We start from the raw sequence: 41890 nt of genomic DNA, 5'->3' as shown, positions 1-41890 counted from the left end.
GTCGAGTTCGGATTCGATGGTACTCTCGTCGACGCCGATATCGGCGAGGGCCTTGACGTCGAGTTCTTTCCGCTGAGCCTGCCGAATACCGCGCAGGCTCGCGTAGCGAGGCTCGTTGATCCCCGTCTGAATCGTCAAGACGGCCGGTAGCTCGAGTTCGGTGAGTTCCTCGACGCCGCCCTCGAGTTCGCGTCGCACGGAGGCGATGCCGTCCTCGAGGTCGTGCTCGAGGTGGTTGACGACCGCGCCCCACTGGAAGCCGAGGTTCTCGGCCACCGAAACGCCGGTCGCGGCGAAGCTGTCGTCGCCGGCCTGGACGCCGGTGAGCACGAGGTCGGGGTCCTCTTCCTCGATGACGGCGCTGAGAATCTCCGTCTTGGCGTTAACGTCGAGCAGGTCGACATCCTCGAGAGAGTCATCCCAGACGCGGACGGCGCGGTCAGCACCTTTTGCGAGGGCCTGCCGGATGGTCTGTTCGCAGTCCTCCGGACCGATGGTGACGGAGACGACCTCGTTAGCAACGTCATCCTCCTGAAGTTGGACGGCCTCCTCGATCGCGTAATCGTCCCACTCGTTCAAGTCGGCACCGAGGTGCTGCTGCGCAATTTTGGTTCCCTCGATTTCGAACTCGTCTTCGACAGTTGCAACTTCTTTGACGGTAACAAGAATTTTCATTCCTCTATTCAAGGTTATCGCTAACATAGAACTAATAGCTTTCCTATTATGGCGTATTGGCTTAGAAGCAACCTCGAGAAACCAACTTGCCGATAGTGGTTTAAAACACACTGCCAGTGCTTCCTATTTATCACACTTACTCTTCTTCTCGTTGTAGCTATGTAGGAGTAAATCAATCTTCTTCTGAAAAAGCGTGTGAAGAAAAGTTAGTTCCTGACTTGAATGGAAACGGAAGAATAATAGTGTATGATACCGTCGCAATATATATATATGTATCACATATTAGTTGGTCTAGATACGGTGCCGGATTCAGTGGAACAGATGAGCAGAGATATTATTCAACTACCCAATGCAGAAGAAGAGATAGAGATTACGATCCTAAATGTGTTCGAAGAATTTGAATTCAATGATACAGATGGTAAAAAAATATCGTCAGAAGATTTGTACGAGGAAGGGGAGATGCCAGAAAGCGTACAAAAGTTAGAAGACATCTTGGAAGACGAAGGTGTTTCAGTCACAACGCAACATACACATGGGGATCCATCAGAAGCGATATTAGAGACTGCCAAAGAAATTAATGCCAATGCAATCGCAATAAACGCTAGAAAGAGAAGCCCTGTTGGAAAGGTTCTCTTTGGAAGCGTTGCCCAATCAATACTCCTTAATGCAGAATGCCCTGTATTTGTCACCAGCGCACACAAATAATCATAGAACCTCACTGTCTGTAGTACTGTTATGCTTAGTACTTCATAAAGTCGTTAGTCGAGAAATCCGCTAACTGAATTGTGTCCAAGCAACCATGGCGATGTCCCGCCGAGACGAGCGTCGCCCCTGATGATGGCCGTTTGAAGAGTTTATCGAGAAGTAACCAGAGCAATGTGAACGATCCTCACAGCGCATTGAGTCGTCCGCAGAAGTCGGCCACCAGATAACCGCATCTATGGTAACTAGTGACTTCAGACGCCTACTGACGGAGACAATGCCATCGAGTCGGTGGCTGATCGCCACCGACTGTAACGTAATCTCTCCACTTCATGCGGTAGCGAACCAATTGTGGTATAATAGTTCTCAACTACAGTTTGTGCAGATAATGCTATTGAAAGTATTCCTATCTATGAAATATAAAAGAGTTAATTTATTAATATTGTTGTTATATCCGGGAAGGCGAGTAGAATGCCAAGGATGATCAAGTCAATAATTATGAAGGGGGCAGCCCCGCGAAACGCATCTTTGATGTCTACATCGATAACACTAGTAGCCACATAGATATTCATACCAAGTGGGGGCGTGACAAGTCCAATCTCGCCAGATTTTATCATTATAATACCTAGCCAGATAGGTGAGTACCCGAAGTTGGTAACAAATAGCGGATAAAGTACTGGTAATAAGAGTATGAGAATAGCAATTTGGTTCATAAAGGTCCCAAGGAAGATGATAACTGCTAGTACTATCAGTGTTGTTCCAAGTTCTCCAACTGGGAGGCTTGTAATACCATCAATCAATTGCCTAGTAATCCCAGTGAAAGCTAGATATCTAGTGAAAATAACTGCGCCGATTATAACAAGAAAAATCATACTAGTCGTTGTAACTGTTTCGTCAAGAGCGCCATAGAGGCTGTTACGGTCTGTTCGGTGAGTGAGTGCAACTAAAAGTGCACTTGCTGCCCCTACAGCACCAGCCTCTACTACTGTAATTGCTCCTGAATAAATACCCCCAAGAACAAATAGGGCTATTATCCCAACAGGCCATATTTTCTTCACACTTGTCATGCGGTCTTTCCAAGAATAAGAACGCACCTCACCGCTTGCATCAGGATCTATTGTTACCCAAAATAAGATGAGGAAGAGATACCCAACTAAGGTTAAGATGCCGGGGACAATTCCTGCGAGGAATAGATTACCGATTGATGTTTCGGTCCAGACCCCATAGATGATTAAGGCAACACTAGGGGGAAGCATAATAGCAAACGTACCAGACGCAGTAACCGTACCCATACTAAGCTGATCATTGTAGCCGTATTTTCGCATTTCAGGTACAGCAATCCGAGACATCGTCGCTGCAGAAGCAAGACTTGATCCAGCAAGGACCGCAAACCCACCATTTGCAAGAGTTGTCGCCATTGCCAGACCTCCTGGAATGTGGGATAGCCAACGCTGTCCTGTCTCAAAAACATCTGATGCGAGTCCTGAGACAGACACGAACTCTGCTAACAGGATAAACATCGGTAGGACCGAAAGTGTATAGGCAGCAGTTTCTGCGCGTGGTGTAGAAAGAAGTATTCCAAATAATTGATCTGGGCCAAAGAAAAGGAGAAGCCCAATTGACCCAGCAAATCCAAGGGAAATGGCAACAGGGACACCAACCAGTAAAAGAAAGAGCATAATCACGACTGGAAGAAGGTGGAGAATTAATTCGATCATGTGTTATACCCACCTAGAAAATAGTTCGGTTGTACTGCTGTCATATTCAGCAATTAGATCCAAGAGGTTTGTGATCAGTTGTTCAAACATCCGCGCACAGAGAACTAGAAGCCCAAAACCCACTATGAGCCACGAAGGGCCAATAGGTAGCGACAATTGGCCGCTAGTCTGAGATCCCTCTATCGTTAATATCGCGCCCTCCTGTATAGATAGTATAGAGATGAGACCAAATATGGATATCCCAATCGCCAAACTGATAACAGAAATAAGGCTCTTCGTCCGGGTTTGGAACCTCCGATGGAGTGCATCAACAACGATATGATCGTTATTACGCTGGACAAGAGATGCAGCTCCAAATATGAGTAATGGCATAAGATACATCTCTACAATTGTGACGACATTCGGGATAGGGTTACTAAAGAGATACCGGCCAATAGTACTTGCAGTAACCAGTATCATTAGGAATCCAGCAGATATATTCGCTAATAGTCTCCCCCCATTTTCGATTTGAGTGAGCAGTTCTTTTAGTACCATTCTTAGGCCTCGCTACCGAATTTTTCTAGGACCGTTTCAGCCAACTCTTGATCATCAAAGCTTTCAATCCATCTATCCTGGACGCTAGAAAGTTGATTTTCCCAGGCATTAGGATCGTCAACACTGTAATATTCAATGCTATCGCCAATAGCCTCTCTATCAGATTCCACCTTATCCATCATAGCATCATGCCGATTGGTGATCACTTCATCTGCTGCTGTGATAAATGCCTCTTGAGTACCATCTGAAAGATTGTTCCAAGAATCAACATTCATACTATAGACTTCAGGGAATGATTGGATTTTTAGATCTTCAGTCATGTAATTTATCACCTCATGCTGGCTTGATGAATTCAACACGGTAAGTGGTGAGATAGTCCCCTCAATTGTCCCTTGATCAAGAGCATTGTATACCTCAGATCCCGACATTGTTACGGGTGAGGCTCCCATAGCGTTGACAGTCCATTCACCGATTGAACCAGAGGTCCTGATCAGTTTCCCCTCAACCTCATCTATGGTTTCAATTCTCTCACTTCCCATGCAAAGTTCTGCAGGATATACTTGTGAAGCCATCACTGGTCGAAGACCGTTCGGTTCAAACTCCTCTTCGAATAATGTCCCGTCTTGTTCCGGGCTAAGGAGTCGCCAAAAGGACTCACTCGCCGATTTTTGGTCCGTCACTAGCCCCGGAATTAAACCAACTTCAGATAATTGGTAGGAGCCAGGCAGATATGGAGGCAGTGTTATGGCCATATCCACTGATCCTCCCTGTACAAGTTGATGCATCTCTTCAAAGCCACCTAACTGCTGATCAGGATGGTATTCCCACTCCACTTCTTCATCTGCATGTTCGTTCACCCGATCCATGAAGTGACGTTCTACTGCTTCAGAGCGCCAGTCATTCTCTGACCAACCACTTGCAAAACTGAGCGAGTTGGAATCAGTACTCATGCAGCCAGCCATTCCAACCAATGCAGTTGCTCCAACCCCGTAACTCAGGACATCTCGACGACTATGTGGTGCCATCTCATACCCTGTTTTTCACCAGAGATATTAATAGTTATCGTATTCATGAATGACAATTATCCCCACTAACCATAGTTACATAACCGATACAACAAGTGTAAAGGTATATGGAATTATGTTAGACTTGGCTTAGATACCACACATTAGTTCACCTCACTCGCGATTTTTCTTGGAATCATCCAATATAAGACGTATTCAGAGTTCTATATCCCGGAAAATCAACAGGCAGGGTTCGAACTATCTCGTCACGAGGGTCCGCTTCTCTCTCTACATTCTGCACATATCACTTCTATCTGGCAATGTGAATATATTCATCAGCCACGTTAGTTATAGATCCTGAATCGAAATGGTGTCGTATCGATCTAATCGGAAGGGCTCTTCCGCACCTTCACTTCCGATTCAGCATCTGCCAGTGGATATATCATAAACATATGGGTGATGGGCTGGGTGAATTTAAACGAGAAGGAAAGAACAGCGAAGCTCGGGTACGCCCGTTTAGATTGGGAATTCGCGCGGCTCGTTCTGTACGGAGATCCACTTCGTTTCGGTAAACTCCTCAATGATCGCGTCCGTGTTGTACCGACCAAGTCCAGAGGCCTTCGTCCCGCCGAACGGAATGTGTGGCTCGTCGTTAATCGGTTGGTCGTTCAAGTGAACCATCCCTGCCTCGATACGCTTCGCGATTGACTTTCCGCGTTGAATATCTCTCGTATGGACTGAAGAGGTGAGTCCATATCCCGTGTCATTAGCGATCGCAATCGCTTCCTCAATATCGGAGAACGTGATAATCGGAGCGATTGGCCCGAAGTGCTCGTTACACGAAATCGGCATCTCGTTCGAGACGTCCGTAAGGACGGTCGGCTCAACGTAGAGGTCATCCTTGTCACCACCCGTTTCGATCGTCGCGCCTTGTGCAATACTTTCTTCAAGGAACGCCATCATCTGATCACGCTGAGATTCATTGATGATTGGGCCCACCTCGACATCGGGGTTCGACGGATCGCCGACAGTCAGTCCTTCCGCACGTGCAGTCAGCCGGTCGGTGTACTCGTCGGCGATGGACTCATGAACAATATGTCTGTTAATCTTTATACAGACCTGGCCCTGGTGCATAAATGAGCCGAACGTCGCAGCGTCCAGTGCGACATCGAGCTCGGCATCTTCGAGTACGATCTGTGGGTTGTTCCCCCCTAACTCGAGAGCTTGAACCTTCAGGTTTCGACCCGCGACTTCTCCAATCTGTTTACCTACCTCAGTCGAGCCGGTAAAGGAGATAACGTCGACATCAGGATTGGACACGACTCGCGCACCAGCTTCGGCACCCCCGGGAACGACATTGAGAACACCTGAAGGCAGGCCGGCATCCTCGAACAGTTTGGCGAGGATGAGACCACCGGTGATGGGTGTATGTGGGTCCGGTTTCAACACGACAGCGTTGCCGAGTGCGAGTGCAGGAGCCACAGCTCGCATCGACAAGTGGAACGGGAAGTTCCACGGTGAGATAACTCCGATAACCCCTTGCGGCTCCCGATGGACCTCGTTTTCCTTGTTTGGGATAACTGAATCCGCATGCTTGCCGTCCATTCGGGTTGGAAAGCTCGCGGCCTCGGCCATAATCCCCGGCGCCAACTGCTCCAGTTCAACGCCTGCTTTGAACTGCGTACTTCCGCCTTCAGCAACCAAGTTTTCGGCGATGATGTCGCCCTTCTCCTGAAGGATCCCGAGCGCTTTCTGGATGACTTCGGCTCGTGCCTGCGGTGGCATCGCGGCCCACTCTGCCTGAGCCTCGACGGCAGCGGCGACCGCGTTATCGATGTCGCGTGCTGTACTGTCGGGGACTTCAGCGATACTCTCTTGTGTGGCCGGGTTTTTCACCTCGAGACCGTCCTGTCCTCTAGGCGTCTTCTCTTCACCATTCGTGTAGATGTAGTTCCAGTCGGTTTCCAAGGCATACGGCTCCGAAGGTGCTTGTGCCATGGTATTTATCGTCACAACCGCGAGATATATGTCTATCGGAATTTTCGGTTTCTTATCGACATCCGCTGAGCGACCCGTCGTGAACACACCGATTAAGCCATCGTCCGGTGGAAGCACTGAGATGGATGTTGCGTTACATGGCCCGTTCGATCCAATCCACAATGAACATCGATACCACCTCTAGCGGGCATTCGAGGGGGGAAAGTAACTATCGGATTGACCAGCGACTCGCTCGCGCCGAAAAATTGCCATGAGAAACAGTGATACGTCCCTTCGAGGAACGAGATCAGTCATAGCGGAACTGTTCGAGTGTTCCGCGAAGTTCGGCCGCGAGTTCGAGGGCAAAAAGCTCACTGAACCGGCCGGAATCGCCTTTGAGACACGGTTCGACGCGCTCATAGTCTCCCCAGAAACTGAGGATCGTGGTGAGCACATCAATGACCGAGGTGAAGAGCGCGGATGCGACCTACTTCCCCTCAAAATCGCCAACACGTGACCGTGAAGGACAGAAAACGTATCCTGTCAACGCATATTGTAAACGGCGAGATCGACGAAGACGGGAACTGCACACATAGACGTGAAAGGTGAGGACGGCCCCCGAGTCGGAAACGCGCGGCTGACGTTATGAATAACTGCTCGACGAATACGGGTCGTGACTGATGGGTTAGGTCTGGATTAGACCTTCACATGAACTGCGTCGTCCTGAACTACGACATCGTACGTGACACAGGAAAGGTCGTCCGAGAACGCCTGTATGTGATCCCCGGACTCAAGATCGAACTCGTAGCCATGCCACGGGCAGAAGACCGTTTTCTCCTCGACCTTCCCTTCAGCGAGCGGTCCACCCTGATGTGGACAAACGTTCGTAATGGCGAGGAACTCGTCGTCTACCTCAAATATCGCGATCTCATGGTCGTCGATAGAAACGACATGCCCAGTATCGTCGGGGATCTCATTCGTCTCACACACCTTCTGATAGTCATCGAGTGACTCTTGCATAGGCACGATTTTTCTACGTAGTGTTATAAAACTATGTGATTCAATCACGTAGTTGACAGTGCGAAACCGATCATGGGCGTAGTGACATTGATCATCACACCGATCCAATCGGTATCGGACTCCCGTTCGACGACGACAGTCGGAGAACAAGCGTGAAAATGTGGATGAGGTGACTTCCGCGATTGAACAGATCAGACGTCTAGATCGGCGAACCGAACATCGCGCTCCACGACCGGAATCTCGAGTGAGCCGATGTTTTCGATCTGTGCGTCGATACGGTCCTCGGCCTGAAGCTCTCCGACACCTTTCGGGGTCCCAGTCGTCACGATATCTCCGGCTTCAATGGTCGCGCCGATGCTCGCATACTGAACGATGTCGGCACAGGAGTATATCATCTTCTCAGTATTCACGGACTGACGAACCTCTCCGTTGAGTCGGAGCTCCATATCGAGCGCTTGAGGATCGCCGACCTCGTCAGGCGTTACGACGTATGGACCGACAACAGTGAAGGTATCGAAGGACTTTCTGTTGGACCTGTCTTGGTCTCCCCGAAGCGAGATGTCGAGCAAGATGGTGTAGCCAAAGACGTTGTCCCACACCTCTTCAGCTGGAATGTCCTTGACCTCGTCATCGAGGATAAACGCAAGTTCGATCTCGTAGTCGAACCGTTCATCGATATAGGGAAGTTCGATAGTATCACTCGGTCCGATAAGGCTCGAGGCGGCCTTGAGGAAGTATCCTCGTTCCGCAATGTCCATCTCCACGCCCATCTCCTCGACGTGCTCCTCATAGTTCAGTGGTGCAGCGACGATCTTCCCTGGACGTCGGACAGGAGACTCCAATCGTACGTCCGAGAGGGGGTAGGTATCTCCCGTTGCTTCGATATCGTCCAGATCGTAGTCCCCATTGATGAACTCTCGGAGGGGATCGTTGGTGGTGAGGTCGAACTCGTCGGTGAGATCGACGACGGTATCGTCATTTACGAAGCCGAGCTTCTCGCCGTTGAATCGAGCGAACTTCATTTCCACTTCTTGATTGTCAGGGGGTGATAAAAAGATTAAGGGTTTGTATGCTACTGTCACGGTGATCGGAGACAGGATTGAGAACAGCGATGGTTCTATTCCGAGATAACGGAGTGCTATGACGCCAGCTCTTAGGAAAGATATAAGTGCGCCATGAGTAATCATCTCATATGGGTTCGGCAGACCAATCCGACAAAGACTTGACTGAAGAGTTGACAGTGTACGACACCGAGGTTCACACGTCAGAGACGTGGGAAGAGTTGATGGAGTATATAGACGACGATGAACTTCGAGAGCGTGAACAGGGAGGCTACGGAAACGCACCCGAAAGCTGGGGTCCGATCCCGTGGGACGGCTGGGACCGGACGAACGGTGGCAAGCATCAGTACGACCTCGGTGCAATCTCGAAAGCAGAGGACTACGAGGAGACACGCCAGCAGTTCAATATTGACAAGGTGATCTTTTCGCCCGGGACAGGATTTAAAATCTTCCAGATCCCGGATGCTCGGGCACGTGTTGGCTATATGCGGGCGATGAACAACTTCACGTTAGACCGATTCGTTCGCGATGACGACACATATTACGCGAAGGTCCTCATCGTTCCCGACCATCCTGAGGAAAGTGCCGCAGAGATTGAACGAATTGGGAGTGAAGACGGTATCGTCAGTGTATTCATGGCAGACCTGGGTCTCCAATACCCACTCGGTCACAAACGCTATGAACCGATCTACGAAGCCGCGGAGAAACACGATCTCCCCATCACGCTACACGGCGACAGTTCAGTCTATGCTGGATGGCCGACGGATGGCCTCAACTTCAATACCTTCCTCGAACTTCATACCCTCGTACATCCGTTAACGAAGCTATGGCACGCAACAAGCATCATCGGACAAGGGATCCCCGAGCGATACGATATCGACTGGTGCTTCCTTGAAGCCGGCCAGTCTTGGGTACAAATGCTTGCGAACCGTATGGATCGCGAGTTTATGGAACGGTCGAACGACGCACCGGAACTAACGAAGCTTCCAAGCGAGTACCTGAGTGACTTCTACTATGGATCCCAGCCGCTCGAAGAGCCTCAAAACTCGAGTCTCGGCGATATAATCGAACAGAACAACCTCGAAGACTCGCTCGTGATGGCGACGGATTGGCCGCATCACGACTTTGATTCGACGGCATCGGTATCGCAAAACGACGATCTCACTCGTGAACAGAAAGTAAAGATCCTCCAAGACAATCCGGCTGAGATTTACGGGGTATAACTGGGTAGAGACCCCGTTTATTTTCAATAGTCTGTCGTATGGTCTAAAAGGCGGGCCTCAGCGGTGTCGAGGAAACGAAACTCTATACAGTAGAGTGAAGTTTCGGGTTAGGCGTCCTTTGATTCGGTCCGACGGAGATTGAACGCGTCGAAGATCGGACTATCAGTGATATTGAAAAGGATCACGTCGTCGCTGGAAGTGACGCTGTGGTCGTGCCACCGCATCGGTGGGACTACAAAGAAGTCGCCTTCCTCCCACGTGTACGTTTTTCCGCCGATGGTCGACTCGCCTGACCCGCTAACGACGTGGAATATCTCAGTGTTATTGTGACGGTGGGATTGCGTCTCCTCGCCCGACTGGAGAAGTTGGAGACGCAGCGAGATAGTCTGAAGAACCGGTCCCTGTCCCGTACGAGGGTTCACGTATTCAAGGAAGTAGCCGTTGTGTGGGTCGTAATGATTGTCCTCCGTAACGGCCATCTCAAGCGACTGGCGGGCGGATTCCCAAGGGAACCGGTATGGCGGAGTGTCGTCAGTCGGTGTTTCCGCGACCGGTTGCATCGTTCCGAACTGTGATTCGAAGTAGCCAGACTCGTGAGACGCGGACTGCCGATCACTTTGGAACTCCTCAAAGTGCATATCGTGTAACGCGTCCGTAATGAAGGGGGTATTGAGGCCGTCTATCCAGATGACGTCCTCAGAGGAATTATTGATATGGTCATGCCAGGCCATTCTCGGCGTGAGTAGAAGATCGCCGGTCCGTGCGGGGAGTTTCTCACCGTTAACGTTAGTGACAACGGAATCATTGCCTTGCACAATGAAACGGAACGCCTCGAAGTTGTGTCGATGCGCCCGCGCAACTTCACCAGGGATGACCATCTGAACGGCCGTCAACATCGTCCAACACGGCCCACGGAGGTCGATACCTTCGGCTGGGTTGTCCAGAACGAGTGCACGACGTGACCCCGGACCCATATCATCGAGCGAAATATAGTCCTTAGATCTGTTCAGCGACGCCACGATATCGTCCCACTCCCACCGGTGCGGCTCAAGACGAGGTTCCTTAGAGTCACTCTCGTGTTTCTCCCACTGTCCCTGGAAATTGTTTTCGTGCAAGTGTTCGTGGAACGCCTGCAGTTCGCTCTCGGTCATATCCATTCGTGAGATGGTTTACCATCCCCCTATATCTTTCGATGGAATGATCAAACGACGGATCAGAGAGAGAGCTACGGACCAACAAGTTTCTCGGACGTCAAGATGGGATCAGAGTCGTCAGTCCCCTCGATCCGCGTTGACAGTGAGGTGCAAAGTGATATTCTCCGTCAAGCTGTCTGGATATTCTACGACCATGCCACGACACGATATTGATCCCGGCGAGCCGACGATTTCGATTTTGTCTCGTCAACGGCGATCTCGTGTCGATGTTGGCAGCCGGGTTTAAACAATTGACTCAGCCGATGGAATCATTCCTGATTGCCTCGTAGGGACGCTTGACGACCGGTTCGATCTTCCGGTCCGGAAGGCTAGCATGGTATAGGAGCGGTGCGGGGACACGCCGCTCCGTCGGAGTATCCTCCAGAAAAATATTTCCTGCTGACGAGCCTTCTCACCCCTGTGATCGTGCATTCTTAATCACGTATCAGATCGCTCGACCGCGTCTTCCTTCTCGTTAAGCTTGATACCCTGAGAGAGACCATAATCGGCAACGAGACTGGCCATCCGTTATAATCCGAAACGTCCCGAACAGGAACTGTTGTTAGATCACGTTATCGTCTCGGAACGACTGTATTTCCGCATCGCTATAACCGAGGGATCGAAGCGTCGATTCAGTGTGTTCGCCAATGCCGGGGGCAGGATCGATGGAATTGATGTCCACAGGATGGCTTGAAAACCGGACCGGAGGACGTGGAACGAGATGATCACCTTTCTCTGGATGGCCGATGGACAAGACTTGGTCCCGCTCTACGACGTGTGGATCCTCGACGACATCGTCCATCCAATAGACGGGGCCACAGGGGAGGTTGGGTACCTCGGTGTCGAAATGCGCAAGCCAGTCCCCCGCGGTCCGTTTCCGGAGGACGGCCTCGAGCGCCTCCCGGAGTTCCGTCGGATTGTCGAGGCGGTACTCCTTCTCAGCGAAGCGATGATTCGTGTTAGTCCACTCGGGCTTATCGATTGCTTCGGCGAACGGCTCCCACAGCCCCTGTGGGACGACGAGCGTGATATGGCCGTCGGCGACCTCGTAGTGTCCACCTGGTTGGATCGGGGTTTTGTAGGGATCCCCAACATCATATCCGGCTTGAACCGCCGAATAGCCGGCGAATTCCTCGCCCGCACACGCCATCATTGCATCGAGCATCGAAACCTCGAGCTTTTCGCCCGCTCCGCTGGTCCCGCGGTTGATCAACGCCATAAGGATACCACCCCATGCACAGAACCCAGTGATGTGATCGGCAGCAGCGATGGGGGATCCCACCGCATCGCCCCGCCCCGACAACCACCCGCTCATCCCGGTGACAACGCCGTTGAAAGCCGGGCGGTCAGCGTAGGGTCCGGAGTCACCGAAGCCGCTGACCGAACAGTAGATCAATCCGGGGTTCCGCTCGTGCATCTCATCCCAGTCAAACCCGAGCCGTTCGACGACGCCGTTGCGCAGGTTCTCGAGGAACACATCGGCGTCGCCGACCAGCTCCAAGAACACCTCCTGTCCCTCCTCAGACTTCAGATCCAGCGTGACGGCCTCCTTTCCCGTATTGTATGTTTCGAACGTGTAATCAGGTGCCTCCCCGTTCGACGACAGTTGGTTGCGTTCGGTGTTGGGTTGTTCAACTGTAACGACGTGCGCCCCGTAGTCGGCGAGGAGTTTCGTCGCAAAGGGGCCCGCAAGAGCGGTCCCCAGTTCCACGACATCGACATCATCGAGTGGTTGCTCAGCAGCCATGAATCACCGGATGTTGAACGCTAGACCCGCTTAACCTTTTTCACACGAAGGGTAGAGTCGGTGACGGCCCTATGCATGGTTCCGAATACCGTTTCCGACTCAACAGATTTTATATGTCTCCCCGACAATCGTTCACAGGATGTCTGACTACAGTGATATCAGCGTCGAGGTCACGGAAAGCGGCCGGGCTAACCTCATCCTAGACAGGCCGGACAAACTCAACACGATCTCAAAGACGATGACCGTCGAACTCCGCGAAGCGCTTGCAGAACTCGAGGAAAACGATGACGTGTTCGTCATCGTGCTCCAAGGTCAGGGCGGGAACTTCTGTGCCGGTGGCGATGTCGGAGACGATGACAACGGGAAACCAACCCCCCACGCCCGTCTCAATCAGAGCCGTCGGACAACTCGGGACACGTTCCGGAAACTCGAGAATGTCGGTAAGCCAACCGTCGCAGCGATTGAGGGATACGCGCTCGGTGGAGGCTGTGAACTCGCCTGCTGCTGCGACACACGGATCGCCACCGAGGAGGCCAGCATCGGGGTGACGGAAACGAAACTTGGGCTTATTCCGGGTGCCGGAGGAACCCAACGGCTCCCCCGACTCATTGGATGCTCACGCGCGAAGGATATGGTTCTCCGCGGCAAACAGTACAGCGGTGCCGAGATGAAGGAATTTGGCTTCGTCCACGAATTGGCTCCTGAAGATGAGTTCGATGAGTTGCTCAACGACGTTGCAGGAGATTACCTGAACCGTTCGCCGGTCGGGATAGAGATCGCTAAACACGTTATGAACCGTGGCATTGAGTCGTCACTCGAAGCCGGCCTTGAAATGGAGGCGTGGGGTGTCGGCATTGTCACGAATACCGAAGACGCCAAGGAAGGGATCAAAGCCTTCCAAGAGGATCGCGAACCGAACTTCCAGGGCAAGTAACGTCGGTCGCATTCGGGACCCATCTCGATCCATCCGATCCGCGACCATACGTTACCGCCAGTGTCTCGTCGAAGGAAAATTATTTTATACTGAGGGTGTGTGCATAACACACGTTATGCCAGTTGTAGACAACGTCGCCATTATGGGTGGCGGAATTATGGGCCGCGGTATCGGACAGACACTGCTACAAAACGGGTACTCCGTGACGATCAGGGACATCGAGGAGGAAGTCCTCGAGGAGACCAAAGAGCGGATGATCAACGGGAGTTACGGCCTGGAGCGAGCCGTCGAAGGCGGATACCTCACTGAGGCGGAAATGGGCGACGCACTCAACCGGTTGACGCTGACGACAGACATCGAAGAAGCTGTCGACGGCGCCGACTTCGTACTCGAGGCGGTCACCGAGGACCTCAACATCAAGGGTCAGGTCTTCCAGGATCTCGACGAGCTCACGGACGACATTCCGTTGTTCACTAACACGAGTGGATTCTCCATCACGGGCCTGTCGAACGCGGTTGAGGATTCCTCCCGCGTCGCTGGGACTCACTTCTTTAGCCCAGTCCCGGTAATGGACTTCGTTGAGATCATCCGAGGACCCGCGACTGATGATGAGGTCATCGAACTCGCGGAGGCCGTCATCGACGACATCGGCAAAGAACGAGTCACAATCACGGATGATCCTCATCACTACGGATTCATCGTGAACCGATGTTGGGCGGCAATGCGTGAAGAAGCACGGAAAGTCGTCCGAGAGGGCATCGCGACTGAGGAACAGGTCAACCTCGCAATGCGTGAGGGACGGAACCTTCCAGTTGGGCCACTGGAAGGACCTGGCCTCGGCGAAGAGTGGGACTAGTTAGGGTCGATAAACGACTTCACGGCGATCGATGTCAACCGGTCGAATTCTTTTCGAACACAACGCTCTCCGTTCAGGGGTGCTCTGGCATCCGAGAGCGACGGCGCAGTGTACGGTGTACAGACGCCATTCGACGACGCCATAGCCTACTCAGCACCGGCGATCAGAGGGCCGGATTCGATATACTTATGGAATATCATACTCTAAATCGTTGTATGTCGGATAGCGCTATGAGTTTCGAGACTCCCGAACAGGTACAGCTAATAAACAGTCAGATCGATGAGTTCCTCAAACAGGAGGTGAAGCCGCTTGAGGAGGAGTACCCGCAGTTCCTCGGTGAGGATGGAGAACGGAATATGGTAGACGATGATCACCACCTCGTCGACGAATACCTCGAACTCAGAGAGAGGATCCACGAAAAGTCGGTCGAGGCGGGTTTCTATACCATGGCGATGCCTGAGCGGGTCGGGGGCGGTGGACTCAGTGCTCTGGAAGATACCTTAGTGATGGAGCACCTCCACAACCGAGACCCGAACGGGTACCACGACATGATCTTCGATAGACTCTCTGTCGACCACTCGATCATTCCGCTGTACGACGACGAGTACCAGCGAGAGGAGTATTTCGAGCCCGTTATGAATGCCGAGAAACACATGACCTTCGGGTTGACCGAACCGGAACACGGGAGTGATCCGACGTGGATGGACTCGACAGCGGAGAAGGACGGTGACGAGTGGGTTATTAACGGGACGAAGGCCTTCATCTCGAATTCGGTCGAGGCCGATTTCATTATGGTCCACGCTCGGACATCCGGTGAGGACGGGGACGCCGACGGAATCTCCACGTTCCTTGTCGATAAGGACAATCCCGGCTGGGAAGACGGAAAGGTACAGCGGTCGATGGGAACAAAACAGGGAGCACAAGCGTTCAATCACTTCAATGATTGCCGCGTTCCGGAGGCCCAGATGGTCGGCGATGAGGGCGAGGGGTTCCGAACCGCGATGACTTGGGTCGGCGCTGGCCGACTCCACATCCCTGCGAAAGCCGTCGGAATCTCCCAGTGGATGTTCGAGAAATGCGTGGAGTACGCGGAAGACAGGAAGACCTTCGGGGAGCCGATCGGCAGCCGACAGCACATTCAGGATCTACTCGTGGAGATGCGCGTCACCATCGAACAAGTTCGCTGGCTCTACAGGCACGCTGCCTGGAAGATGGATCAGGGGGAAGAATACCGGTGGCTCCAAAGCGCCGCGAAACTCCAAGGGGCGAACCTGTGGTGTGATGCCGCAGATAACGCGATCCAGATCCACGGTGGCGCTGGCTATATGAAATCACTTCCCTTCGAGGGATTATACCGCGACGGGCGCGTCACACGGATCTACGAGGGATCCGATGAGATCCAGAAACGGACCATCGCCCGCCAGTTCCTCAATCTGTAGCAGCCATCGCCTGTCTTTTCGCGTATTTTCGGGATCATTCAATCCCACAATTAGCACCAGAGTGAGAGTCGGTGCCAACTGAAGAGAAAAAACTAATTGACGTCCGCTGTATCTACAGGTGTGATGGAGGAATTTGAAACAGTCAGTACTGAGTACGACGCCGAGACCGGGATCGGTTCGCTCACGCTTGACCGCCCGGACGCATTGAATACCCTCAATGGCCAGTTGAAGGACGACATTGTAAGTGGGCTCAAAGCTCTGGATGCCCAAAACGAAGGGGAAGACGGCGTCGCACTCCGCGCGGTGGTTATGGAGGGGGCCGGTGATCGGGCTTTCTGTGCCGGGGCCGACGTCGGAGGATTCGAAGACAAGTCAGCAGGGGAGCGATCCGGACAGTCTCCCTACGAGCTCGTCAAGGAGTTTCCTGCACCCGTCATCGCGAAGATCCAGGGCTACTGTCTCGGAGGGGGGCTCGAAATGGCCTTCGCCTGTGACTTCCGCTTTGCGAGTGCCGACAGCACGTTCGGACTGCCGGAAACCGGTCTGGGAATCATCCCGGGAGCGGGTGGAATCCAGTACGTGAGCCGACTGGCCAGTCCAGCAGTGGCAAAGGAACTAGTAATGACCGCCGAACACTTCTCCGCTGAACGGGCAGCCGACGAAGGACTCATCCACGATGTCCACGACGCCGCGGACCTCGATGAGGAAGTCCAGAACTTCGCTGAGTCAATTGCTACACAGGCGCCGCTTGCACTGCAAGCGACGAAAAAGTCCGTGGCGATGACAATGGAGACGGGACTCGACGCCGGACTCGAATCCGACAGGAACCGCTCGGAATCGCTAATCGGGACACACGACGCAGAGGAGGGGATGCAAGCCTTCTCGGAAGACCGGGAGCCGGAATTCGAGGGGAGATAAGTCAGGGGACGACGGTAATGAACTGGACGAGGAACGGGGTTCGATCGCGACGGAACTAGAATATCGATAGGAACGTCCGAGCAAGCGCGGACTGAAACGGGTGAACGAAGGCAGAGGGATCATCCTGAAGCCATCGCGTCGCGAAGGATATTGATCTCGTTATTCCACCTTGGCCAGACGGCGTAGTCAGCACCGGCGACATGGACGCAGTAGTGAACTCAACCGGTATCTCATCAACCGTCTCCCTGGAATCGTTGGGGAATTCAGTCTAGGTCGAGGAACTCTCGAGCAATAGTCCGTTTCTGGATCTCGTCAGTCCCCTCGACAATCCGAGACATTCTGGCCTCTCGATACTCGCGTTCAAACGGCAAAGAACTCATCACACCGGTTCCGCCGTGGACCTGGATAGCGACATCCGCAGCCTTGTTCCAAAGCTGGGCCCCTCGCAGCTTTGCTGCACTAATCTCCCAACGTGGAACCTCACCGTTGTCGGCCTGCCACGCCGCGTGACGGTACAGCCATCGAGTCTGTTCAATATCGGCTCGGAGATCTGCAAGCATCCCCTGGACGAACTGGTTTGTCCCAATCGGCTCCCCGAACGTCTTCCGGCTCTCGGCGTACTCCACACACTGGTCAAACATCCACTGGGACCGACCGACACAGTGAGCCGCGATGTAAACGCGTGCACCGCCGAAGTTCTTCAACTGGTCGAGCAGGCCGCGTCCCTCCTCACCGATCATATTCTCCTTGGGCACGCGACAGTCGTCCAGATGGACGAACGCCTGATGAGAAAGAGGGTCGCCCATATATCGCTGATATTTGCCGACCTCGATGCCGAGATTATCCCGATCAACGAAGAACGAAGAGATGCCACGTACGTCACCGTCCTCACCGGATGTCCGAGCGTGGATTACCCAGAAATCGGCGATCGGCGCCATTGTGCTGAAACACTTTGTACCGTTGATAACCCACTCGTCACCGTCCTTTTCCGCTGTCGAATCCATCCACGTCGGATCGCTCCCGTGGTCTGGCTCGGTTAGCCCCATCCCGTTGGTCAACTCACCGTCGATCGATGGCTTCACCCATTTCTCCTTCTGATAGTCGGTCAGATTGTCGGGTTGCGGAGCGACCGGGCCTCCCATCCCTTCGGAGTCACCCGGCATCATCATCCGGTGAAATCCGTCCGGGTTCCGGTTGTGGAGATGTTCGAAGACGATCGAGTAAGCGAGATCGCCCATTCCGCCGCCACCAAGATCTTCGGGCATTGACATCGACAGGTATCCCGCTTCCGCCGACTTCTTGCGGATTGTGTTTCGAATCTCCTGAAACTCCGGCGTCATCTTCCCATTTTCGTCCGCCCGGTTGTACATCCCATCTTCACCCAGGTACTGGTCGTACTTCTGCTCCAAGGGCTTGACTTCCTGATCGATGAAGTTGTCCAACTCCTTTTTGATAATATTGATTTCTGTGGATGGCTCGAAGTTCAGTCCAGCAGGTGCGGTCGCTGCGTTTTCCATAGTAGCTAGTTACGACACGTAATGAAATAGCTTGTGTCTCGTCACCATATTTCTGGGGTTGCTTTCAGCCACCACAGAGAGAATTCGGGCGTCAAACTACATTACGTGACGCCTCAATTAGGATCGTGGGATGTCTACTGGAATCTGCAGAAGGAGGCTGAAACCGGTCAGGTGTTCGTTACTCGAGGGGTGTGAATACCGGAATCGCGATATCCGCTTCCTCGGTCGACTCAAACATGACCTCAACAGGGTCACCGATCTCGACATCGTCGGGGTCCACGTCAACGATGTTGGTGACCATCCGTGGCCCCTCCTCCAGTTCAACTGTTGCGTAGATCAGCGGAAGCGCGTCCTCGGGCCAACCAGCCGCCTGCTGGGAGATTGAGAACGAGTAGATCGTTCCGGTCCCTTCAGCCTCAACGAACGAGACATCATTGCTCAGACACTCTGGGCATATCTGTCTGGGGTAGAAGTGAACGAAGCCACAGTCGTTACACTCCGGTACCACCAGCTCTCCGTTGGACGCCGCCTTCCAGTACTCTGCGGCCTCGTCGACTTCGGATACTGGCGGGACAGGGCGTGGTTCCCACGTCATTGGTCTCCCCTCCCAAAGATTAGTGTAACAGCAGCATGACCGCCCGGTCCGCCACCGAGCCCGTGAGCCAGCGTGTATTCGGGATCAGGGACCTGTACTTCCTCGTTCGCCTCGCCACGGATCTGTCGAACAGCTTCGATCATCTTTGTCATCCCACCGCGATTTGGATGGTTCGAACAGAGACTTCCTCCGTCCGTGTTGTACGGTAATTCACCGTCAGGCGCCTTCAGTGCGCCGTCCTCAACGAACTTGCCGCCCTCACCGCGCTCCGCGAAGCCAAGATCCTCAATGGACCGAAGAACAAAAAACGTGAAGGCGTCGTAGATGGACGCATAGTCGATGTCCTCTGGACCAACTTCGGCCTCCTCATAGGCTAATTCCCCAGATTCGACGCCGCCCTGAGTGAGGATGTCTCCGTATCCGGCACGACTTGTCTCGAGGTGCTCGCCGTATCCGAGTACCTCAGCACACTCCCTGTCCAGTTCCTCCTGGACTTCCTTGGAGACGACGAGCATAGCACCGCCACCGTCACTGATCACACAGCAATCCAGCATATGGATCGGGTCGGCGATGATTCGGGAGTCGACGACATCCTCGACCGTGACTGGGTCCTGATACATCGCGTTCTCGTTGAACTGCGCGTGGTACGCAGCAGCCTCCCGAATCTCCGCCAGCTGTTCGCTGGTCGTCCCATGCTCGTGCATATGTCGCCGCGCGTCATGGGCGACACTGGCGATGATCGTATCGCCGTACGTTGAGGTGAAGTGGGAACGGAAATTATCGAACCCGTGGACACCCGTCCCCGTATCCTGGCTTTGAGAACGGGGGCGGCCGGCGAGGGTCACCAACGCGACGTCGCACTTTTCGTTACGAATGGCGTTCACCGCGTGGCCAACGTGGCTCACGTACGACGATCCACCGACCTCCGTTGATCCGAAGGTCGTTACATCAAGATTCATGTAATCCGCGAGGAGAACCGGACCTGTATCCGGTTCGCCGGCGGTATAAAACGCATCGATATCATCTTTCTCCAAGCCTGCGTCCTCGAGCGCTCCTCGAGCGACATCAGCGTGAAGTTCCTGTACGGTCTTGTCCGGAGCCTTACGGGTCGGGTGCTCGAATGCACCTGCAATATAAGCTCGTTTATCTGACCTCATAGTGCCACGTTCTGTCGAACCACACATAAAAATACCGGAACTCGCAATGCGTGTAGTCACAGTGATCGAACCGTCAGGGTGCTCAGGACAAGTGATGAACGGTCGCTACAGACGGCCATATTCCACGATAGCGAGCAAAAGAGGGGGAAAGATTTAAATGAATGGTCAGAAACCTTTTGGATACCGATTATGACTGGTTCGAAGCCTCTCGACGGTCTCAATGTTGTGGAGCTAGGAACGGCTATCTCAGGACCCTTCGCGACGAAGATGATGGCGGACTATGGGGCAACCGTCATCAAGATTGAGCAACCGGATACCGAGCGGAAACAGATGGACTCCGATAACACCGATTTCGAAGGATTCTCCCATACGTTCGCCATCTACAATCAAGGGAAGAACGGGATAACACTGGATCTAAAGTCCGAAGAGGGTCAGGAAATCTTCTTGGAGCTGATCGGCGATGCCGACGTATTTCTCGAGAACTTGCGTAATGGCGTCGTCGAACGGCTCGGGTTCGACTGGGAAACGATGCGGGAGCAAAACCCCGAATTGGTGTACTGTTCGGTCAGCGGCTTCGGTGACACGGGCCCCTACGCAGACCGGCCGGCCTTCAACTCCGTCGTGGAGGGGATGAGCGGATGGCTGTCAGGACAGGACGACGCGATGGGATCACCCATCGCTGTCGTCGACCACCTCACCGGATTCAACGCACTGAGTGGAGTCCTGATGGCGTTACTCAACAGGGGTGTCGACGGTCGAGGGGAGAAGGTCGAAGTCTCGATGTTGGACTCAGCCATTGCGTGCGCGGGCGAGGAGTTCGCTGGCTACTCGGAAGTGCAGGCCGGATTCGACGTCGAAAATCCGTATCAGCCCCCGATGCAGCCATCCGGGTACTACGAAACTGATGACGGCCACATCTCTATGATCGTTCCTGACACTCTCTGGGAGGAGTTCGCTAATGCAGTCGATAAGCCCGAGTGGGCCGATGCGAATCATCACTTCGCCGAGGAAGCGTACCGACTTAACAACAGTGACGAGTTGCAAGAAGAGCTGGAAGCGATACTGAGTGGACGAACCGCCGACGAGTGGCTCGAATACTTTGAATCTGAAGCACCCAAGGTGCCGTGTGGCCCAGTGTACTGGATTGAGGATTTGGTCGAAGATCCACATCTTACGGAGCGAAATCAAGTCCTCGAGGTGGATCATCCGGTCCTCGGGACACACTACCTCCCGAGACCGTCCCTTCGCTTCGCGAACCATCCCGTCGACGGCTCGGACGTCAAGCCGGCGCCCAGCATCGGCGCAGACACCAAATCAACGCTCGAATCTCTCGGATACAGCGAAGAGCAGATAGCGACACTCAGGGAGAATCGCGTGATCTGATTGTGGTCCACGTATCCGTTCACGTTCGAGACGGCCGACGGGAACCACTTGGTGGGTCGTAACCACGTGATCCCCAACGGTTGTCGGTGAGGTAGTTCGGTGGTGTAAGAGGTAGTAGACGTGTGAGATGATGAATGATATCAGCGGATATGGGTCGAGTCACTTGGCGAATTCTTAGTCTGTCAGTCCGATAATATCCTGTTCAGAAAGCTTCTCGATATCGTCGGGCGAGAGCACACGCTGAAGGACATCCGAGGTATGTTCGCCGAACTTTGGCGCCGGCGACCGAATGGCGTGGTCCTCGTCATTCGCCGTCGTTATGGGAAACCCAATCTGTTCGAAGACGGTCCCGTCGTCGAGTTCGACCTCGTCGACGAGATTACGGGCCTCGATCTGCGGATGATCAAATACCTCCGCGAACTCGTTGACTGGTGCCGCCATCGCCTCGTCGGATAGGAACGATTCCCACTCCTCGAGGGTTCGGCGTTCGAACTCGTTCGACAGCTCCTGCATTGCGTAGTGTTTGTCCTCACCGGATGCGAACTGGTACTCCTCAAGGTCCAGTCGATCCAACTCGGCCAACAGCTGCTTCCAAAACTTCTCCTCCGGGGCTGATACGCTGATATACCGACCGTCTTTCGTGGGATAGATTCCACTGCACGGATGAGTGCGCCGGATCGACCGTTCCGACTCGGGTAACTGCTCGCTCATAAACGCCCGCCATCCGTCGCCGGTTGCCAGGGAGACGAGCGATTCTGTCAACGAGACGTCTAAGTACTCGCCGCCGCTTCCTAGCTCCCGGCTCAGGAGGGCGGAGACGACCGAAAACGCCGCCATCAATCCACCAGACATATCTGCGACTGGATAATCCGGGATCGCCGGGACGTCGCCGTCACGGGAGCGCGTTCCGTCGAGTATTCCACCGACGGCCTGATACATTGGATCGTGACCGACACGATCGCTATACGGACCGGTCTGGCCGTAGCCGGAGAGTGAGCAGTAAACGATATCTTCGTTGACCGTCCGAACGTCCTCGTATCCGATACCAAGTCGATCGACAACACCCGGTCGGAACTGCTCGAAGACGACATCCGCTTCTGACGCGAGCTCGAGAAATGCCTCTGTACCCTCTTCACTCTTCAAGTCCATCGCGACACTCTTCTTGTTTCGGTTGACACTGTGGAACATCGGACCGTACCCTGACTCTCCGACCTCTACCGGCCCGAGCCACCGGGCATAATCACCTCTCTCAGGCTCTTCGATCTTGATCACTTCTGCACCCATATCGCCGAGGAGCATCGTGGCAAACGGCCCAGGCAACAGCCACGACAGATCGAGTATCGTAACGTCACTAAGATCCATTGTATTGATCCTCTCTATCATGGGGAATACTTTCTTACTACTTAAGCTACACCATCACGGCATTCTTCACCATGATGCGGACGGGAACACACCTCACTGTCCGTTGTGTCCCGCCCATCTACTGCATCGCCTCTACGCGAAAATTTACACTCAGTCTCCGTATCGGCAGCGATCGAATTCGGGGAGAGGTATCACAGGTTCAAAAGAGTGCCAACAAAAGTCGATGGGAAGGTCTCACTCGACCGAAGTCGTGCTCGTCAGTGCAGAGGGACTCAATCGAGGTACTGTTGTTTGGCCGTCCGCCGATCGAGTTTCCCACTGGCTGTTCGGGGAATCCCATCGTCGATGAAGTGATAGGTGCGCGGTCGCTCGAACCGCGCTAGGTCATCACTCGCCAAGCACCATTCGTCGAGTTCATTCTCGTCCACAGTAGCATCCAGACGGTAGACGAGCGCTGTGACGCGCTCACCGTATTCATCATCCTCGACACCCACGATGGCCGCCTCTTCGACGCTCGGATGGGCGTTCAGGCGCTCCTCGACCGGTGTTGGGAAGACTTTCATCCCTTTCGATGTGATCATAAAGTCCGAACGCCCCTCAAGGTACAGATACCCGCCCTCATCTTTGTATCCGAGGTCGCCAGAGTACCACCAGCCTTCTTCGAATTCCGCCTCAGTCTTTTCGGAGTTTCCCCACGCCCACACTGGGGCGTCGGGTCCCTTTATAATGATCTCCCCAGTCTCCTCAGCTTTAACGGTGTCCTGAGGGCTTGCTCCCTCCTCGATAACACGAACCTGCTGGCCGAGTATCGGCTGTCCAACGCTTTCGATGCGGTCACCTTCCATCTCCGCGCTCGATATAGTGGTTCCGAGGACCTCGGTTGACGCGTACCCGTTGTGGACGTTGTCACAGATATTGTTCTGCAGGCGCTCTAGGGTCGTCAGGTCCATCTTCTCCCCGGTCGAGACGATCTTCTGCAGCGAGCTTAGGTCGTACTCGTCGAGGGTATCGAGTTTCAGAATTTCACGCCACATAGTCGTGACTAGCGTCACCAAGGTCAACTCCTCCTCTTCGATGAGCGCCACGATATCTTCAGGGTCCCACTCCGGCCGGAACACTGCCGTTCCTGAGGACAGCATCGTATTGATGAAATTGTTCCACCAAGAGGCGAACCCTGGACTCAGTACGAGCAAACGTCTAGTGAGTCGGTCGTCGGATATTGTCCGTTTGTGACCTTTGTACAGGATGCCCTCGTGCGTGTGGCACCATGCTTTGGGGCGCCCGGTCGTTCCGGAAGTCCACCAGACAGCAGCGATGTCCGCTGCCTCAACCCGGACGTCCGGCTCTGTACCAGTTTGGTCCGCGATAATCGACGGCAACGACTGCTCGTAGTCGGCTTGTGGAGTCCCCAGATTGAGGACTGTTGGCCGTTCCCCATCGATGTTCTCGTAGACACGCTCCTCGAAGAACTGCGCGTATTCCTCGTCGACTACAAGCACTCGCGGACGGATCGTTTCGATGCAATACGCGAGCGTGTTGGGTGACGCACGGACGTGGAAGTTAGACGGGATGCCACCGGCTTTGAAGACACCGTTTAACGCCACAGCGTGGTTAACCGACGACCCACAGAGAAATGCGACCCTATCCCCTTGGGAGATGTACTGCTGGAACGCGTTGGCCGCAGTAACGCTCTCCCGATCGTACTCCGCCCACGTGAGACGCCGATCCGGGTCGGCGAACGCAGTCGTCTTCGGGTTGTTTTCGGCGGCGATACTCGAAAGTTCGGCTAGCGTCTGAGATTCAATAGGCGATTTTCCGTGCATACGTATTCTATCTAATGACTATGTGTTGTGTTAACGTTATTCTTGTGGTGTGAATCGGTACAATGCTGCATCCTCGTCGACATCATCGAAGACCACCCGTACCTCCTGGCCGACTGTGACGTCATCCGGGTCACAATCGACGACGTTCGTCATAATTCGTGGACCCTCCTTGAGTTCGACATAGGCGAGAACGTATGGCGTCGAATCGCCGTATTCACCGCGGGTCTGGCGAATTACCGTGTAGGAGTACACGATTGCGTTTCCGGACGCTTCGGTCCACTCCGTGTCATCGCTCAGACAATCTGGACAAAGGGTTCGGGGATAGTGATACACCGTTTCGCAGTCTGGACAGCGACGTAGGAGCAGCTCTCCACGAGTTGTCGCGTCCCAGAACGCCTCCGTTTCCGGAGTGATATCGGGTTTCGGAGTGGGAAGGTCACTCATAGGTATCCCTCCTCTCCAAGGACGAGCGTAACGCTCTCCATCCGTATCGAGATGTTTCCGCCGGTGCCGTGTGCGAGCGCGAGCGCGCAGTCGTCAACCTGAACTTCGGGGTTAGCCTCGCCCCGCAGCTGACGAACTGCCTCGATGACCTTGGTCATCCCTCCTCGGTTACCCGGATGGTTGTTACATAGGCCGCCACCATCTGTATTGAACGGTAACTCACCGTCTGGCGCCTGCAGAGTACCGCCTTCAACGAACGATCCGCCTTCGCCTTTCTCACAGAACCCCAAGTCCTCCAGGGTTTCGAGGACGGTAATGGTAAACGAATCGTAGATCGACGCATAGTCGATGTCGTCAGGGCGTACGTCCGCCTCCTCAAAGGCACGGGGACCAGACTCAACAGCGCCGGTGTACGTGATGTCCATGCGTCCGGCCTCACGGTGTTTCGGTGCTTCGCCATGACCCAGGATCACGGGGGATTCTCGATCTAGGCCGTCAGCCACTTCAGGACTAACCACCAACAGTCCGCCTCCACCGTCGCTGATCACGCAGCAATCTAACAGGTGAAGTGGGTCACTGATCATCCGAGAGCTGACGACATCCTCGATGGTGACCGGATCCTGATGCATCGCGTGGTCGTTGTGCTGGGCATGCTGTGAGGCGGCGACACGAATCTCAGCAAGTTGTTCCGGTGTCGTACCGTACTCCGCCATATGTCGCTGGGCTGCCAGTGCATACGAGCCGGCCGTCGATGTTCCGAACACGTCCTCGAATGCACTGCCGGGTGCGGGCGTCGATCCCCCTTCGGGGTCGGCGCCACCGGATGCGGAACGCGGCCTACCGGCCAGCGTGATCAATACGACATCGGCCTTTCCTGTCTTGATCGCGGCCGCGGCGTGGCCCACGTGTGAGATGTACGAAGACCCGCCGACGTCGGTCGTATCGACATACGAAAGGTCCTCAAGTCCCAGATAATCCGCCATCGTCAGGCCCTGTAACCACCCAGGTGCTCCCGCGGTCAGATAACCATCGACATCGTCTTTCTCGATCCCCGCATCCGCCAATGTGCCACGAGCGATTTCGGCGTGGAGTTGAGCCGTCGATTTGTCCGGTGCCTCCCTCGTTGGATGCTCGTATGCACCTGCTATACATGCACTGTTACGAATACTCATATCATGATATAAGAAACCCACACCAAGAACCTTTCGGTAGCTAACCATCAGGATTGACTACTCAAATGGGCCTCGCGAAAAGAGGTGACCGAATCTTCGCTGTCGGGAGTTGGTGACGAAATAAAGAAACCGATCGTCCCTCCATTGATTCTTTTCTGTACTGAGGACGGTATCACTCAGAGGGTTTGTTCCAGTCGTAGCGGAGCATTATCTCGTCGACGGCACTTGTCAGATGGTCCGGGAAGTTTGCTTCGAAATCCTTGCGATCCATCCAGCCGGCTGGCCCATCGATCGCCAAGGCACCGACGATATCGTCGTTTTGAGAGAAAATCGGGGCAGCGATCGCCTTGACCTTTCGATCCGTCTCCTCATCGTTCACGGCATACCCTTGCTCTCGAATATCTGCTAGCTCTTCAAACAGTTCTTGGGGATCCGTAATGGTGTTCGCCGTCTTTTCTGGCAACCCGTATCGCTCGATGATCTGATAGATATCTTCCTCATCCATATGTGCCAGAATCACTTTTCCGGCAGCATGACAGTGGAGGTGTTGACGATGGCCGTTTCGCGTATTAGCGTGCGTCTCGACAGCGTGTTCTCCCCTTGCGGTCTGTACGATCACGGAAATTCCGTGCTCCTCAACGACGACTGCGACTCCTCCGCCGGTCTCGTCAGCTAGTTTCTCGAGATATGGCTCTGCCGTTGGTAAGAAGTCATACTGGTCCTTTGCGGAAATCCCGTGGGTATAGAACTTTAATCCGAGTTGGTACTCTCCATTCTGGTTTACTAGGTACTTCCGATCAACAAGTGTATACAAATATTCGTGAACGGTACTTTTCGCGAGACCGACCTCGTCCGCAATCTCGCTCACCCCTGCTCCGTCATTCTCGTCGATAATCCCGATGATGTTGAGAAGATTATCAGCGGTTTGTACTCGCCTTCGTTCGCCAACTTCTGGTTCCATAGTAGCGGAGTATTCGGCGGATCAGCATAAGTGTTCGGTATATCCAGAGAGATGAATTCCCTATACAGTTACGAGAAGTGTTGCACTGCGACAGGAGGAGTTCCACGTACGAAAGCTACTCTTAGATATCGAACCAATGGCAAATACGGCTCTCGAACTCGTTTGTAGCAGATACGGAGCAATGAACCGGACTGAAAGACGGGACGCGAATGATTTGGTGAAATATCGGGTGTAATGAGTACGCAATGAGTCACTGTCACAGTTCAGTGACGGGAGGTCAGAAGGGTGAAGCGCTCTCTGATTATATCGAACCAATATAATTTTGTTACTATTCATCTTGCATAATGTCTAGAAATGCCAGAGAGTCAGTCTACGACCGGGGTAGAACAATTGGTGGAAGATATTTTATATATTTGGAATGGATTACTTCCAATAGCGAACTCGATGCATTCCATGTCCAGAATCCCCTTTAGAACCGGATACTGGAGAATTGGGGAATATATATTCCGTTCGACTGACTTTCACGGCTGGGATCTCCCATCTCACTCTGGAGAATCGATACTCTGAATATATCGAACAGAGAGTGAGAAGGAGTTACACAGCCATGACAGACGGATACAGAATTGCTATGACACCACTAAGAGCGTCATAATAATCCAGATACCCGTTATGGACCACAGTTTACTTATGTCATTTAGTTATTTTTATTCTTGTGTTTATTATATTAATATATAATAAAATATTATAAATTATATCGAGAGATAATTGAGGACAAGCCACAAGAACAGGATCGAAGAAAAGCTATGACAAAGATAAGTCAGTCATAGTTAGTCCATCAGAGAACACAAAATCTTACCGACTCCCCACCCAATCCGTACGGATATCCGAGCCCGTCAACAAACCCGGGACTGTCGATGATAAGCGAACGATCTGGGCCAGCATCCATCCAATTTCCCATTCTATTACCTTTGGACAAATAAATTTATCGGTTATAGAAATACTCTCAATCAAATATCGGATACCGATGATCTAAAGAAGTATGTTCCATACGAAAGGGAAAGATCTGAGCCACTCGTTCGCAGTTTCTGCGTCAGCAATACTAAATTCTGCGAATAGATATAGTATTTGGGACATATGGTTTAAAATGGATTTGAGTATTGTCCTTCAGAAACAGCCGCGGGTTGCCCCTTATTCTACAAAACCTATCGCTTTGATCAGTAGAACTGATAAGGCTAGCGATTTCTGACACAGACCCAAAAAGTACGCTATATCTTCAATCCTTATCTGAACAGTATTCCGAATACCAAACCTAGCATTGTCCGGATTAGCTGGTTCCAGTAGTATGCGTAGCTCTGCAACCATGTGGCAGTTGCTGGATCGGCGTTTCTAAAATAGTTTCCAAACTGGGAAGTACGTTGTTTTATCTCTTGGAAGAGTCGTTCGACAGTGTTCCGATTTCCGTGTTTTTCGTATCGAACTCGGAGTCCCTGGTTGGAAGTGCAGCGTTGAGCTACGGTACTGAATCGACAAGAAACACAGTGCCCTCGACGTTATATTTCTCTATGAATTCACTCAGAAAATCGAGAGAAGAGCTGTATTTCCCGTTAAATAGAGCTGTACATGGAGAACCTCTTTTGTTTCGAGTCGGCAGCAGTGTACAGCCAATAGCGCTGATCGTTGAGTTGAATCACGGTTCGTCGAGCGCAACGTGATCCGGTTGGTCCCTGATTGCTGGCTGTAGATCGGCTTTCTGTATCCACTTATGACTCGCTGACCTAGTCCGTTCGGTACCGGACTTCACTAACACAGAAACAGTATACAAAAGTGGTAGTTCAGCCGGATGAAGCTGGATACTCAATCGCATCAACTCGCGCGGTGTCGCTTCCTGCTCCACAAAATCTAACTGAATGCCAGCGCTTGGATCGTTGAGGCAGTTGAATTCGGGCATGCATACCTAGACTTCCTACTTGCTTTTCAGACCGTATCTGAACAGCGCCACCAAACTCAACCGATAAAGGCTTATCTGAACCGACCTGATTCTTTATTAGCAATGACTGGATCAAATGACAGCACGAGCGGGGGAAAAACAACTTCACGATCGGCGAGCAAGGTAGCGAAACTGATCAAACAATACGACTTAGTGGGCCTCGGCGAGGAACTTGAGGAACGCTGGACCCGAGAGGAAGACCGAATGAGCCTCCGTGCATTGGCAGAATACTTTAACACGGAACTACTCGCGGCGGTGCTTGCACGAAACACGACGAACGTGCTAGACGGTGAAGCGGAGAATTACTACGAACTATTGACTGACGACGACATAAGCAGCGGCACTCGGATCAAAACTGAGAACAAACTCAAACAATATGGAATCGATGTCGAACAGCTCCGTTCGGAGTTCGTTTCTCGTCAGGCAATACACACCTATTTAACCAAGGAAAGGAACACAAGCTATACGCACGACAATCAAACCGACGATGAACGGGTATCCGCTCGGATCAATACCATCAGACGAATCAAGAACCGCTTAGTCGCCGTGTCCGAGAAGATCCTGTCCGAGCTCACTCAGTCCGACTATGTCTCCGGTGGTCCGACACGTGTCACAGTCCTAGTTCAAGTCACCTGTGAACGGTGTGGTATCCAGTATCCGATAGCAGAGTTCATATCAAACGGAGGGTGCGATTGCGAGGAAGATCGGAAGTAGGACTGTCGGGATCCATCAACAAGCGAACGCCAATTATACAAAGATATATTTAAGTTTTCCTATGTTTATATTATAAATATCGAATGTGTACTGATTTTGTTTGCTAAGATAGGCGTTATACCTTCGAATAGAGATATATCATATAAAAGAATCGCGGATGGTAGATATTAAATATCGATAGCGAAGATGGACGAAGACGAGTTTACAATGCAGTAGTGGGCCCCGATTCATCACCGGCACTCGGAACGCCGACGCTTATAAATAGATAGCAGGATTAATTACCTATAGATGGCACAAGGAAAGTCTACAGTAGAACCAGTAACTATTGACGTGCAGAACATCGGTGGGATCGATCAAACTTCAGTCGAGATCGATCCGGGAATCTCGATCCTTACTGGTCGTAATGCGACAAATCGGACATCGTTTCTCCAAGCAGTGATGGCGGTCGTCGGAAGCAACAATGCAACACTAAAAGCGAATGCCGATGAAGGGGCCGTTGATCTTGAGCTTAATGGTGAAACGTATACCCGGAACCTCAGCCGTCAGGGAGACCAAGTAATCACGGACGGAGACCCGTACCTAGAGGACCCGACACTGGCCGATCTCTTCGCGTTCCTGCTGGAAACGAACGAGTGCCGTCAAGCTGTCGCAAACGATGACGACCTGAGGGAAATTATTATGCGGCCAGTAGACACGGGAGAGATAGATAGGCAGATTAGCGAGTTAGAAGACGAAAAGGATCGCATTGATTCCAAAATTTCCACGCTAGACGAGTACTCGAATCAGCTCCCACAGCTCGAATCAGAGAAGCGTGATATTGAGGATCGCATTTCCGAAAAAGAAGAGAAGTTAGCGAATAAAAGATCTCAACTCGAAGAGATAGACAAAGGAATCGAGGAATCAAAGAAGGAAAACGAAGAGCTGGATACGAAGATGACGAAACTGCAACAGACGAGGTCTCGTCTTAATTCGACACAGCAGGAAATCCAGTCCGAACGCGAAAGCATCGACGCACTTGAGGATGACCTTACGGATAAGCAGTCGCAATTCGACGACTTAGAACCGATTCCCGACGGACGAGTGTCGATCCTCGAAGAAAAAATGCAACGGTTGCGTGGCCAAGTTGAGGAAATTGAACAAACAACCACTGAGCTCCAGTCAGTTATCCAATTCAACAATAATTTCGTGAACGAGGCAAAACCGGAGGTCGTTAGCCAACTGCACTCCGATCCGGACACGACCGATGGAGCGGTTACTGACGAACTCCTTTCGACCGAGGAAGATATTACCTGTTGGACATGTGGGACGAGGGTCGCACAGGAGCAGATCGAATCCAACCTTGAGGAACTCCGCTCGCTACAAGAGGAGAAGATTCAGAAACAACAATCACTCAAACAGAATATAAAGGAATTACAGAACGAGAAAAATGATCTTCAGGAGCGACAGAAAAGCTACGATCAACTAGAGCGGAGCATCGAACGAACTGAAACCGAGATTGACGAGAGACGAGAGACGATTGAGTCCCTGCAGAGTAAGGAAGAAGACCTGTCAAACGAAATATCTCAGCTCGAAAGCGACGTCGAATCCCTGCAAGAAGAGGACCACAGCGAGGTTCTTGAGGTTCAAGAACGGATAAACTATCTCGAGTTCGAACTGCAGGACCTTAAATCGGAGTTGGATAGTGTCGAAGATGAGATCGAATCTATCCAAGACCAGTTGGGTGAGCGTGAGGATCTCAAAATACAGCGGGAAGATGTTATCGCGGAACTCGAGGACCTTCGAACACACATTGAGCAACTCCAAAAACAATCGATAGCGGAGTTCAACGAACATATGGAGGCGGTACTCGATCTCCTCGGTTACGACAACCTGGAACGGATCTGGATCGAACGGACTCAAGAATCAGTTCGCGAGGGACGGCGGAAAGTCGACCAAGATAGATTTACACTTCATATCGTCCGAAGCAATGAGTCAGGTACGGTATACGAGGACACCGTCGATCATCTGAGTGAAAGTGAGCGGGAAGTGACAGGGGTCGTATTTGCCCTCGCAGGCTACCTTGTTCACGAAGTCTATGAGAGGGTTCCGTTCATGCTTATCGATTCGATTGAAGCGATTGATGCAAAACGCATCGCCGATCTCGTCGAATATTTGGAGGGATATGCAGACTATCTCATCGTCGCACTACTAGAAGAGGATGCCGCAGCGCTTGGCGAGAGCTATAGCCGTATTACCAAGATATAGTCGAGTGAATACTGTCTTTAATAGCCTTTAGAATTTTCTACTCATAAAATGTTGTTGTATCCAGTATATAATCTTGATGATAACTCTGCCAAAGAGTTGCAAAATTCTCCCGACAATATGGATCGAAAGGCACTGTCTAGTTAAGCGATTCTAACGTCAAACGCCGTTTCAGCGTCTGTCGAAGCAACACCGATGGGATCTGGGACCATTACTGTTTATGGGACGTTTGCTGAAGCAGCCGAATTTTCGCTGCTCGTGGAACAGGGTCTCTTTATGTTAAATCATAGATGGTAATTTCACAACCGATACCGTCACTTCATTGTCGTCCTGTCTTGCGGTTTCCCTTATCTAGACAGTACCGATCGAAAGAAGCCGACAGAACGGTTACTAGCGGCGATCACGTACAAGAACGGTGTCACGCAAACCGAGTTAGCCGAGTGGTATGCCGTTCAGCAACGGACAATCTATAGCTGGCTCAAGCGACTCAGTAGTATTGAGTCGCTTGAGCACGTCGTAACTGATGGCATAAATCTGGAAGAAGGTGAAAAAACTCAGGAGCATGGTAAGTAAAGTTCGAAAAGGTTCTCTACGAGTCGCCTAAAAAGTTGGCATCGAGACATATGACGCCAGCACTCGTCCAACAGCCTCTTGTCGAATCCTACGTTATCGAGTTTTTGGCTACAGTTACCAGTTATTATTGAAATATATGGGATTAAGATCTTAAGAGGTACGATATACAGTCATCGAGTCCGCTGTAGCTCAAAAAATCATCGGGAGATGGACGACACCGTAGTCCGCCTCATCAAACCAAGAGATCTGTGCAGATTAAGCCGCGTATCGCATGGTTTCCGCGCAGCACGCGGGCATCTGTCGAATTGTCCGGACAACGCGATTGGACGTGTCTTTTAGCTGTGATTATTTAGAACGGCGATTGATTTTCCCCTATTTAAAGGATTTTTACATGTAAGCACGGAAAATACCATTTTTACAGTATGTAACGAGTTCGAAGACAACTTGATCGTTGTTCTGGATGGCGCGCCGTACTTTTAAGCATCGGCCGTCACGGACCTGACGGCCGTGACGATCTCGACGTTATTACGTTTCCGCCGTATTCTCCGGAATTGAACCCCGTCAAAGAGTGTTGGCGGCAACTACAAAGAGGTCGTAGCAACCGATTTTTCGACTCACTTGCCGAGTTAACAACAGCGATCGATACCGCTCTTGATCAACTCTCTAATTCCAAGAGTGAGTGGTTATTTCTAACTTCTACTATAGCAGATCAAGGGTTGAAGCGACACTAGTAGAAGAGACTGAACAGCCCGAACTGAATCGGGAGCAACAGCACGATCGTCGCGACCGAACACGAAACCGTCGCGTAGATCAGCTCCCGCGCCTCGAGATCGCCTTCGTTCAGAATGACAATGAGGACCGCCGACTGATAGGGAAAGAAGTACGAACTCAGCGCCATCGTTTCCGCCAACAGAACGGGGGTAAACGGAAGCCCAGCCGCGTCGACGTACGGAATCAGGATCGGGGTCAGGACGCTCGCGACGGCCAACCCCTCCATCAGGAAGGTGAGTACGAACGTGATGGCAAAGACGGAACCGAGTATCACCGTGAGCGACCCGTCCGTTGGGATCAGCTCGAGCAGATACGTCGCCGCGCTATCGGTGAACCCGGTTTCGGTCAACCCGTCGCCGATCGCGAACACCGCGGCGATAAAGAAGAGGATCGAGAAGTCGACGTCGCTCCCGACGGTGTCGAAGTCGGCGACGCCGATCTCCGGCAGGAACGCGAGGATGACGACGACGACCGCGCCGATCACCGGATGAAAGCCGTGGACGAAATCCGTCGCCCAGACGAGCGCACCGACGAGCAGGAAAACGAGCATCCGTCGTTCGGCACCGGTGCTGGCTCGTCCGCCGTCGGGGAGGTCAAAACTCGAGTCGGCCGACGGGCGAAAGAGGACGTAGACGATGCTGATGACCAGCAGTACGCGGGCGAGACCCATCACGGGGTACATGTGAAGCCACCACTCGGACCACGAGATGGTGTGGCCGGCGATCGACTGCCCGAAGCCCGAAATGATGATGTTCGGGAGGTCCGCGGTCAGAATGCCGGCGGAGCCATAGAACGTCGCGAACAGCGGGCCGAGATAGAGCCCCACTCGAGCATCGCGGGAGTCAAAGAGCGAGCCGAGCTCTCGGAGGATCGGCGCGAGCGCGAGGATGCGGACGAGCGCCGAGGGGACGAGAAAGGCCAGCGCGTGGGCACCAATCGAGAGCGCGAGCAACAGCCGACGATACGTTCGGACCGAATCGGTCGCAGTCGCATCGCCGATGCTTCTCGTCGCGATCCATCGACCGACCCCGTCGGCGAGGCCGCTCTGGCGCGTCGCTTCGCCCATCAGGAGGCCGAAGCCGATGAGCCACGTCGCCGGTTTCTGGAAGCCGACAAGCGCCAACTCAGTCGAGAATGTGATGGCGATCATCCCGAGGCCGATCAGTCCCGTGTACGAGGGCGGAACCGGCGTCAGCACCCAGAGGACGATACAGAAGAGCGTGATCGAGAGCATCGTCGCCGTCGATCCCGAAGCGGACAGCCACGTCGCGGCGGCGACGACGGCGGCGAGCGGAAACGCAACTACCGGTGACCGGAGCGTCGCGATCGCTTCGGAACGCTTCATTGCCCCCTCTTCGTCATCGCGCTAATAAATTCCCGCGATTTGGAATCTCTGTGGTGGCGATTCAGCTTTCGAAACGTAGCAGCCGTCAGAGCCGAGCGGGCCGGTTACGAACTGAATTCCACCGAACCGCGTTCACTCCTCGCCCGAGATCGATTCGATGAGCGTTGCAACGGCCTGTGCCCCGCGTTCGGGCGTGTCGAACGTCGGAATTCCGATGTCTTCCATCTGCCGCCGCTCGTCCTCGAGGGCGTGATCGGGGCCGGCGACCGTAAAGAGAAGCGGCTTGTCGACGTCCGCCGAGAGCTCCTCGAGTTCGTCGACGGGGTAGCCCAGCGAGTCCTCGTAGATCTCGTAGACGATGACGATGTCGACGTTGTCGTCTCGAGCCACGGCGTCGATGGCGTCCCCGAACTCGGGCATCGGGCGACCGGTGTCGACGGGGTTCTCCGCGTACGTAATCCCCTGGAGGATGTCGTCGAGTCGGTCGTGCGTCTCGCTCGTCAGTTCGGGGACGGTCGCCCCGGTACCCTTGAGATAGTCCGTGACGATGATCCCCGGCCCGGCCTGGGCCGTCACGATCCCGACGTTCGGGCCGTCGGGCGTCGGGGTGTCGGCCAGGACCCGCCCGGCGTCGATCAGTTCGGTCGTCGATGACACGGCCGCCAAGCCGGGCCGATCGAACCCGTCCTCGTAGATAGTATTGTCCTGTGCCGGGGCCGCCGTGTGCGCCCGGGTGAGGTCGCCGATGTCATGTTCTCCGACCTTGAACGCGGCTATCGGGGTCTCGGCGTTCCGACAGGCCTCGAGGAGGTCGGTGACGTCCTCCGTCCCCTCGACGTGCATGATGATCGCGTCGGTCTGCGGATCGTCGTCGAGCACCGGGATTACGTCGGCGAACTCCGTGTTTACCCGGTTTCCGAGGCCGACCATCGACGAGATACCGTACCCCTCGCGGGCCAGCTGGAACGACATAGTAATGCCGACGCCGGCGCTCTGGGTGACGAGCCCGACGTTGCCGGATTCGACCTCGCGGATGCGAGGGACGAATGACCCGTACAAGTCCTCGTTCGGGATCGCGTACCCCGCCGTGTTCGGGCCGAGAACCGTAATGTCGTACTCGTCGGCGATCGCCGCGATCTCATCTTGGAGCTCCTTCCCCTCGCCGCCCATCTCGGCGAAGCCGCCGGCGAAGATTACGGCCGCGCCGACACCCGCCTCACCGCACTCCTCGAGGACGTCTGGCTGGAGGTGACTCGGTACGCAACACAGCGCCAGGTCCGCGTCGGTCTCGCCGACCGAGTCGACGAACTCGTAGCCGAAGACGGTCCCGGAACTCGAGGGGTTCACGGGATAGACTTCCGTGTCGGAGGCCTCGACGTTAGACATGGTATCGTTCCCGAGTTTCCCCGGCGTCGCCGACGCGCCGATGACGGCGATGCCGTTCGGATCGAAGATATCGGACAAGCTCATACCGGATAAATCGAGCATCGTCTCATAAGTTTCGGGGTTTCCGCTCACCAGTCGACGCGAGCGATTCCTATCACGGATCGGATCGTCCCGGAGTCCCCGTCGTACTCGGGGTACTGCCGGCCTCCGATGTCTCCACGGGGATATCGTCGAACCTCGTTCCCGAGGATTATCGCGAGAGGGCGTGTGCGAGCAGTTCGACGGGCGTCGGGGGCTCGTCACCGTCGAGCGAGCTTCCGGCGAGCGAGCTGCTGGACGGAACCGGTTCGATCCGACTCTCTCCGAGTTGTGTTCGACAGGAGGTTCCCGGCGCGGCAACGACCTCGGAACCGCTGTCCTCGATCTGGTCGAAGAGGATGTCGCCGATGGACTGACTCAGCGAGTAGTGTTCGGCTTCGTATCCGAACGTGCCAGCCATGCCACAACAGCCTGAGTCGAGCGGATCGACGGCGTAGCCGGCCCGCCGGAGGACGCCGACAGCGTGGTGGTCTTTCTTCTCCGCCGTCTGGTGGCAGTGGCCGTGGTAGACGACCGAATCATCGGGCGCTGCCCACGCGACGTTCTCGTCGAGTCGGAACGTGTCTAGATACTCGCAGAGGCCGTAGGCGTTCGCGGCGAACGACTCGACAGCGTTCCCCGATCGCAGATCTAGCGCGTCGGACTGGAACATCACGGCGTCGGAGGGCTCCGCAACGACGATGTCCCATCCGGCTCGGATGCGGGGCTCGAGTTCGGCCACGTTCTTCTCGATGGCGTCACGGGCCTTGTCGATGAACCCCTTCGACAGCGCCGGCCGGCCGCTGTCGGTCCGGTCTGCCAAGTCGACGTGGACGCCCGCCGCCTCGAGGACGCGAACCGCCGCCTTCCCGACCTCGGTGTGGCTGTAGTTCGTGTAGGTGTCCGCGAAGAGGACGGCCTTCCGCTCGGCGTCGGCCACGGGAACGCGCGTGCCGCCTCGCTTTTCGAACCAGTCCTGTAGCGTCTCCCGCTGGAACGCGGGCAGCGACCGCTCGCTCGCGATCCCGACGGTCTTTTCGGCGATCGTTCCCGAGCCGGGAAGTGATTGCACGATGTTCGAGACCGGCGCCAGGGCGCTGCCGACCGCCGCAAGCGTGTCGAAGTTTGCGAAGAGCCTGTCACGCAGGCTCGCGCCGTGTTCCTGGTGGCGCTCGTGCATGACTTCGGTCTTGAGCTTCGCCATGTCGACGCCGCTCGGGCAGTCCCGCTTGCAGCCCTTACAGCCGATACAGAGGTCGAGGATCTCTTCTGCGAACTCGTCGTCGGTGGGGTCGTCGGGCAGGTCGCCGCTCATCGACTGCCGGAGGAGGTTCGCCCGCCCGCGCGTGGCCGTAACCTCCTCGTCCGCGGCCCGGTAGGTCGGACACATCACGCCGCCGGTGGTCTCCTGCGAGCCGCGACAACCACCGCAGCCGTGACAGAGTTCGACCATCCCCTGCATACCGTTCTCGTTGTCCCAGTTCAGCGACGGCTCGAGTCCGGCGTCGTACTCGTAGTCGTCGTCGTACCGGAGGTGCTCGGTCATGTCGTGATCGCCGCAGACGTTGCCCGGATTGAGCAGCCAGTCGGGATCGAACGCGGTCTTCAGGTCTCGGAAAGCCTGCCAGAGGTCGTCGCCGTAGAGCTTATGATTCCACTGAGTGCGCGCGCGGCCGTCGCCGTGCTCGCCGGAGATGCTACCGCCGAACTCGACGACCATGTCGGTGACCGCTTCGGCGATGGCGACCATGTCTTCGCGGTCCCGATCGGCCTTCGTGTCGACGAGCGGGCGGACGTGGAGTACGCCCGGCCCGGCGTGGGCGTAGAACGCCGCGTCGTCGTCACGGTCCTTCTCGGTGAGCAGCGACTGGAACCGCTCGACGAACTCCGGGAGGTGTTCCGGCGGGATCGCACAGTCCTCGATGAAGCTGATATGTTTCTCGTCGGATGTCCGCGAGAGCAGGATCGGCAACCCGGCCTTCCGGAGCGTCCAGAACATCTCGCGCTCGCCCTCGTCGTGGGCCTCCAGTCCGGCGAACGCGATGGTCTCGTCGATCGCCGGCCGGTCGGCGGGCGGTTCCGTCTCGGTGTCGGTTCCCGGTACCCTGTCCCCGAGGAGGCCGGCGGTCTGCTCGCGGCCGTGACCATCGTTCTCGGCGTAGAACTCGACCAGCAGCGCCGCGTCGGCGTCAGTCGGGACGAGCGACGCCGCCTCCTCGAACTCCGTCGTCTCCCGAGCCAGTCCGAGGAGCACGTCGTCGATCAGTTCGACCGCCGCGGGCTCGTGCTCGAGGACGTGTTGGACATCGGTCACGGCCCCGAGGACGCTCTCGTAGAACAAGAGGGAGACCGCCTTGGTCTCCGGGATCGGCTCGAGTGCGACCTCGGCCTCGGTGACGAGGGCGAGGGTCCCTTCGCTGCCCGCGAGCAGGCGCGCGAGGTTGACGGTTCCCGTCTCGGCTTCTGCGACGAGCACGTCGAAGTTGTACCCCGAGACGTTGCGTTTCAGGTCGGGGAAGCTGTCTCGAACTTCCTCGCTCTCGTCGTCGATGATTCTAACGACTTCCGAATAGATCCGATCGAGGAGGGGGCCCTCTGGGTCGGCGGAGTCGCGGAGTTCGTCGACGGCGATCTCGCCGAGCGTCGCGACCGTTCCGTCGGCCAGCACGACTTCACACTCCTCGATATAGGCGTCGGTCTTCCCGTAGACGAGCGAGTGAGCGCCCGTCGAGTTATTCCCGATCGCGCCGCCGATCGCGCTGCGGTTTCCCGCTGCGGGGTCAGGTGCGAACTTCAGGTCGTAGGGGGCGAGCGCCTCGTTGAGCTCGCCGAGAATCGTCCCGGACTCGACACGAGCGCGCCGCTCGTCGGGATCGATCGTCACGATGCCGTCCATGTGGCGGGTGAAATCGAGCACGACGGCTTCGTTGACCGCCTGACCGGCGAGGCTCGTGCCGCCGCCGCGGGGCAAGATCGGGATCTCCCGTTCCGCACAGTAGGAGACCGTCGCTGCGACGTCGTCGGTCGATTTTGGGTAGACGACGCCGATCGGCGTCAGTTCGTACGCGCTCGCATCGGTCGCGTACAGTTCTCGTGTGTAGGTGTCGAACCGGACGTTGCCGTCGACTCGGTCGCGTATATCGTCGACCAACGCCGGCCGATCCACGTCGTCCGAGACGAAATCGTACGTCGCCCGCTGATCGGCGATCTCGTCCCCAGTGTCGTCTCCTGCGTCGAATGCGGTAGTAGGGCTCGCAGTCATCCTCAACTGAACACTTAGTCGTTCGTCACAAGTTTCACAACGATAAAGCATTCGACACCGACCGACGACAGGTCCCAAACCGCGGCGCGAACGACTCGGGGCGATCCGGTCCTCGACGACCGTCTCGGAACTCCATTGGACGCCATCGGCCGGGCTCAGGGACGTGACGGGATGCGATGCAAAGGCCTATCACTCTGCGATCAGTTACCACCGGCTATATGCGCGGCTGTCAGCGCCGGTTGGACGGCGAGTCGGTCGCCACCAGGACGGGGCGCGGCCGCCGATTCAACAACCAATGACAACGATACTACTGTGTGCCGACACTGACGTCGAACAGGTATCGAAGCAGGTCGCGTCGATTACGACGCTGCCCCTCGAGACGGACGCCGTCCGAGTCGTCGTCTACCACGTCTTCCGGACCGACGGGGGGGACGCGGACGCCGGCGACCTCAAATCCGTCAGCCACGCGGTCGCGGAACTCGAGGAGGCCGGATTCGACGTGGAGATTGCCCAGTCGAGCGGCGATGCTGTCCGAAACATCCTCGAGATGGCTGCGGAGATCGATGCGGATCATATCAGCATTGCCGGCCGGAAGCGGTCGCCGACCGGGAAAGCGCTCTTCGGTAGTGTCGCACAGCAAGTGACTCTCCGTTCGGCGCGCCCGGTACTGTTCTCCGCCGCGAGCGAGTAACTCATTCGCGATCCCACTTGACTCGAATTCGGACGAACACAGGTGTCACGTCGACCAAGATTACAGGAGGGCGACATATACCGCGCCACAGACCAGAGCTTTGGTGATCGGGATGAGGATGATCGTCCGCATCACGAACGGAAGGAAGAGGTCACGGAATCGGATCGGGATGTCGTCGAACATGTCGACCACCATCGGAGCCGACGCGGCGAAGAAGATCGCCTGCGAACTCACGACGAACACCTTCGTAATCAGGCCGGTACCGACGGCGAATGTCGCGACCATCTGCGGGCAGTCTCTGGACGACATCGGGAACAGCACGAACGCGTTCACCGTCCAGATCCCCGGGCGAACGGGCGGGAGACGAACCGCCCTCGCATGGTTCTGAGGAGGGCGCTATCGTGGTGGGACAACGTGACCACAACTGTTATCATAATTTGCTCCATCAATGCGACTCATGAGCGGTGATACGACAGCAGATCCTGTGCTGATAGCTGGTTCCGGGCCAGTCGGGATGACAGCGGCGTTAGCACTACACGCGCGGGGCGTCGAGGCGACGATTCTCGAGGCCGAGTCCGAAGACCGGGACCGATCCGGGAGCCGTGCCATCTACGTTCACGGCTCGACGCTCCGGACGCTCGAGCGGATCCACCCGGGACTCGGAACCGACCTCGTCGACGAGGGACTCGTCTGGCCGACGCGACGCACGCTCTACCGGGGAAAAGAAGTATTCAACCGGACATACGATTCACCCGGCGGCTCCGGCGACATTCCCCACTTCACCAGCGTTCCGCAGGTCGTGACCGAGGCGTACATGCACGACGCGTTGGAGGAGGTCGGAATCGACATCCACTGGAACGCCGAGGTCGACACCGTCGAGACGTCTCCCGATGGGGTTCATGTCGAAACGGCCGACGGCCGGGAGTGGGCGGGAGAGTTCCTCGTCGGTGCCGACGGCGGCGGCTCGACCGTCCGCAGCGAAATTGGCGCGAACTTCGAGGGCGACCAGTCCGAGAACGCCTTCATCATCGCCGACGTCGAGGACGAGGAGATCGACAACGACTCTCCTGACCTCGAGCGGGTCTTCCACTACGACGCCCCGGAAGCCGACGGCCGGAACGTACTGCTCGTCCCCTTCACCGGCGGCTGGCGGCTCGACATTCAGTGCATCGGGGACGACGACCCCGAGGAACTCAGCAGCGAAGAACGGATGCGCGAGTTTGTCCGCGACATCATGGGCGAGGAGTACGAGGATAACCTCAAGTGGGTCTCGAGCTACTACTTCCTCCAGGTGATGGCGGACACCTTCGTGGACAAGCACCGTCGCGTGCTCCTCGCCGGCGAGGCGGCCCACCTGCTTGCGCCGTTTGGCGCTCGCGGGATGAACTCCGGGATCGCCGACGCCGACGAGGCGGCCTCGGCCATCG

At 54.7% G+C, this 41890-nt stretch carries 32 protein-coding genes and 3 pseudogenes; 13 read left to right on the top strand and 22 right to left on the bottom strand.

What is annotated here, in order from left to right:
* On the bottom strand, positions 1 to 675 hold a 675-nt coding region (locus tag PGX04_RS05100), incomplete at its 3' end, for an electron transfer flavoprotein subunit beta/FixA family protein (RefSeq protein WP_273737512.1).
* Between the two features lie 246 nt (positions 676 to 921).
* Between PGX04_RS05100 and PGX04_RS05095 the strand changes: the two genes are divergently transcribed.
* Positions 922 to 1380, top strand: coding sequence for a universal stress protein (locus PGX04_RS05095; RefSeq protein ID WP_337959447.1), 459 nt, complete (start codon positions 922 to 924; stop codon positions 1378 to 1380).
* A gap of 425 nt (positions 1381 to 1805) precedes the next feature.
* On the opposite strand, the gene PGX04_RS05090 is transcribed toward PGX04_RS05095, so the two are convergent.
* The 4 genes from PGX04_RS05090 to PGX04_RS05080 all read right to left on the bottom strand — a co-directional run bounded on the left by PGX04_RS05090 (position 1806) and on the right by PGX04_RS05080 (position 6631).
* On the bottom strand, positions 1806 to 3095 hold the full coding sequence (locus tag PGX04_RS05090; protein ID WP_273737510.1) for a TRAP transporter large permease: 1290 nt from the start codon (positions 3093 to 3095) through the stop codon (positions 1806 to 1808).
* A gap of 3 nt (positions 3096 to 3098) precedes the next feature.
* Positions 3099 to 3554, bottom strand: a complete 456-nt coding sequence (locus PGX04_RS34425) for a TRAP transporter small permease (RefSeq protein WP_377042267.1) — start codon at positions 3552 to 3554, stop codon at positions 3099 to 3101.
* A 77-nt stretch (positions 3555 to 3631) separates the two neighbouring features.
* The gene (locus PGX04_RS05085; protein ID WP_273737509.1) at positions 3632 to 4654 is read right to left on the bottom strand and encodes a TRAP transporter substrate-binding protein; all 1023 of its coding nucleotides are present in this window, start codon (positions 4652 to 4654) and stop codon (positions 3632 to 3634) included.
* Between the two features lie 495 nt (positions 4655 to 5149).
* The gene (locus PGX04_RS05080) at positions 5150 to 6631 is read right to left on the bottom strand and encodes an aldehyde dehydrogenase family protein (protein WP_273737508.1); all 1482 of its coding nucleotides are present in this window, start codon (positions 6629 to 6631) and stop codon (positions 5150 to 5152) included.
* 121 nt (positions 6632 to 6752) lie between these two features.
* Here PGX04_RS05080 and PGX04_RS34420 point away from each other — a divergent pair.
* Positions 6753 to 7219: pseudogene (locus PGX04_RS34420) on the top strand (pantetheine-phosphate adenylyltransferase).
* Positions 7220 to 7306: 87 nt separating this feature from the next.
* Here PGX04_RS34420 and nirD read toward each other — a convergent pair.
* Both nirD and PGX04_RS05065 read right to left on the bottom strand, forming a co-directional pair.
* Positions 7307 to 7630, bottom strand: coding sequence for a nitrite reductase small subunit NirD (nirD, locus tag PGX04_RS05070; RefSeq protein WP_273737506.1), 324 nt, complete (start codon positions 7628 to 7630; stop codon positions 7307 to 7309).
* Positions 7631 to 7821: 191 nt separating this feature from the next.
* Positions 7822 to 8652 (bottom strand): fumarylacetoacetate hydrolase family protein, encoded by an 831-nt coding sequence (locus PGX04_RS05065; protein ID WP_377042266.1) that lies wholly within the window; start codon positions 8650 to 8652, stop codon positions 7822 to 7824.
* Between the two features lie 170 nt (positions 8653 to 8822).
* Between PGX04_RS05065 and PGX04_RS05060 the strand changes: the two genes are divergently transcribed.
* Positions 8823 to 9914, top strand: coding sequence for an amidohydrolase family protein (locus PGX04_RS05060; protein ID WP_273737504.1), 1092 nt, complete (start codon positions 8823 to 8825; stop codon positions 9912 to 9914).
* A 107-nt stretch (positions 9915 to 10021) separates the two neighbouring features.
* Here PGX04_RS05060 and PGX04_RS05055 read toward each other — a convergent pair whose 3' ends face one another.
* Both PGX04_RS05055 and PGX04_RS05050 read right to left on the bottom strand, forming a co-directional pair.
* The gene (locus PGX04_RS05055) at positions 10022 to 11071 is read right to left on the bottom strand and encodes a cupin domain-containing protein (protein ID WP_273737503.1); all 1050 of its coding nucleotides are present in this window, start codon (positions 11069 to 11071) and stop codon (positions 10022 to 10024) included.
* A 598-nt stretch (positions 11072 to 11669) separates the two neighbouring features.
* On the bottom strand, positions 11670 to 12854 hold the full coding sequence (locus PGX04_RS05050) for a CaiB/BaiF CoA transferase family protein (RefSeq protein ID WP_273737502.1): 1185 nt from the start codon (positions 12852 to 12854) through the stop codon (positions 11670 to 11672).
* A gap of 139 nt (positions 12855 to 12993) precedes the next feature.
* On the opposite strand from PGX04_RS05050, the gene PGX04_RS05045 reads away from it, so the two are divergent.
* The 4 genes from PGX04_RS05045 to PGX04_RS05030 all read left to right on the top strand — a co-directional run bounded on the left by PGX04_RS05045 (position 12994) and on the right by PGX04_RS05030 (position 17001).
* Entirely contained in the window at positions 12994 to 13788 is a 795-nt protein-coding gene (locus PGX04_RS05045) for an enoyl-CoA hydratase/isomerase family protein (protein ID WP_273737501.1), read from the top strand.
* Between the two features lie 115 nt (positions 13789 to 13903).
* The gene (locus PGX04_RS05040; RefSeq protein ID WP_273737500.1) at positions 13904 to 14644 is read left to right on the top strand and encodes a 3-hydroxyacyl-CoA dehydrogenase family protein; all 741 of its coding nucleotides are present in this window, start codon (positions 13904 to 13906) and stop codon (positions 14642 to 14644) included.
* A 215-nt stretch (positions 14645 to 14859) separates the two neighbouring features.
* The gene (locus PGX04_RS05035; RefSeq protein WP_273737499.1) at positions 14860 to 16083 is read left to right on the top strand and encodes an acyl-CoA dehydrogenase family protein; all 1224 of its coding nucleotides are present in this window, start codon (positions 14860 to 14862) and stop codon (positions 16081 to 16083) included.
* Between the two features lie 120 nt (positions 16084 to 16203).
* On the top strand, positions 16204 to 17001 hold the full coding sequence (locus PGX04_RS05030; RefSeq protein ID WP_377042265.1) for an enoyl-CoA hydratase/isomerase family protein: 798 nt from the start codon (positions 16204 to 16206) through the stop codon (positions 16999 to 17001).
* 263 nt (positions 17002 to 17264) lie between these two features.
* On the opposite strand, the gene PGX04_RS05025 is transcribed toward PGX04_RS05030, so the two are convergent.
* From PGX04_RS05025 to PGX04_RS05015, 3 genes are all read right to left on the bottom strand, one after another.
* On the bottom strand, positions 17265 to 18518 hold the full coding sequence (locus PGX04_RS05025; RefSeq protein WP_273737497.1) for an acyl-CoA dehydrogenase family protein: 1254 nt from the start codon (positions 18516 to 18518) through the stop codon (positions 17265 to 17267).
* 178 nt (positions 18519 to 18696) lie between these two features.
* A complete protein-coding gene (locus PGX04_RS05020) occupies positions 18697 to 19113 on the bottom strand; it encodes a Zn-ribbon domain-containing OB-fold protein (protein WP_273737496.1) in 417 nt (138 codons plus the stop codon).
* A complete protein-coding gene (locus PGX04_RS05015; RefSeq protein WP_273737495.1) occupies positions 19110 to 20270 on the bottom strand; it encodes a thiolase domain-containing protein in 1161 nt (386 codons plus the stop codon). The genes PGX04_RS05020 and PGX04_RS05015 overlap by 4 nt, the downstream gene beginning before the upstream one ends.
* Before the next feature lie 78 nt (positions 20271 to 20348).
* On the opposite strand from PGX04_RS05015, the gene PGX04_RS05010 reads away from it, so the two are divergent.
* A complete protein-coding gene (locus PGX04_RS05010; RefSeq protein ID WP_273737494.1) occupies positions 20349 to 21653 on the top strand; it encodes a CaiB/BaiF CoA transferase family protein in 1305 nt (434 codons plus the stop codon).
* Positions 21654 to 21827: 174 nt separating this feature from the next.
* On the opposite strand, the gene PGX04_RS05005 is transcribed toward PGX04_RS05010, so the two are convergent.
* The 6 genes and pseudogenes from PGX04_RS05005 to PGX04_RS04980 form a co-directional block, all read right to left on the bottom strand.
* Positions 21828 to 23015, bottom strand: coding sequence for a CaiB/BaiF CoA transferase family protein (locus tag PGX04_RS05005; protein ID WP_273737493.1), 1188 nt, complete (start codon positions 23013 to 23015; stop codon positions 21828 to 21830).
* A gap of 272 nt (positions 23016 to 23287) precedes the next feature.
* Positions 23288 to 24838 (bottom strand): class I adenylate-forming enzyme family protein, encoded by a 1551-nt coding sequence (locus PGX04_RS05000; protein ID WP_273737492.1) that lies wholly within the window; start codon positions 24836 to 24838, stop codon positions 23288 to 23290.
* 36 nt (positions 24839 to 24874) lie between these two features.
* Positions 24875 to 25282: a Zn-ribbon domain-containing OB-fold protein gene (locus PGX04_RS04995; RefSeq protein WP_273737491.1), complete on the bottom strand. Its 408-nt coding sequence runs from the start codon at positions 25280 to 25282 to the stop codon at positions 24875 to 24877.
* Entirely contained in the window at positions 25279 to 26502 is a 1224-nt protein-coding gene (locus PGX04_RS04990; protein WP_273737490.1) for a thiolase domain-containing protein, read from the bottom strand. The genes PGX04_RS04995 and PGX04_RS04990 overlap by 4 nt, the downstream gene beginning before the upstream one ends.
* Before the next feature lie 124 nt (positions 26503 to 26626).
* The gene (locus PGX04_RS04985) at positions 26627 to 27415 is read right to left on the bottom strand and encodes an IclR family transcriptional regulator (RefSeq protein WP_273737489.1); all 789 of its coding nucleotides are present in this window, start codon (positions 27413 to 27415) and stop codon (positions 26627 to 26629) included.
* Positions 27416 to 28695: 1280 nt separating this feature from the next.
* Positions 28696 to 29363: pseudogene (locus PGX04_RS04980) on the bottom strand (transposase domain-containing protein).
* Positions 29364 to 29465: 102 nt separating this feature from the next.
* On the opposite strand from PGX04_RS04980, the gene rdfA reads away from it, so the two are divergent.
* The 3 genes and pseudogenes from rdfA to PGX04_RS34415 all read left to right on the top strand — a co-directional run bounded on the left by rdfA (position 29466) and on the right by PGX04_RS34415 (position 33623).
* A complete protein-coding gene (gene rdfA / locus PGX04_RS04975) occupies positions 29466 to 30116 on the top strand; it encodes a rod-determining factor RdfA (protein ID WP_273737488.1) in 651 nt (216 codons plus the stop codon).
* A gap of 288 nt (positions 30117 to 30404) precedes the next feature.
* Positions 30405 to 32360: an archaea-specific SMC-related protein gene (locus PGX04_RS04970; RefSeq protein WP_273737487.1), complete on the top strand. Its 1956-nt coding sequence runs from the start codon at positions 30405 to 30407 to the stop codon at positions 32358 to 32360.
* A 318-nt stretch (positions 32361 to 32678) separates the two neighbouring features.
* A pseudogene (locus PGX04_RS34415) lies at positions 32679 to 33623 on the top strand (transposase).
* 34 nt (positions 33624 to 33657) lie between these two features.
* Here PGX04_RS34415 and PGX04_RS04955 read toward each other — a convergent pair.
* From PGX04_RS04955 to PGX04_RS04945, 3 genes are all read right to left on the bottom strand, one after another.
* Positions 33658 to 35046, bottom strand: a complete 1389-nt coding sequence (locus tag PGX04_RS04955; protein ID WP_273737486.1) for an SLC13 family permease — start codon at positions 35044 to 35046, stop codon at positions 33658 to 33660.
* Positions 35047 to 35178: 132 nt separating this feature from the next.
* Entirely contained in the window at positions 35179 to 36516 is a 1338-nt protein-coding gene (locus tag PGX04_RS04950; protein ID WP_273737485.1) for a CoA-binding protein, read from the bottom strand.
* A gap of 166 nt (positions 36517 to 36682) precedes the next feature.
* Positions 36683 to 39772: an FAD-binding and (Fe-S)-binding domain-containing protein gene (locus tag PGX04_RS04945; protein ID WP_273737484.1), complete on the bottom strand. Its 3090-nt coding sequence runs from the start codon at positions 39770 to 39772 to the stop codon at positions 36683 to 36685.
* A gap of 295 nt (positions 39773 to 40067) precedes the next feature.
* On the opposite strand from PGX04_RS04945, the gene PGX04_RS04940 reads away from it, so the two are divergent.
* Positions 40068 to 40463: a universal stress protein gene (locus PGX04_RS04940; protein WP_273737483.1), complete on the top strand. Its 396-nt coding sequence runs from the start codon at positions 40068 to 40070 to the stop codon at positions 40461 to 40463.
* A gap of 60 nt (positions 40464 to 40523) precedes the next feature.
* Here PGX04_RS04940 and PGX04_RS04935 read toward each other — a convergent pair whose 3' ends face one another.
* Complete coding sequence (locus PGX04_RS04935; protein WP_377042264.1) at positions 40524 to 40748, bottom strand: hypothetical protein; 225 nt, start codon at positions 40746 to 40748, stop codon at positions 40524 to 40526.
* Positions 40749 to 40920: 172 nt separating this feature from the next.
* Between PGX04_RS04935 and PGX04_RS04930 the strand changes: the two genes are divergently transcribed.
* The coding region (locus tag PGX04_RS04930; RefSeq protein ID WP_273737482.1) for an FAD-dependent monooxygenase at positions 40921 to 41890 on the top strand (970 nt) is incomplete at its 3' end.

The organism is Natrinema soli, assembly GCF_028618695.1.
Note: the sequence above shows the minus strand (reverse complement) of the source record. Positions and strands in the feature narration are given on the sequence as shown.

Excerpts from the sequence above, each read along its gene's own strand:
- PGX04_RS05080 (WP_273737508.1), bottom strand. The coding sequence starts at position 6,631 with ATGGCACAAGCACCTTCGGAGCCGTATGCCTTGGAAACCGACTGGAAC.
- PGX04_RS04935 (WP_377042264.1), bottom strand. The coding sequence starts at position 40,748 with ATGGTCGCGACATTCGCCGTCGGTACCGGCCTGATTACGAAGGTGTTC.
- PGX04_RS05095 (WP_337959447.1), top strand. The coding sequence starts at position 922 with ATGATACCGTCGCAATATATATATATGTATCACATATTAGTTGGTCTA.
- PGX04_RS04945 (WP_273737484.1), bottom strand. The coding sequence starts at position 39,772 with ATGACTGCGAGCCCTACTACCGCATTCGACGCAGGAGACGACACTGGG.
- rdfA (WP_273737488.1), top strand. The coding sequence starts at position 29,466 with ATGACTGGATCAAATGACAGCACGAGCGGGGGAAAAACAACTTCACGA.
- PGX04_RS04985 (WP_273737489.1), bottom strand. The coding sequence starts at position 27,415 with ATGGAACCAGAAGTTGGCGAACGAAGGCGAGTACAAACCGCTGATAAT.
- PGX04_RS05000 (WP_273737492.1), bottom strand. The coding sequence starts at position 24,838 with ATGCACGGAAAATCGCCTATTGAATCTCAGACGCTAGCCGAACTTTCG.
- PGX04_RS05085 (WP_273737509.1), bottom strand. The coding sequence starts at position 4,654 with ATGGCACCACATAGTCGTCGAGATGTCCTGAGTTACGGGGTTGGAGCA.
- PGX04_RS04940 (WP_273737483.1), top strand. The coding sequence starts at position 40,068 with ATGACAACGATACTACTGTGTGCCGACACTGACGTCGAACAGGTATCG.
- PGX04_RS05050 (WP_273737502.1), bottom strand. The coding sequence starts at position 12,854 with ATGGCTGCTGAGCAACCACTCGATGATGTCGATGTCGTGGAACTGGGG.
- PGX04_RS04990 (WP_273737490.1), bottom strand. The coding sequence starts at position 26,502 with ATGGTTAGCTACCGAAAGGTTCTTGGTGTGGGTTTCTTATATCATGAT.
- PGX04_RS05055 (WP_273737503.1), bottom strand. The coding sequence starts at position 11,071 with ATGGATATGACCGAGAGCGAACTGCAGGCGTTCCACGAACACTTGCAC.
- PGX04_RS04970 (WP_273737487.1), top strand. The coding sequence starts at position 30,405 with ATGGCACAAGGAAAGTCTACAGTAGAACCAGTAACTATTGACGTGCAG.
- PGX04_RS05025 (WP_273737497.1), bottom strand. The coding sequence starts at position 18,518 with ATGGAAAACGCAGCGACCGCACCTGCTGGACTGAACTTCGAGCCATCC.
- PGX04_RS05020 (WP_273737496.1), bottom strand. The coding sequence starts at position 19,113 with ATGACGTGGGAACCACGCCCTGTCCCGCCAGTATCCGAAGTCGACGAG.
- PGX04_RS05040 (WP_273737500.1), top strand. The coding sequence starts at position 13,904 with ATGCCAGTTGTAGACAACGTCGCCATTATGGGTGGCGGAATTATGGGC.
- PGX04_RS05090 (WP_273737510.1), bottom strand. The coding sequence starts at position 3,095 with ATGATCGAATTAATTCTCCACCTTCTTCCAGTCGTGATTATGCTCTTT.
- PGX04_RS05045 (WP_273737501.1), top strand. The coding sequence starts at position 12,994 with ATGTCTGACTACAGTGATATCAGCGTCGAGGTCACGGAAAGCGGCCGG.
- PGX04_RS04950 (WP_273737485.1), bottom strand. The coding sequence starts at position 36,516 with ATGAGCTTGTCCGATATCTTCGATCCGAACGGCATCGCCGTCATCGGC.
- PGX04_RS05005 (WP_273737493.1), bottom strand. The coding sequence starts at position 23,015 with ATGGATCTTAGTGACGTTACGATACTCGATCTGTCGTGGCTGTTGCCT.
- PGX04_RS05035 (WP_273737499.1), top strand. The coding sequence starts at position 14,860 with ATGTCGGATAGCGCTATGAGTTTCGAGACTCCCGAACAGGTACAGCTA.
- nirD (WP_273737506.1), bottom strand. The coding sequence starts at position 7,630 with ATGCAAGAGTCACTCGATGACTATCAGAAGGTGTGTGAGACGAATGAG.
- PGX04_RS04995 (WP_273737491.1), bottom strand. The coding sequence starts at position 25,282 with ATGAGTGACCTTCCCACTCCGAAACCCGATATCACTCCGGAAACGGAG.
- PGX04_RS34425 (WP_377042267.1), bottom strand. The coding sequence starts at position 3,554 with ATGATACTGGTTACTGCAAGTACTATTGGCCGGTATCTCTTTAGTAAC.
- PGX04_RS04955 (WP_273737486.1), bottom strand. The coding sequence starts at position 35,046 with ATGAAGCGTTCCGAAGCGATCGCGACGCTCCGGTCACCGGTAGTTGCG.
- PGX04_RS05060 (WP_273737504.1), top strand. The coding sequence starts at position 8,823 with ATGGGTTCGGCAGACCAATCCGACAAAGACTTGACTGAAGAGTTGACA.
- PGX04_RS05065 (WP_377042266.1), bottom strand. The coding sequence starts at position 8,652 with ATGAAGTTCGCTCGATTCAACGGCGAGAAGCTCGGCTTCGTAAATGAC.
- PGX04_RS05015 (WP_273737495.1), bottom strand. The coding sequence starts at position 20,270 with ATGAGGTCAGATAAACGAGCTTATATTGCAGGTGCATTCGAGCACCCG.